The sequence below is a fragment of the Hydrogenophaga sp. genome (genome assembly GCF_026125785.1).
GTDB lineage: Bacteria > Pseudomonadota > Gammaproteobacteria > Burkholderiales > Burkholderiaceae_C > Hydrogenophaga.
Genome location: NZ_JAHCKL010000005.1, coordinates 167,797 through 223,072, shown reverse-complemented (window position 1 = coordinate 223,072; position 55,276 = coordinate 167,797). Strand labels below are relative to the sequence as shown.

Below are 55,276 nucleotides of genomic sequence, written 5' to 3'. Positions count from 1 at the left end.
GGCGCCGCTGTTCCAGGGAGCCTCGTACTCCTCGATCTCGAAGAACACGCGGCCGGGCTCGTTGCTGAAGCGCACGCCGTCGAAGATGAAGAACTCGGGCTCCGGTCCGAAGTAGGCGGTATCGCCCAGGCCGGAAGCCTTGAGATAGGCCTCTGCACGCTTGGCGATGGAGCGCGGATCGCGGTCATAGGCCTTGCCGTCGCCCGGCTCGATGACGTCGCACTGCAGGAACAGGGTGGTCTCTTCGAAGAACGGATCGATGTTGGCGGTATTCGGGTCGGGCATGAGCTGCATGTCCGAGGCTTCGATGCCCTTCCAGCCCGCCACCGAGGAACCGTCGAACGCATGGCCCGAGGTGAACTTGTCCTCGTCGAAGGCGGAAATCGGCACGGTCACGTGCTGTTCCTTGCCTCGGGTGTCGGTGAAGCGGAAGTCGACAAACTTGACTTCGTTGTCCTTCACCAGTTGCATGACGTCTGCGACGGTCTTGGCCATCAAATACTCCTGTAGCTGGATGAGTTGGGGAATTGAAAACGAAAACGACGCTGCAATGAAGCAGTATTTGTGCCACCGTCGGGTCCATCGGTATGCCCCTGGCAAAGGGCGCCCCGGATTATGGCGCAGTCCATGCGCCACAAAGGTTCGGCGTGGCAGGACCCAGCCCCGTTTTCCAGCAAGCGCGCACCAAGCCGCATTCTCAGACCACAAAATGCACTACAACAGTGCATTCACAGTGTGAAGCACCGGAGACAAGGCTCAGGAACGCACCATTTCGGGGCCAGTTTGTGCACCATGGGCTTGCAGCCCCGCCAGCAGTTCAGGGTAGGCGGCAGCCACCGCGTCCGGGCCACCCTTGACGCCCAGTTCGATGTGGCGGCCGTACTCGGGATGGTCGACACTGGGCAGGCTGAACACCTTCACCGGATGGGCCCGTTCGATCTGCTCCATCAGGGGCGTGAGGGTGGCCTCCATGGCACCGAAGACGATCACCGATCGCTCCATCCACGCCCCCCGACGTCCCAGGTGGGCGTATTGGCGATCCAGCACACCCTCGATCATGGGCCAGGCCATAACGGGAAAGCCTGGTAAAAAGTGCACCGTCCCGCCACCCGGTCCGTCACAGCTGAAGCCGGGAATCTTGTTGTAGGGGTTCTCGATGATGCGCGAGCCCACCGGAAACACCCCCATGTTGTAGCGGTGCACGTTGTCCGGCCGCGTCGGCTCGAACACCTCCCCCCGCTCCGCGGCCATGTCACGCATGCGGGATTCGATGAGATCGCGCGCCTGCGGGTGCAGGGCCAATTCCAGCCCCAGCGCGGCAGCAGCGCACTGGCGCGTATGGTCATCGGGCGTGGCGCCAATGCCGCCACAACTGAACACGACGTCGCTCCCCGCGAAGGCCTCGCGCAGCGTGCCGGTGATGCGCTCGCGCTCATCGCCCACAAAACGGGCCCAGGCCAGCGAGAGCCCCCGCTGCGACAACAGCTCGATCACCTTGGAAAGATGCTTGTCGCTGCGCTTGCCGGAGAGGATCTCGTCGCCAATGATGATCAGGCCGAATGCGGGTGTCATGGGTTCGGAAGGGGCGGATGGGAGGGGGCCGGGCCGGGCGCGGGAAGTTCAGGTGCCTGCGCGCCCAAGTCCGGCGCCAGCGGGGCCTCGTCCACGACTTCAACAGGCACTCGCGCGCGCAGGCGCTGCAGTGCCGTCAATGCGTAGTGCGCGAACCACAGCGAGGAGAACGCGAACACGAGCGTGTAGATCCAGATGGCCACGGGCACCAGGACCGGCGCCAGCGCGATGAACATGGCACCCGATGCCCACAACAGGCTGGGCGCAGCACCCAGATAGCCGCTGAGCACGCCCATGAGCAGCAGGCTGCCACGGTTCTCGCGCAGGATGAGCTTGCGCTCCTCGCTGCTCGCGTGGGTGGCCAAGGCGTCGAAGGCGAACACCCGGTAGGTCAGCCAGCCCCAGATCAGGGGTGGCAGGATGAGCACCAAGGGCGGCACCAGCCACAGCGGCATGGACAGCACCAGCACCACCACCGCCAGCAGGGTGGACCCCAAGGACCACAGCACGCTCACCACCAGCGAACCGCCGTGCTTGCGCTCCAGAGTGGGAAAGCGCCGCTGGCCGACCAGTTCCACCATGGCAGGCGTCATGAACATGGCGACCAGCAGCAAGCACAGCAGGACGATGATGGGCGTGGCCAGCACCAGCACCAGCAACGGAGCGAACACCACCCGCAGGGAACCCGCGCCCACCCGGTCCAGCCAGCCCAGAAAGGCTTGCACCAGATCGAAGGCCTCCAGCCAGGAAGTGACCGATGCCACCGCGCTGTCCCAGAAGAAGTAACCGAGTCCAAAAGACAAGGCCACCATGAGAATCAGGGGGAGGAAAGACAGCGCGATCACGCGCGGATGCACGCAGTACATCACCGCGCGCCAGAAGGAGTCGAAGAGCTGCGACATGGCGGCAAGAATACAGGCAACGCAAGGCCCCCGCTGTCGCCAGACAGCGAGCCCGTTACGATCGGTGGCATGAACCGCATAGAGATCGAGGGCGTGGGGCTGGAAGTCGCCCACATTCCGGGGCCCAACGACCGGGCGCCACTGATCTTCCTGCACGAAGGCCTGGGCAGCGTGGCCATGTGGCAGCAGCGCGGCAGACACTGGCCACGCGAACTCTGTGAAGCCAGCGGCCGGACCGGCTGGCTGTATTCGCGTCGGGGCTATGGCCAATCGGACCCAATTCCCGATGTGCGCGGCGACCCCGTGGATCTGGGCTTCTGGTCCAGCGGCCGGCACCTGCCTGACTACATGCACCGCGAGGCCTGGCGCGTGTTGCCCGCCGTGCTGGCCGCGCTGGGTGTGACGCGGCCACCGGTGCTGGTGGGCCACTCCGACGGCGCGACGATCTCACTGCTCCATGCCAGCCAGCACCCGGTGGCGGCCTGCATTGCCATGGCCCCGCACGTCATCGTGGAAGACGTCTCTCTGCGCGCCATCTCGCAGGCCCGGGATCTGTATCTGAGCGGGGGCGACAGCCCTGCGGGGCTGCGCGCCCGGCTCGCCCGCTACCACGCGGACGTCGACAACGCCTTCTGGCAGTGGAACGATATCTGGCTGGACCCGGCGTTCGCGGCCTACGACATCCGCGGCGAATGCGGCCGGATCCGGGCACCGCTGTGCCTCGTCCAGGGTCTGGGCGACGAATACGGCACGATGGCCCAGTTGCGCGCGATCGAAGCGGCCGCTCCCCAGGCGTGCATCACCGGACTCCCCGACTGCGGCCACAGCCCACATACGGACCAGCCGGACGCGGCGACGGCCGCGTTGCGCACATTCCTCGAGACAGTGGACTGACTGCGACACGGCGAGGGGCCAGGTCAGCCATCAAATGCCGACGGACACCCTGTCAAACTTCGCAAACTTCGTACAAACCCCAAGGAATTCACGCCCGGCTCGTGCGGACAAGCGACAGCATTCGCCGTTTTCGCGGCAAACACCTACACTTTGATACAAATTCCCTCCCCACTGCCCGTCACCATGATCGAATGGAACAACCCCTGGCTGCTTGCCCTGCTCGCCCCCGCCCTGCTGGCGCTGGGGGCGCTGGCGCACCGCTGGTGGACGGACAGGCAGGCCCGTGAGCGGCGACGCATCCCCAAACACTGGCCACTGAGCACGCGCGCCCTGGCCAACAGCGAGGAGGCCCGGGTCTGGCACTGGCTGGCGCGAGCGTTCTACGACCACCACGTCATGATCAAGCTGCCGGTCACGCGCTTCACCCTGCCGCGCAACAAGGAACAAGGCATGGAGTGGTACAAGTTGCTGGGCGGCGTGTACTGCACCTTCACGGTCTGTCGCTCAGACGGCCGCGTGCTCGGTTGCCTGGACGTGCCGGGCAGCGCGGGCTTGCCGCGCAGCACGCGCGCGCTCAAGCACTCTCTGCTCACCCAATGTGGACTGCCCTACTGGGTGGTGCGCTCCAACAGCCTGCCCACGGTGGCCGAGATTCGGGGTGAATTCCTGGGTGAGTCGACCCTCAGCCAGGCGATGCGCGAGCGCGAAATGGAAGAGCGCGCCATCATCGCCGCTCAGGCCAACCTGCGCACCGCCCTCACACGCCAGCGCAGCAGCCGCAACAGCGATTTCGGCCCGTTGTCCAACTGGCCCAACAGCACCACCGGCGGAGACCCGCGCAGCGATTTCCCGCGCAGCGACTTCAACTCGCAGTGGCCGGAGAACTCTTTCCTCATGCCGCTGGACAGCCGCAAGGGCGACCTTCTCTAGGGCGAACAGGCCCTAAGCGGCCTTCTCACGCTTGCGCGTGAGCGCAAGCACCTCGTCCGGCGTCAGCCAGCGCCACTGCCCTTCGGGCAGTTCCGGGGTCAGCACCAGCGTCCCGATCGCGCTGCGGTGCAATCCCTCCACACGGTTGCCGACCGCTGCCACCATGCGCTTGACCTGGTGGTACTTGCCCTCGGTGAGCGTCATGCGCAGATGGTGTTCGTTCACCGCCACGCAGTCCTGCGCCCGCACCGCGGCGGGATCGTCGTCAAGAACCACGCCGTCCAGAAGCCGGCGCACCTGACGTGCATCCAGCGGGTGTTTCACCTGTGCCTCGTAGACCTTGGGTACATGGTGGCGCGGAGAGGTCATGCGGTGGATGAACTGGCCATCGTCGGACAGCAGCAAGAGGCCCGTCGTGTCGTGATCCAGGCGGCCCACGGCCTGGACACCGGCTGCCGCGCCGCCTCCGCGCGCACGCAGCGGCGCTGGCAGCAGCGTATAAACGCTCGGATGCGCGCCCGGTTTGTGCGAACACTCGAAACCTGCAGGCTTGTTCAGCATCAGATAGGCACGCAACTGGTATTGCCAGGACTCGCCCTGCACGCGAAAACATAGGCCCTTTTCCTCGAAAAGAGCCGTCGGATCGGTACATGGCGAAGCCTCATCGCCCACACTGACCAGTCCCTGCTGAACCAGGCCGCTGCATATGCGGCGCGTCCCGAAGCCCTGAGAAAAAAGGATGTCCTGCAACTGCATCATGGTGGCCCGATTGTCGCTGCTGCACCCTACGCCTCAGGCGAGCTGAAAAACACCTCATGAAAGAACGACTTGGACGCTGGTTGCCCAGCCCCGAAACCCTGCAACGCAACCGCTGGCTGCGCTGGATGGGCCCGGTCATCCATCACCCCCGGCTCTGGCATCTCAACCGCAAAGGTGTTGCCCTGGGGCTGGCACTGGGGATCTTTTTTGGTCTGTTGATTCCGTTTGCGCAGATCCCCGCTTCGGCCGCGCTGGCGGTGGCGTTGCGCGCCAACCTGCCCGTCGCCGTGGCCAGCACACTGGTGACGAACCCAGTGACGTTCGGCCCGGTCTACTACGCTGCCTACCGGCTGGGAAAGGCGTTGCTGGGCGAAGCCCCTGCGCCTGACGATGTGGCCATGCAACAGTTGCAGGCCGTTCACCAAGAGCCTGAGGCGGCCCAGTCGAGAAGCCTGGGCGAACGCCTGTCCCTCTGGTGGCACCGGTTCGGCAACGTGGGCAAGCCACTGGCGCTCGGCCTGGCATTGATGGCCACCGTCGGCGGCCTTGCGGCCTTCTTCATCACCAACGGCCTGTGGGTACTGCGAACGCGCTGGGTGCGCCGAAAACGCCTGCGTGCACGGTCCGAGCCCCCGAGGAATACGCGCCCTCCCACACAGGACCCTTCTTAGAATCGCGTCATGCGTGTGCGCTCTGTCTTGTTGTTGCTGCTGATCCTGTTGTCATTCACGATGGCAGCGGCGATGGCATGCGCCTCTCACGCAACGCTGTCCCACGGCGCCAGCAGCCCGTCCTCCAATCCGGGTCATTGCGCACACGGCACCGTCGCAGCGGACACCGTGGATCTCGACTGCAGCGCGTGCCATGCCAACTGCATGGCGACATTGCCGGACGGACCCCCTGCGCTCCCCACCGGCCCGGCCACGCGGCTTCTTGCGCGCGCAGCGCCCAACCTGCCCTCACCATGGCAGGCACCGCCGGAGCGCCCGCAGTGGCGCCGCCAAGCCGGCGCGCTGTGGCAGGCACGCACCTGACCTGCCCCTCCGCGCCGGCCTGTTCGAACGGATTGCCCGCGCACCGCGGGCAACCACTGCACCGTTTCCGAAACAAGGCTGCATTCCATGCCAACAACACACATCCCGACGCGGGCCTGGGGGTGGCTCACGGCCGCCTGGGCCATCGCCCTCCTGTCCACGCTGGCCGCGCTGTTCATCGGTGAGGTCATGGGCATGACGCCCTGCCTGCTGTGCTGGTACCAGCGCATCTGCATGTTCCCCCTGGCGGTCATGCTCGGTATGGCGGCATACCGGGGTGAACGGCAAGGCGCCCTCTACGCACTGCCCCTGGCCGCCTCGGGCACAGCGCTGGCGGCCTACCACACCGCCCTCGTGGCCGGCTGGGTTCCGGCGTGGTGGGTACCGTGCGGCACGGGCCCCTCGTGCGCACGCCAGAAGCTCGACATCCTCGATGGCATCCAGATTCCCTGGCTGTCCCTGGTGGCCTTTCTCGCCATCACGCTCCTTTTGATCACCTACCTCCGAAAGACCCGCTCATGAACACCAAGAAAATCGCCGTGCTCGGCCTGCTGGCCGTCCTGCTGGCCTTCTTCTTTCTCGGCATGAACACCTACCAGAAGCGCGAACAGGCCGCACAGGAAGAGCAAGTCCAGATCGAACGAGAACGCCTGGTCCGCATGCACTCGCCGGTCATCGGTCCGCAGATGGCGCCCGTCACCATCGTGGAGTTCTTCGACCCAGCCTGCGAAACGTGTCGAGCCTTCTACCCCATCGTCAAGGACCTCCTGGCCCGGTACCCGACCCAGGTGAAACTGGTCATCCGCTACGCACCTTTCCACCCTGGCTCGGACCAGGTCGTCAAGCTGCTGGAGGCCGCCCGCAAACAGGGCCGCTACCAGGCGGTGCTCGAGGCCGTGCTGGAAGCCCAGCCCCGTTGGGCCGACCATGGCCAGCCCGATCCGGCACTGGCCCTACCCGCGGCGGTCCAGGCGGGGCTCGACGTGGACCGCGCCAGCGCGGACATGCAGCGCCCGGAGATGCAGGCCCTGCTTCAACAGGACATCGAAGACCTCACTGCACTCAAGGTCACCCGCACGCCGACCTTCTTCGTCAACGGCCGGCCTCTGCCCAGCTTTGGACCCGAGCAACTCGCTGCGCTGGTCGCGCAGGAAGTGGCCAGGACAGCACCGCAGAAGTAACGCGCATCAGGAAGGCCGGCCACGCAGGACGCGAAGCCCGTTGGCAACCACCAGCAGGCTCGCGCCCATATCGGCGAAAACCGCCATCCACATGCTCGCGCTGCCCAGCACGGCCAACACCAGGAAGACGCCTTTGATGCCCAGTGCAAGGCTGATGTTCTGCACCAGGATCGCCTGCGTGCGCCGCGAAAGCCGGATGGTCTGCGGAATGCGCCGCAAGTCGTCGTTCATGATGACGACATCGGCGGCCTCCATCGCGGTGTCGGTTCCGCTGCCCCCCATGGCAAACCCCATGTCGGCCCGGGCCAGCGCGGGCGCGTCGTTGATGCCGTCGCCGGTCATCGCCACAAAGCCATGCTGCGCCTGCAAGCCCTCGATGGCGTTCAGCTTGTCTTCGGGCAGGAGATTGCCACGCGCGTCGTCTATGCCCGCCTCACGCGCAATGGCCGCAGCCGTGGCGGGGTTGTCACCCGTCAGCATCACCGACGCCACGCCCAGTGCGTGCAGCTCCGCCAGGGCTTCGCGGGAACTCTCCTTGATGGTGTCGGCCACCGCGAAGATCGCCAGCACCTCCTGCGGCGAAGCCAGCATGGTCAGGGTACGGCCTTGCGCCTCGTGCACGGCCAGCCGCGCCTCGATCTCGGGGCTGCACAGACCACGCTCTTCGATCAGACGGTGATTGCCCAGGACGAGATCCGCGTCTTCCACACGGGCCTGCACACCACGGCCGGCCAGCACCGTAAACCCGTCCAACACGCCGGTCTGCGGCTCCCCCAGCCCCTGCGCTATCGCCCTGGAAACCGGATGATCCGAATAGCCAGCCAATTGCGCGGCCCAGGACCGCACCTGCGCTTCAGGCTGGCTCGAAGCCAGTACCTCCACCGCCACCAGCCGGGGCTTGCCCTCGGTGATCGTGCCCGTCTTGTCCAGGGCTACGGCCCGTATACGCCGCGCGTTCTCCAGATGGACGCCTCCTTTGATCAGGATGCCCCGCCGCGCCGCGGCGGCCAGCCCGCTGACGACCGTGACCGGCGTGGAAATCACCAGCGCGCAAGGGCAGGCAATGACCAGCAGCACCAGGGCCTTGTAGACCGCCTGCAGCCAAGTCCAGCCCAGCAAGGGCGGCGCCAGCAGGCAGACCGCCAGCGCCAGCACGAACACCGCGGGCGTGTACACCGCCGCGAAACGGTCCACGAACTGCTGTGTCGGCGCGCGCGACCCCTGCGCCTGCTCGACTGCATGGATGATGCGCGCCAGCAAAGTGTTGTTCGCGGGTGCGCTCACACGCAGTTCAAAGGCACTGGTGGCATTGATGGTGCCCGCGAACACAGGGTCCCCGACCGCCTTGTCCACCGGGATGCTTTCGCCCGTGACAGCCGCCTGGTCGATCGCCGTCGTCCCCGACACCACCACGCCATCCAGCGGCACCCGCTCACCAGGCTTGACCCGCACGATGGCGCCAACCGCCACCGTCTTGGCGTCCGACCGAAGCCAGCTGCCATCCGCCTGCCGCACGTCGGCCGTCTCGGGCGTCATGTCCAGCAAACCCTTGATCGCGTTGCGCGCACGGTCTATCGACCGCGCCTCGATCAACTCGGCAATGGCGTACAGCGCCATCACCATCGCTGCCTCCGGCCATTGGCCGATGAGAAACGCGCCGGTCACCGCCACCGTCATCAACGCGTTGATGTTCAACCGCAGGCGGCGCAACGCGGCCAGCCCCTTCACATAGGTGGAGAAGCCGGCGAGCGCGATCGCTGCGGCCGCCAGCGCCATGCCCGAGACAGAAGCCAGCCACCCCGGCGGTGCCAGGTAGGCGATCAACTCGGCGCCCGCGGCCAGCACCAAGGCCAGCACATAGCGCGTCAGCCCTCGCCAGCCACCCTGAGGGTTGGCGTGGTCATGGCCATCGTCCAGGGCATGCGCGGGCCCGCCTTCCAAAGGCGCAAGCGCCTCGGGCTTGAAGCCCGCCCGGCGGATCAGTGTCAACGCGTCAGGCATGGAGTCAGCTGGCGCATCGATGGTCAAGGTGCGCGCGCCCAACTGGAAGTGCAGGCCCTTCAGACCCGGGAGATCCGCCAGCGCGTGCCGAATCTCGCCCTCCTCCGCCGCGCAGTCCATCGTTGGAATGCGAAAGGTTTGCGCACCGGTGGAGGCTGAAGCGGCAACAGACGCCGCAGCCCCATCACTGCGTAGCCCGGTGCCGTGGGCGCAGCAGGCATCATGACCGTGGCCTGAGTGGTCGTGATCGTTGTCTTGGTCGCGACGATGTGCGTGCATGACAGATTCCATCTGGGTCGTTGGGTATGACGCCATTGGAAACCCTGTAGCGGCCACGGAGTCAAGCGACGTATGGAACAAAGCCGAGGCACAAGAAAAACCCCGGCCCACGGAGCCGGGGTTTGTCATCGGTGGTGGAGCTGGGGGGATTTGAACCCCCGTCCGCAAGCCTTCTTCGCGCAGTTCTACATGTGTAGCCGTCTGGTTTGGGTCTCGCCCTCCGGGTCGCGCAGCGGCACGCTACCCGGCAAGCCAGCATCCTTGAATCTCACCCCGCGCCAAGATGCCCGACACGAAGCCAGCCGATGTGAATGCCCTCGCAGCCGGGAGGTCTTGCGACCCCCTTGCCCAGCCCATCGGCCTGCTGTTGCGAGGCTCACCGGTGTTTAAGCGGCGAGTGCGAAACGTTCGTCGTTTGCAGTTACTGTGTTTCTGCTGATTAACGAGGTGACAGAACCTCGACATGCCCTGCTGCGTGTCCGAACCCACGTCGAAACCAGTGCAGCCCCAAGGCGACGTAGTTTAAGGCACATCCAGCCATTTCAAGATCTCGTCCGGAGAAGTCACCTCTGCATCAGCGGCCCAGGCCGTCACATCCGCATCCACCCCCAGGTAGCCATAGCGCGCGGCGACGGTGGTCATGCCCGCAGCGCGGCCCGCCAGGATATCGCGCTCATCGTCACCGACGTAGATGCACTGCGATGGCGCCAGGGACAAGCGTCGCGCGGCCTCCAGCAAAGGCGCCGGATGCGGCTTGGCGTGGGGCGTGGTGTCGCCGCTGACAATGGCCGAAGCCGTCGAAAACAGGCCCATGGCCTGCGTGATCGGCACGGTGAAGCGCTGAGCCTTGTTGGTGACCACACCCCAGACAAGACCCCGAGCCTGCAACGACGCCAACAACTCCGCCACACCATCGAAAGGACGCGTGCGCTCCAGCAAGCACCGGGCATAGGCCTGCAGAAACTCCTCGCGCAAAGGCTCGTAGTCCTCATGCCCGGGTGTGATGTCGAAGGCAGCGCGCAACATGCCGCGAGCCCCCGCGCCCGCATGGGGTCGATAGCGATCCAGTGGCAGCGATGGCAGGCCCCGCTGCACCCGCATGCCATCGGCGGCGGCCCCAAGATCCGGGGCGCTGTCGATCAGCGTGCCATCCAGATCGAACAGAACCGCCCGCACCCCCCGGAAGAGACGCGCCGCGCTCATGGACGGCGGGTGGCCAGCAGGTAATTGACGCTGGTGTCTGCACTGAGCCAATAGCGACGAGTCAGGGGGTTGTACTCCATACCGCGGGTCTGTTGCAGGTCCAGGCCGGTGGCGCGGCAGTATGCCGCCAACTCACTCGGACGGATGAATTTCGCGTACTCGTGGGTTCCCTTGGGCAATAGCTGCAGCACGTATTCGGCCCCCAGAATGGCAAACAGAAAGGCCTTGGCGTTGCGGTTGATGGTGGAGAAGAACACCCAACCGCCCGGTTTCACCAGGCCATGACAGGCGCGAACCACTGAGGCCGGGTCGGGCACGTGCTCCAGCATCTCCATGCAGGTGACAACGTCAAACTCACCCGGCCGTTCGGCTGCCAGCGCTTCGGCACTGATCTCCTCGTAACGAACCTGGGTGGTACCAGCCTCCAGCGCGTGCAGTTGCGCCACCTTCAACGCCTTCACCGACAGGTCGATGCCCAGCACGTTTGCCCCCTTTCGAGCCATGGCGTCGGACAGTATCCCTCCGCCGCAGCCAACGTCCAGCACCGTTTTTCCCGCCAGCGGCGAGAGGTTGTCTATCCAGTCCAGCCTCAGCGGATTGATCTGATGCAGCGGACGAAATTCGCTTTCAGGATCCCACCAGCGATGGGCAAGATCGGAGAATTTGGCCAGTTCGGCAGGATCGGCATTGACGTGTGGGCTCATGGGCAAATTATCGCCCGTCGCAAGGCAACAAAAAACCGCGCCGAGGCGCGGTTTTCTGGGATGACGCTGAAGTGCGATCAGTTCTTGCGGGTACCGACCACTTCCACTTCCACGCGACGGTTCTTGGCGCGGCCTTCACGGGTAGCGTTGTCGGCCACCGGTTGGGTCAGGCCCTTGCCTTCGGTGTAGATGCGGTTGCTTTCGATGCCCTTGCTCACCAGGTAGGCCTTCACGGCTTCGGCACGGCGCACCGACAGCTTCTGGTTGTAGGTGGCGGCACCGGTGGAGTCGGTGTGGCCGACGGCAATCACGACTTCCAGAGCGATACCGGACACCTTGCTGGCGAGGTCGTCCAGCTTGGCCTTGCCTTCGGGCTTGAGCACAGCCTTGTCGAAGTCGAAGAAGGCGTCGGCGGCGTAGGTCACCTTGGATGCAACGGGAGCCGGGGCGGGTGCAGGAGCAGGTGCCGGGGCGGGAGCCGGGGCAGCAGCCGGAGCCGGCGCCGGGGCAGGTGCGGGCGCAGGAGCAGCCTTGGGAACGATGGCGCCGTCGCAACCTTGGGCAGCGGTGGCAGGCGTCCAGTTGGCATCGCGCCAGCAGAGTTCGTTCGTGCCGTTCTTCCAGACCGACTCGCCGGTGCCATTGCGCCAGTTGTCGATGGTTTGTGCGCCGGCGGCCGTTGCCATGGCGGCGGTTGCGAACAGCATTGCCACTTTGTTGAGTTTTTTCATGGTTTTCCTCTATATAAGCCGCAGACGATCTGCGAAACGAGAAGGACGCTTGTAGTGACCACCACTAAAACGCTGGAAACGATTGTGCCACAAGCTCGGATACCCCCAACCCGCAGCCCTGGAGCGCCTTTGGCTGGCTTAACACCCCGTTGCGATATTCGTTGTCGATACACAACAAAAGACCTCACCAGAGGCTGGTGAGCGCACACCTTAAAATCGCCTGTTGCCTTCGGGATCCATCCCCGCCACCGAGCCATCGCACATGACACAGTTCGCCAAAGAGACCCTGCCCATCAGTCTTGAAGAGGAGATGCGGCGCAGCTACCTCGACTATGCGATGAGTGTGATCGTGGGCCGAGCCCTGCCTGACGCGCGCGACGGACTTAAGCCCGTGCACCGGCGCGTGCTCTATGCCATGCATGAGCTCAACAACGACTGGAACCGGCCCTACAAGAAGTCGGCCCGTATCGTGGGCGACGTGATCGGTAAATACCACCCTCACGGGGACATCGCGGTGTACGACACCATCGTGCGCATGGCGCAGGACTTTTCCCTGCGCCACATGCTGGTGGACGGCCAGGGCAACTTCGGCTCGGTGGATGGCGACAACGCCGCGGCCATGCGCTACACGGAAATCCGCCTGTCGAAGATCGCGCACGAGATGCTGGCGGACATCGACAAGGAAACCGTCAACTACGGCCCCAACTACGACGGGTCCGAAAAAGAACCCCTGGTGCTGCCCTCGCGCCTGCCCAACCTGCTGGTCAATGGCTCAGCGGGCATCGCGGTGGGCATGGCCACCAACATCCCGCCGCACAACCTGAACGAGGTGGTCGACGCCTGCCTGCACCTGCTCAAGCACCCGCAGGCTTCTATTGATGAGTTGATGGAGATCATCCCGGCGCCGGACTTCCCCACCGCGGGCATCATCTACGGCATCAACGGTGTCAAGGACGGCTACCGAACCGGCCGTGGCCGCGTCGTGATGCGCGCCCGGTGCCATTTCGAAGACATCGACAGGGGCCAGCGCCAGGCCATCATCGTCGACGAGCTGCCCTACCAGGTCAACAAGAAGACGCTGCAGGAGCGCATTGCAGAGCTGGTGCACGAGAAGAAGATAGAAGGGATCAGCCACATCCAGGACGAGTCGGACAAGTCCGGCATGCGCCTGGTGATCGAGCTCAAGCGCGGCGAAGTGCCCGAGGTTGTACTCAACAACCTCTACAAACAAACACAGCTGCAGGACACCTTCGGCATCAACATGGTGGCACTGGTGGACGGCCAGCCCCGCCTGTGCAACCTGAAGGACCTGATCCAGGTGTTCCTGGAGCACCGCCGAGAGGTGGTCACACGCCGCACGGTTTTCAACCTGCGCAAGGCGCGCGAACGCGGCCATGTGCTGGAAGGCCTGGCCGTGGCACTGGCCAACATCGACGAGTTCATCCGCATCATCCGTGAGTCGCCCACGCCGCCGGTGGCCAAGGCCGAGCTCATGGCGCGCCCCTGGGACAGCAAGCTGGTGCGCGAAATGCTGACCCGCACGCGCGCCGATGGCGTGGCGATCAACGCGGACGACTACCGCCCGGATGGACTGGAGAAGACGTTTGGCATGGGCAGCGATGGCCTGTACCGCCTGTCCGAGACGCAGGCCCAGGAAATCCTGCAGATGCGCCTGCAGCGCCTCACAGGCCTGGAGCAGGACAAGATCGTGGCCGAGTACAAGGATGTGATGGCCGAAATCGACGACCTGCTCGACATCCTGGCCAAGCCCGAACGCGTGTCCGTCATCATTGGCGACGAACTCAATCTGGTGAAGCAGGAGTTCGGCCAGACCAAGCTGGGTGCGCGGCGCAGCCAGATCGAACACAACGCGCAGGATCTGGCCACCGAGGATCTGATCACGCCCACCGACATGGTGGTGACGCTCAGCCACAGCGGCTACATCAAGAGCCAACCGCTGTCCGAGTACCGCGCGCAGAAGCGCGGCGGCCGTGGCAAGCAGGCCACGGCGACCAAGGAAGACGACTGGATCGACCAGTTGTTCATCGCCAACACGCACGACTACATCCTCTGCTTCTCCAACCGGGGCCGCCTGTACTGGCTCAAGGTCTGGGAGGTGCCTGCCGGTTCGCGCGGCTCGCGTGGCCGGCCGATCGTCAACATGTTCCCGCTGCAGGAAGGCGAGAAGATCAATGTGGTGCTGCCGCTGACGGGCGAAATGCGCACCTTCCCCTCAGACCGGTACGTGTTCATGGCCACTTCCATGGGCACCGTCAAGAAGACGGCGCTCGACGAGTTCAGCAACCCGCGCAAGGCCGGCATCATTGCGGTGGACCTGGATGAGGGTGACTTCCTGATCGGCGCTGCCCTCACCGATGGGCAACACGACGTCATGCTCTTCAGCGACGGCGGCAAGGCGGTGCGTTTCGACGAAAACGATGTGCGACCCATGGGCCGCAACGCGCGCGGCGTGCGAGGCATGCTGATCGAGGACACGCAAAGCGTGATCGCCATGCTGGTGGCGGAGGACGAACAGCAAAGCGTGCTCACGGCCACCGTCAACGGCTACGGCAAGCGCACGCCCATCACCGAGTACACCCGCCACGGCCGGGGCACCAAGGGCATGATCGCCATCCAGCAGAGCGAGCGCAACGGCAAGGTGGTCGCGGCCACGCTGGTGCACGCGGACGACGAGATCATGCTCATCACCGACAAGGGCGTGCTGGTGCGCACGCGGGTGTCGGAAATCCGGGAGATGGGGCGCGCCACGCAGGGTGTGACGCTGATCGCGCTGGACGAAGGCGCCGAACTCTCGGGCCTGCAGCGCATCGTGGAGAACGACGCGAACGTGCCAGAAGCCGATACCGGCGAAACCGGTGCGGTCGAAGAGCCGGGCAACGAGCCGTGATGCGGCGGCCCTACAACTTTTCCGCAGGTCCTGCGGCCATGCCGGCTGAAGTGCTGGAGCAGGCCGCGGCCGAGATGCTGGACTGGCACGGCAGCGGCATGAGCGTGATGGAGATGAGCCATCGCGGGCAGGAGTTCGGTCGCATCCTGGAAGCTGCGGAGGCCGACCTGCGCGAACTGCTGGCCGTCCCCGGGCATTTCCGCATTCTGTTCATGCAGGGCGGCGGTCTTGGCGAGAACGCCATCGTTCCGCTGAATCTGTCGCGCGGGCAGGTGGTGGATTTCGTCGTCACGGGCAGTTGGAGCCAGAAGTCGCTCAAGGAAGCCCGCCGCTACTGCCAACCGAACCTCGCCGCGAGCAACGAGGCCGATGGCCATACCACCCTGCCCGATCCGGCCGGTTGGCAGCTCACGCGTGGGGCGAGCTATGTGCATCTGTGCAGCAACGAGACCATCAACGGCATCGAAGTCCATGAATTGCCCGACCTGCGCGCGCTCGGATCCGATGCACCGTTGGTGATCGACTTCTCCTCGCACGTGGCATCGCGACCGGTAGATTGGTCCCGCGTGGGCCTGGCCTTCGGCGGTGCGCAGAAGAACCTGGGGCCCGCGGGCCTCACGCTGGTGGTCGTCCGGGAGGACCTGATCGGCCACGCGCTGGCAATCTGCCCGAGTGCCTTCGACTACAAGACTGTGGCGGACAACCGGTCGATGTACAACACGCCGCCGACCTACGCGATCTACATGGCAGGCCTGACCTTCCAGTGGCTCAAGCGGCAAACCGAGGGTGCACTCAGGGGCATCGCGGCCATGGAGGCGCGCAACGTCGCAAAGGCTGCGCTGCTCTACGACTTCATCGACCGTTCGCAGTTCTATGTAAACAAGGTGGCGGCCAGTTGCCGCTCCCGCATGAATGTGCCGTTCTTCCTGCGCGACGAGTCGCGCAACGAAGCCTTCCTCGCCGGCGCCAAGGCGGCCGGCCTGCTGCAGCTCAAGGGCCACAAGTCGGTGGGCGGCATGCGTGCAAGCATCTACAACGCCATGCCACTGGAAGGTGTGCAGGCGCTGGTCGAGTACATGCGGCAATTCGAACAAACACAGGCCTGAGCCCATGACCCAACCCACCCAGTCCGAAGCGCTGGCGGCCCTGCGCGTGCAGATAGACGCGCTGGACCAGCAGTTGCTCTCCCTGCTCAACCAACGCGCCCATGTGGCCGAACAGGTGGGCGACATCAAACGCCAGGAAGGGTCGCCCTTCTTCCGGCCGGACCGCGTCGCCCAGGTGATCGAAAAGATCCAGAACGCCAACCAGGGTCCGTTGCTCAACCAGCACGTGGCGTCCATCTGGCGCGAGATCATGTCGGCCTGCCTGGCACTGGAAGCGCCGCAGCGCGTGGCCGTGCTCGGGCCGCAGGGGACCTTCTGCGAGCAGGCGGCCATCGAGTTCTTCGGCAGCGCGGCCAACATGATCTATTGCGCCGACTTCGACGAGGTCTTCCACGCCACAGCGGCGGGCACCGCGCAATTTGGCGTGGTCGGCGTGGAGAACTCCACCGAAGGCGTGGTCGCGCGTTCGCTGGATCTGTTCCTGCGCTCACCGGTGCATGTGGTCGGTGAAGTCAGCCTGCTGATCCGCCACAACCTGCTGCGCCAGGTCAACGCACTCGACGGCATCGAGGTCGTGATGGCGCACCCGCAGGCACTGGCCCAGTGCCAGAACTGGCTGTCCCAACACCTGCCCCACGCGGAGCGCCGCGCAGTCTCCAGCAACGCCGAAGGGGCCCGCCTGGCTGCCACCAACCCGGCATGGGCGGGGTTGGCGAGCGAGCGCGCCGCCGCGCAGTTCGGTCTGCACATCGTCGCTCATGCCATCCAGGATGAGGCCTACAACCGCACGCGTTTTGCCGTCATCACCTTGCCGCAGACGCTTGCCATGCCGCCGGCCTCCGGGCGCGACTGCACGAGCCTCGTGGTCTCGGTGCCCAACCGGCCCGGCGCCGTGCACGACCTGCTGGTGCCCTTGAAGAACAACGGCGTATCCATGACCCGGTTCGAATCGCGCCCGGCCAAGTCGGGCCAGTGGGAGTACTACTTCTACATCGACCTGGCGGGCCACCCGTCGGAGCCCCACGTGGCGGCTGCCCTGCAGGAACTCCGTAGCCTGTGTGCCTTCTACAAGGTGCTGGGTGCCTACCCGGTGACGGAATGATGTTCGAGCAACTGGGACTGATTGGCTGCGGCCTGATGGGCGGCTCTTTCGCGCTGGCGCTCAAGCGCGCCGGCCTGGTCAAACGCGTGGTGGGCTACAGCAAGTCGCCCTCCACCACCGAGCGTGCGCGCCAACTGGGCGTCATCGACGTCGAAGCCCCGTCCGCGTTGCTGGCGGTCTCGGGCGCCGATCTGGTGCTGCTCGCTGTACCGGTGGCGGCCACCGAAGCCACCTTCAAGGCCATACGGCACCTGGTGCGTGGCAATGTGCTCATCATGGACGTAGGGTCGACCAAGCGCGAAGTGATCGATGCCGCCCGGCGCGTGCTGCGCGACCAGGTCGGCGTGTTCGTACCGGCGCATCCCATCGCTGGCAAGGAGGTCGCCGGCGTGGACCATGCCGACGCCGACCTGTACCAGGGGCGCCAGGTCATCCTGACGCCGATCGAACGCACACTGGCGCCGCAACTGGAGAAAGCGCAGCAGCTGTGGACAGCGCTGGGCAGCCAGGTCAAGATCATGACGCCGGAGAACCACGACGCGGCCTACGCGGCCGTGAGCCACCTGCCGCATCTGGTCGCTTTCGCCCTGATGAACGCGATCCAGGGCCAGGCCAGTGGCGCGGATTTTCTCTCCCTGGCAGGCCCTGGTTTCCGCGACTTCACCCGCATTGCGGCCAGCGACCCGGCGGTGTGGCGCGACATCCTCATGTCCAACCGCGAAGAGTTGCTGGCCCAGTCCCGCCATTTCCAGCGCGCCCTGCACGCCCTGGAAACCGCCATCAACGCCGACAACCCCGATGCCCTGGAAGCGCTGATCGAACAGGCCAGCGGAGCCCGGGCGCGCTGGCGCATGACGGCCGTCAAACCCCGCAGTTGAGCGGCGTTCTGCCGCCCGAGTCCAAGCGCGCATGTTTGCCATCGACCATCTCGACATCCCTCCCTTGAGCAGCGCCGGTGGATGCGTCCGCCTGCCTGGCTCCAAGAGCATTTCCAACCGTGTGCTGCTGCTGGCCGCACTGAGCCATGGCCACACCGACGTCCTGGATCTGCTGGATTCCGACGACACCCGCGTGATGCTGGAAGCGCTGGCTATGCTGGGCTGCCGCATCGAACACCCGGCCTCCGGTGTGCTGCGCGTGCACGGCCTCGGCGGCCAGTTGCCGGTGCGCCAGGCCAGCCTGTTCCTGGGCAATGCCGGCACCGCCATGCGGCCGCTCACCGCATCACTCGCGCTGCTGGCCGCATGCCATGGCGGCAGCTTCGAACTCAGCGGTATCCCGCGCATGCACGAGCGCCCCATTGGTGATCTGGTGGACGCGTTGCGCCAGTTGGGCTGTCCGGTGCAATACCTGGCACACGAGGGCTTTCCTCCGCTGCGGCTGGGCGACGGACAGGTGCATGCCCTGTCGCTGGTGCAACCCATCCGCGTGCGAGGCGACGTCTCCAGCCAGTTCCTGACCGCCCTGCTGCTGGCCCTGCCGCTGGTGGCACAGACGCAGGACATCGTCATCGATGTCGTGGGCGAACTGATCTCCCGGCCTTACATCGAGATCACGCTCAATCTGCTGGCGCGCTTCGGCGTGCAAGTGCAGCGCCAGGGCTGGCAACGGTTCACCATCCCGGCCGGCTGCCGCTACCAGTCGCCGGGAGAGATCGCCGTCGAAGGCGATGCGTCCTCGGCCAGCTACTTCATCGCGCTGGGCGCCATCGCGCCCGCCGCGCCTGGCGCCGACGAGGGCATCACCATCGAAGGCGTCGGGCTGTCCTCCATCCAGGGAGACATCCGTTTCGTCGAGGCGGCACGCCAGATGGGCGCTGTGGTCACGGGCGAAGCCAACCGACTGCACATACGCCGTGGCGCATGGCCGCTGAAGGCCATCGACCTGGACTGCAACCACATCCCGGACGCGGCCATGACGCTGGCGGTCATGGCGCTCTACGCGCAAGGCACCACCACGCTGCGCAACATCGCCAGTTGGCGTGTGAAGGAGACCGACCGCATTGCGGCCATGGCCAAGGAGTGCCGCAAGCTGGGCGCCACGGTGGAAGAAGGGGTCGACTTCATCCGCATCACGCCGCCGGCCGGGCCGGCGCAATGGCGCAGCGCCGCGATCCACACCTACGACGACCACCGCGTGGCCATGTGCTTCTCGCTGGCCGCCTTCAACCCGGGCGAACTGCCCATCCGCATCGAAGACCCCAAGTGCGTGGGCAAGACCTTTCCCGACTACTTCGAGACGCTCTTCGAGGTCTGCCGGGCTCAAGCCCGACACATCCCGGTGATCTGCGTGGACGGGCCCACCGCCTCCGGCAAGGGCACGCTGTCCGCCGAGGTGGCAGGCCGGCTGGGGTACCACCTGCTCGATTCGGGTGCGCTGTACCGTCTGGTGGGACTGGCCGCTGCGCGCCTGGGCCTGTCCACCTCCGACGAAGATCTTCAGGACCCCGCGCTCGCCGAGCGCCTGGGGCAGATCGCGGCCACCCTGCGCGTGCGCTTCGAGGGGCTGCGCACCTGGCTGGACGGCCAGGACGTCACCGAAGAGCTGCGCAGCGAGGCCTCGGGCATGGCCGCCTCGCGCGTCTCGGCCGTTCCCGCCGTGCGCCAGGCGCTGATCGGCCTGCAGCACGGCATGCGGCGCCTGCCTGGCCTGGTGGCCGACGGGCGCGACATGGGCACCGTGATCTTCCCCGATGCACCGCTCAAGGTCTTCCTCACCGCATCGGCCGAGCAAAGGGCCGAGCGGCGTCATAAGCAGTTGATTTCAAAGGGAATTGCTGCTAACATCCACGGTCTTTTGGCGGATCTGAAGGCGCGCGACCAGCGGGATGCTTCCCGGCTGCACGCCCCGCTCAGGCCAGCCGAAGATGCCTTGCTTCTGGACAACTCCGGGCTGGACATCGAGCAATCGGTGCAGCAGGTGGTTGACTGGTGGGAAGGCAGAACGGTGTTCTCGACCCACTGAGGGGCGAGTGCACAAACCACTGGCCCAGACGGCACCGCCGGGCGTTCCCAGCCCGCAGGCCCGATGGTTCTTTCAACCAACCCCGCGGCTTACCGAGCCGCAACGTCAACACCACTCAGCTGTCGTCAACGCCCTGCCGCAGATCCGCGGTGGATGCGCCGATGCCGGGTGGTCCTAGGAAACCCAATGTCTGAATCTTTTGCCGCCCTGTTCGAAGAGTCCCTCAAGCGCGCTGAAATGCGCTCGGGCGAAGTCATCACCGCCGAGGTCGTTCGCATCGAACACAACCACGTGGTGGTCAACGCCGGACTGAAGTCGGAGGCCTATGTGCCGCTGTCCGAATTCAAGAACGACCAGGGCGAACTCGAAGTGCAGGTGGGCGATTTCGTCGCCGTGGCCATCGACTCCGTCGAAAACGGCTTCGGCGACACCCTGCTGTCGCGCGACAAGGCCAAGCGCCTGGCCTCCTGGATGTCCCTGGAAAAGGCCCTGGAATCCGGCGAATTCGTCACCGGCACCACCTCCAGCAAGGTCAAGGGCGGCCTCAAGGTCATGGTCAACGGCATCAGCGCCTTCCTGCCGGGCTCGCTGGTCGACAGCCGTCCCACCAAGGACCTCACCCCCTACGAAAACAAGACCCTGGAATTCAAGGTCATCAAGCTTGACCGCAAGCGCAACAACGTGGTGCTGAGCCGCCGCGCCGTGGTGGAAGCCTCCATGGGCGAAGAGCGCGCCAAGCTGATGGACACCCTGAAGGAAGGCGCCATCGTGCACGGCGTGGTCAAGAACATCACCGAGTACGGTGCGTTCGTGGACCTCGGCGGCATCGACGGCCTGCTGCACATCACCGACATGGCCTGGCGCCGCGTGCGCCACCCCAGCGAGGTGGTGCAGGCCGGTCAGGAAATCACCGCCAAGATCCTCAAGTTCGACACCGAGAAGCACCGCGTTTCGCTGGGTCTCAAGCAGATGGGTGACGACCCCTGGCTGGGCGTGTCGCGCCGCTACCCGCAAGGCACCCGCATGTTCGGCAAGATCACCAACATCGCCGACTACGGCGCGTTCGTGGAACTCGAGCCTGGCATCGAGGGTCTGGTGCACGTCTCTGAAATGGACTGGACCAACAAGAACGTGGCCCCCAGCAAGCTGGTGTCCCTGGGCGACGAAGTCGAGGTCATGGTGCTCGACATCGACGAGGACAAGCGCCGCATCTCCCTGGGCATGAAGCAGTGCCGTGCCAACCCCTGGCACGAATTCGCCGAGGCCACCAAGCGCGGCGACCGCGTCAAGGGTCCGATCAAGTCCATCACCGACTTCGGCGTGTTCGTGGGCCTGGCTGCCGGCATCGACGGCCTGGTGCACCTCTCCGACCTGTCCTGGAACGAGCCCGGCGAAACCGCCGTGCGCAACTACAAGAAGGGCCAGGAAGTCGAAGCCATCGTGCTGGCCATCGACGTGGAGCGCGAGCGCATCTCCCTGGGCATCAAGCAACTCGACGGCGATCCGTTCACCACCTTCGTGTCGGTGAACGACAAGGGTTCCATCGTGACCGGCAAGGTCAAGACCGTGGACGCCAAGGGCGCCGAGATCGACCTGGGTGAAGACGTGCTGGGTTACCTGCGTGCCTCCGAGATCAGCCGTGACCGCGTGGAAGACGCGCGCAACGTGCTCAAGGAAGGCGACGAAGTCACTGCCGTGGTGGTGAACGTGGACCGCAAGACCCGCAACATCCAGCTCTCGATCAAGGCCAAGGACGCTGCCGACCAGCAGGAAGCCATGGCCAGCCTGAGCCAGAACGCGGGCAACGCCGGTACCACCAGCCTGGGCGCCCTGCTGCGCGCCAAGCTGGACAACAGCAACAACGGTCGCTGATCTCGTCGCTGAGCGTTCAGCGTCGGGCGTTGAGCGGGTGACCCACCCGGACAACTCCCCTCGCTGTACGCTCAACGCCGAACGCCCAAGGCACACCCCCTATGACCCGAAGCGACCTCGTTGAAGCCCTGGCCAGCCGCTTCAGCCAGCTCACGCACCGCGACGCCGAATTCGCCGTCAAGGCCATCCTCGACGCCATGGGCGATGCCCTGGTCAAAGGACACCGGATCGAGATCCGGGGCTTTGGCAGCTTTTCGGTCAATCGCCGCTCCCCTCGGATCGGGCGCAATCCGCGTTCGGGCGAGAGCGTGATGATCCCCGAGAAACGGGTGCCGCATTTCAAGCCGGGCAAGGCCCTGCGCGAACAGGTGGACGCGAAGACCGCCGAGATCCTGGGCCGCAACCCTGCCGGGCCCACATGAGGCCTGGCACCGCGCTGGCGACCTGATCGCTACAATCGCCCCACCACAAAGGGGACGATGTGAAATACCTGATGTGGCTGCTCAATGCAGCCATTTTTTTTGTGTTGTTCGCGTTCGCGCTCAACAACCAGGACAGTGTGACGCTGCACCTCTTCTTCGGAGCGAGTTGGCAGGCACCGCTGGTGCTGGTGATCCTCGTGGCGCTCGTGGTCGGGGTGTTCCTGGGTGTGGCGGTCATGTTGCCGCTGTGGCTGCGCGCCAAGCGCGCGCGACGCCAGGCGGCCGGCAACTCCACCCTGGCGAGCATGGCCTTTGACGCCGATTCCACGCTGCTGAACGATCCGAACCACGACCGACGGCATGGACTTTGACTTTACCTGGCTGCTCTGGGGCCTGCCCCTGGCCTTCGCCCTGGGTTGGGTCGCGTCCCGGCTCGACCTGCGCCAGTGGCGCATCGAGAGCAGGCAGGCACCCAAGGCCTACTTCCGCGGACTGAACCACCTGCTCAACGAGCAGCAGGACCAGGCCATCGACGCCTTCATCGAGGCCGTGCAGGGCGACCCGGACACGGCCGAATTGCACTTCGCGTTGGGCAATCTTTTCCGCCGCCGTGGCGACTATGACCGCGCGGTGCGCGTGCACGAGCACCTGCTGTCGCGCGCGGATCTCAGCCGCAAGGACCGCGACCGCGCGCAACACGCACTGGCCCTGGACTTCCTCAAGGCCGGTCTGCTGGACCGGGCGGAGGCGGCCTTGCAAAAACTGGATGGGTCCGCGTTCGAGAGCGAAGCCTTGCTGGCGCTGCTGGGGATCTACGAGAGGTCCCGCGACTGGCCTCGCGCCAAGGAGATCGCGCAACGGCTGGACAGCGTCGAGCAGGGCAGTTTCTCGGCCCGGCTCGCGCACTACCTGTGCGAAGAAGCGGACCTGGCGCAGCGCGCCGGGGACCACGGCACGGCGCTGGCCCGACTTGAAGAGGCAGTGCAGCGCGCGCCACAACTGGCGCGCGGCTGGATGTCACTCTCGGCGCTGAAGGCCGCGGGCGACGACGCACAGGGCGCATACGAGGCATTGCTCAAGCTCCATCAGCACGCACCGCAAGCCTTGCCACTGGCGGCGGGTCCGCTGGCGCAGTTGGCGCGGCAGACGGGCCGAGAAGCCGAGGCCACTGCACTGCTGCAGCAGGCCCAGGTGCATGCGCCCTGCATCGACATCACAGAGGCGCTGGCCAGCCTGAGCACGTCACCTGCGCAGGCCCGCGCGCACTATCTGGCCCATCTGGAGCGCGAGCCCTCGCTGGTCATTGCATCGCGCTGGCTGGCCGGAGAAACGCTCTCCAGTCCTGTGGCGCAGGAGCGCGTGACCCTTTCGCTGGAGCAAGCCAGTGCGCCATTGCGGCGCTACCGGTGCGCAGCCTGCGGCTTCGAGGCACGTCAGCACTTCTGGCAGTGCCCTGGCTGCCAGGCATGGGACAGCTACCCGGCGCGGCGGGTCGAAGAGATCTGACCCACCTCTGCGCCGTTGCGGGTCGGGAGGCCGCGGTGCTCGTCAGGGTTCTCCATACCCTCCTCCCCCGGGCGTGTGGATCTCAAAGATGTCACCCGCCCGCATCTCGGCCTGGCCGATGTGTCCCAGATCCTCGGTGCGGCCATCGGCGCGCACCACGCGGTTGATGCCCACTTGGCCAGGCTGACCGCCAACCATGCCGAAAGCGCCGTGCACGCGTCCGTTGGAGAGAATGCTGGCGGTCATGTCTTCCAGAAAGCGCACCCGCCGCACACCGCCGTCGCCGCCCCGCCAGCGGCCGGCACCGCCAGAGCCCTTGCGGATCTCGTAGCTTTCCAGGCGCACCGGGAAGCGGAACTCCAGCACCTCGGGATCGGTGAGGCGCGAATTGGTCATGTGGGTCTGAACCACGCTGGTGCCATCAAAGCCGTCTCCCGCACCGCTGCCACCCGAGATCGTCTCGTAATACTGGTGCGAGCGGTTGCCGAAGGTGAAGTTGTTCATGGTGCACTGGCTCGCGGCCATGATGCCGAGCGCACCGTACAAGGCGTTGGTGATGCAACTCGACGTCTCCACATTGCCAGCGACCACCGAAGCGGGAGGGTTCGGATTCAGCATGGAGCCGGGTGGGATGACCACCTTCAGCGGCTTGAGGCAACCCGCATTCAGCGGAATGTCGTCGTTCACCAGCGAGCGGAACACATAGAGCACGGCCGCCATGCAGACCGCCGTGGGGGCATTGAAGTTGTTGACCTGCTGCGCGGAGGTGCCCGTGAAGTCGATCTCCGCGCTGCGGTCCTGCGTGTTCACGCGCACCGCCACCCGGATCTGCGCGCCATTGTCCAACGGCAGCGTGTACTGGCCATCGCGCAGACTGGTGATCACGCGGCGCACCGACTCTTCCGCGTTGTCCTGAACGTGCCGCATGTAAGCCTGCACCACGTCCAGACCAAACTGCTCGACCATCTTGCGCAGTTCCTGAACACCCTTCTCGTTCGCGGCGATCTGCGCCTTGAGATCCGCCATGTTCTGCTGGGGGTTGCGCGACGGGTGTTCACCACTTTGCAGAAGGGCCAGCATCTCCGCCTCCCGCAGCACACCACGGTCGACCAGCTTGACGTTGTTGATCTGCACGCCCTCTTCCTCGATGCGTGTCGAGAACGGCGGCATCGAGCCCGGCGTGGTACCGCCAATGTCGGCGTGATGGCCCCGGCTGCCCACGTAGAAAAGAGGCTGGGCGTTGAGCGCTGGGCGTTGAGCGAGGGCACCTTCACGTGGCACGTCCAGGTACACGGGCGTGATCACCGTCACGTCGGGCAGGTGTGTGCCGCCGTGGTACGGGTCGTTGAGCACATACACATCACCCGGCTGCATGCGGCCGGCGTTGTCCCGGATCACGGTCTTGATGCTCTCGCCCATGGAGCCCAGGTGAACCGGCATGTGCGGCGCGTTGGCAATCAGGTTGCCTTCGGCGTCGAACAGCGCGCACGAGAAATCCAGGCGCTCCTTGATGTTCACCGAATAGGCGGTGTTCTGGAGCTGCAGCCCCATCTGTTCGGCGATGTTCATGAAGAGGTTGTTGAACACCTCGAGCAGCACCGGGTCCACCGTGGTGCCGGCTGCATGCCGGGCAACCCGCGGCACCCTGCGCTCCAGCACCAGGTGGTCCAGCGCGGTGAGTTCGGCCTCCCAGCCGGGCTCCACCACCGTTGTCGCGTTCTTCTCCGCGATGATGGCCGGTCCGGGGATGTGGTCGCCCGGCCGCAGGTCCTCGCGCACCACGAGTGCGGCGTCGAGCCATTGCCCCTCCGCATACATGCGCACTGTGTCTCGCCGGGGCACCTCGCGAGGCTCGTGCAGCGGGTGGCGGGGTTCCGCCGGCGCGTCCCCGGCCACCACGGCCTCGACCGACACCGCTTCGGCCATCAGCCTCTTGCCCGGCATGAGGAAAGCAAAACGCTGCCGGTAGGCCGACTCGAAAGCCGTCTCGATGGCATCCAGGGAGCCGAAGGGAACGATGAGCGCGGCATCGCTGCCCTCGTAACGCACATGCACCCGGCGGTGCACCTGCACGCCGGCCTGCCCTACCTGCTGCGCACGCAATTCGTCGGACGCGGCCTGCGCCAACGCATCCAGTTGAGCAGCAATGCCCTCGATGGCCTGCTCGTCCAGCAGGCTTTCCACCGCCTGCTCACGGATCACGTTCTGGTCAGCAAGCCCCATGCCGTAGGCGCTCAGCACACCGGCCAGGGGGTGCACAAACACGCGGGCCATGCCCAGCGCATCCGCCACCAGGCAGGCGTGCTGCCCTCCCGCGCCGCCAAAGCACTGCAGGGTGTAGCGCGTCACGTCGTACCCGCGTGCCACGGAGATCTTCTTGATCGCGTTGGCCATCTGCTGCACCGCGATGCGAATGAACCCCTCGGCAACCTCCTCCGCGCGCATGCCGGTCTCCTGGGCCAGCGCATCGAACCGCTCGCGCACTGCTTCGGCACTCAGCGCCTCGTCCGCACCCGGGCCAAACACCCTGGGGAAATAGGCCGGCTGGATCTTGCCAAGCATGACATTGGCGTCGGTCACCGCCAGGGGCCCGCCGCGCCGGTAGCTCGCGGGGCCCGGGTTGGCTCCCGCGCTTTCCGGACCGACGCGAAAGCGCGAACCGTCGAAGCCCAGGATGGAGCCGCCGCCCGCGGCCACCGTGTGGATGCTCATCATGGGTGCTCGCATGCGCACACCGGCCACCTGGGTCTCGAACTCGCGCTCGAAAGCACCCGCGTAGTGCGAGACATCGGTGGAGGTTCCGCCCATGTCGAAACCGATGACGCGGTCGTGGCCCGCCAGGGTGGCGGTGCGTGCCATTCCCACAATGCCACCGGCCGGCCCCGAGAGAATGGCGTCCTTGCCCTGGAAGCGTCGCGCATCGGTCAGGCCGCCGCTGGACTGCATGAAGAACAAGGGCACGCCGGGCATTTCGCCGGCCACCTGGTCCACATAGCGGCGCAGGATAGGCGACAGATAGGCGTCAACGACCGTCGTGTCGCCCCGGCTGACGAATTTCATCATGGGGCTGGTCTCGTGCGACGTGCTCACCTGCGTGAACCCCGCTTCACGCGCCAGCCGGGCGGCGGCCTGCTCGTGCGCCGTGAAGCGGTAGCCATGCAGGAACACGATGGCCACACTGCGCAGACCGACCGCGTGCGCGGCATGCAACTGCTTGCGCAGATGCGCTTCGTCCAGCGGTTGCAGAACGCCACCCTGCGCGTCGGCGCGCTCGTCGGCCTCGATCACCGCCTCGTACAGCAGCTCGGGCAGCACGATGTGGCGATCGAACAGGCGTGGCCGGTTCTGGTAGGCGATGCGCAACGCATCGCGAAAGCCACGCGTGGTCACCAGCAGCGTGGGCTCGCCCTTGCGTTCAAGCAATGCGTTGGTGGCCACCGTGGTGCCCATCTTCACGCACTCCACCAGTGCGGGTGTGACGGGGTCCCCCTGGCTTAGGCCCAGCAGATGACGGATGCCGGCCACCGCCGCGTCCCGGTACTGCTCGGGATTCTCGGACAGCAGCTTGTGCGTCAGCAGCGATCCATCGGGCCTGCGGGCCACGATGTCGGTGAAGGTGCCCCCACGGTCGATCCAGAACTGCCAGCGGCTGGTGTGCGTCGTAGTGTCCATGCGAAGTTCAAAGAGAGGCGGCCGACCGCGCGGCCTGGTCGTAGATGCCGGAGAGCACGCGCAACAGCCTGGCCAGTTGGCCGATGTCGTGGTTGAGCGCGTCGTCGGCCTTGAGCGCATCGATCAGGCAGCTCTCGCGGATCTCGCGGTAGCGGGCCACATAGCCTTTGCCGGCCTCGGTCGGCGCATACGTCACGTCCTTGCCGTTCTTGCTGGACTCCACCATGCCCAGGCCCTGCAGCTTCTTGAGCGCGTAGTTGATCAGGTGCGTGTCCTCGACGTTCATGATGAAGGCGATGTCGGCCAGACGCTTGTCGCGCGCACGGTGCGTGACGTGGTGCAGCACCAGCACGTCCAGCGCCGTGAGGTCCTTGAGACCGGCCGCGCTCATGCAGTGCACCACCCACCGGTGAAAGGCGTTGCCCGCCACGATGAGGCCAAACTCGAACTCGCTCATCTCCGCGCTGCGGGGAGAGACGAGGTGCGCGGAAGAGACGATGGGAGGCGCCGGCACGGCTGGCTTGGCACTTGCTTTGGAACGGGCCATGGGAAGAGGACTGCGTCGTTTCGGTGCACGGGAGTTTAGGCGTTATGCTGACGTTTTGCCAACAATTTGTTGACATCAAGGGAAAATACCGATCACACTTCATCCGCTCGCCGATAGAGTCCAACGTGCCGCCTGACACGCAGCACGACCTGCCCACCCAACCTGGAGTCCCCCACATGAAACGTCGCCTGTTCAGCCTCACCGTGGCCGCCACCGCGCTGGCCGCGAGCCTGCCCGCACTGGCTCAGACCACCTGGGATCTGCCCGCCGCCTATCCTGCGACCAACTTCCATTCGGTCAACCTGGCGGCCTTCGCCGCCGACGTGGAGAAGGCCTCGGGCGGCAAGCTCAAGATCACCGTGCATCCCGGCGCCTCGCTGTTCAAGGCGCCTGAGATCAAGCGCGCCGTGCAAGGCGGGCAGGCGCAGGCCGGCGAGGTGCTGCTGGCCAACTTCCAGAACGAGTGGCAGATCTTCGGCGTGGACGGCATCCCCTTCCTGGCCACCAGCTACGCCGATTCCAAGAAGCTGTATGCCGCACAGAAGCCCTTCCTGCAGAAGAAGCTGGCTGAGCAGGGCATGGTCCTGCTCTACGCGGTGGCGTGGCCACCGCAAGGCCTCTACAGCAAGAAGGCCGTGGCCAGCGCGGCCGACCTCAAGGGCAGCAAGTGGCGCGCCTACAGCCCGTCCACATCGCGGATCGCCGAACTGGTCGGCGCGCAACCCGTGACGGTGCAGGCCGCGGAACTGTCGCAGGCCCTGGCCACCGGCGTGGTGGAAAACAACATGACCTCCGGCGCCACCGGTGTCGACAGCAAGCTCTACGAGCACCTGAAGTACTACTACGACGTGCAAGCCTGGCTGCCGAAGAACGCCGTGCTCGCCAACAAGCGCGCCTTCGACGCACTGGACAAACCCACCCAGGACGCCCTGATGAAGGCCGCTGCGGAAGCGGAGACGCGTGGTTGGGCGGAATCGGAGAAGGTCAACACCGATACGCTCAACACCCTCAAGGCCAATGGCATGACCGTGGAGGCTCCGTCGGCCACGCTCAAGGCGGACCTGCAGAAAGTGGGCGCGACCATGCTGCAGGAGTGGGCCGCCAAGGCCGGGCCCGAAGGCCAGCAGTTGATCGACGCCTACAAGAAGTAAGCACACCGCCGCGCTTCGCGCCCGCCATGGGTGGCACCTGCGACCTGTCCTGAGCCTGGCGAAGGGCAGGTCCGGGTAGGCCACCGGGTCGCGTTGCCCGGCACGCCACTGAAGTTTCAGATGCGCAAAACGCTTGACGCTCTCTACCTCGGCGCCGGCTGGCTGGCCGCGCTGTTCATGATCGGTGTGCTGGTGATGGTGATGCTCACCATCATCAGCCGGCTGGCCAACTTCTACGTACCGGGTACCGATGCCTACGCCGGCTATGCCATGGCAGGTGCGGGCTTCCTTGCCCTCGCGCACACCCTAAAGCACAACGAACACATCCGCGTGACGCTGATCATCGGGCGGCTCACCGGCGGCGCGCGGCGGGGTCTGGAACTGTGGGCGCTGTCGATCGCTGCGCTGATGAGCGGGCTGCTGGCCTGGTTTTCCTGGCGCCTGGTGTGGCAGTCGCACCAGTTCCACGACATCTCCACGGCCGCCGATGCCACGCCCCTCTGGATTCCACAGATCCTGATGGCGGTCGGCTGCACAGTGCTGCTGGTGGCAATGGTCGACGAATGGGTGCTGGAACTGCGCGGAAAGCGCTCACACGCCGAGGGAGACACGCGCCATGAATGAATTCGTCGTCACCACCCTGCTCATCGTCTCGCTGTTCCTGCTGCTGGGCAGCGGTGTGTGGATCGGCCTCACGCTCGCGGGCGTGGCCTGGATCGGCATGGAGCTGTTCTCATCCCGGCCTGCGGGCGACGCCATGGCGCTCACCATCTGGGGATCGGCCAGCAGTTGGACGCTGACTGCGCTGCCGCTGTTTGTGTGGATGGGGGAGATCCTCTTTCGCACCCGCCTGTCGGAGAGCATGTTCCGGGGCCTGGCGCCGTGGGTGAACGCGCTGCCGGGGCGGCTGCTGCACACCAACATCCTGGGCAGCACCATCTTCGCCGCCGTCTCCGGCTCCTCCGCCGCCACCTGCGCCACCATCGGCAAGATGACCATTCCCGAGCTCACGCGCCGCGGCTACCCGCCCGAGCGCATCGTGGGTTCGCTGGGCGGGGCCAGCACGCTGGGCCTGCTCATTCCGCCATCCATCATCATGATCGTCTACGGCGTGGCGGCGGAGGTCTCCATCGCCAAGCTGTTCGTCGCTGGCGTGCTGCCCGGGCTGATGCTGGCCCTGCTGTTCAGCGGCGCCATCGTGGTCTGGGCCCTGCTCAATCCCGACAAGGTTCCCAGCGCCGACGCGAGCCTGAGCCTGGGCCAGAAGATCCGCGAGGCGCGCCACCTGATCCCAGTGGTGGTGCTGATCGGCGGCGTGATCGGCGCCATCTACAGCGGGATCGCCACCGCCACCGAAGCGGCGGCGATCGGCGTGGTCGGCGCGCTGGTGCTCTCGGCATCGCAGGGCTCGCTGACCCGGGCCAGCTTCCGCGATGCGCTGCTGGGCGCCACACGCCTGTACTGCATGATCGCGCTGATCCTGGCCGGCGCCGCCTTCCTGACCTTGGCCATGGGCTACATCGGGCTGCCGCGCCATCTGGCCGAATGGGTCGGCGGGCTGGGTCTCTCGCCGGGCATGCTGCTGATCGCCTTGGCCGTGTTCTACATCGTGCTCGGTTGCTTCCTCGATGGCATCTCCATGATCGTGCTCACCATGGGCGTGATCCTGCCCACGGTCAACGCCGCCGGCATCGACCTGATCTGGTTCGGCATCTTCATTGTCATCGTGGTGGAAATGGCGCAGATCACGCCCCCCGTGGGCTTCAACCTGTTCGTGCTGCAAGGCATGACCAAGCGGGAGATCACCTGGATCGCCCGCGTCTGCATGCCCTACTTCTTTCTCATGGTGCTGGCGCTGGTGCTGCTGTGGTGGTTCCCGGGTTTGGTCAACTGGCTGCCGTCGCGGATGTAGGTCCGCCATCCTCCAGGGCCTTTTTGATCCGCAACGCATCTTGGAAAAATAGGGTGAACAGGCCCTAAGATGCCAACCCTGCTCGGTGCGAGCAGGGTTTGTTTTTTTGGAAAGTAGCCCGTGTTCAAGAATGTGACGATCTACCGCATCGCCCCCGGCTGGGCGGCGACGTTGGAGACCATGGAAGCCGCGCTGGATGCGGCCCGTTTCGTGCCCTGCGGCGCCACGCAGGAAAAATCGGTGGGGTGGGTCGCGCCGCGCGGCGAAGCCCATGGTGCGCTGGTGGAGTCGGTGGCGGGCCAGCGCATTCTCAAGCTGCAGATGGAAACCAAGGGCGTCCCCGGCGCCGTGGTGCGCAGGAAGGCCCAGGAGGCCGCTGACCACATCGAGGCCACCACCGGCCGCAAGCCCGGCAAGAAGGAAACCAAGGCCCTGCGCGAGGACGCTCTGCTGGCCCTGCTGCCACAGGCTTTCGAACGCCAATCGGCCGTATGGGTATGGATCGACATGGCCCGGGGACTGCTCATCACCGACGCCGGCAGCCAGGGCAAGCTCGACGAGGTGGTGACGGCGCTGGTGCGGGCCTTCGACGGCCTGGCCATCACCCTGTTGCAGACCGAGGTCAGTCCCCAGGTGGCGATGACGCAATGGCTTTCGGCCACCTCGCACGAGGAATGGCCCGAAGGTTTCGCGGTGGAACGCGAATGCGAGCTCAAGTCCGGCGACGAAGAGAAGTCGGTGGTTCGCTTCACCCGCCACAACCTGGCCACGGAAGAGGTTCGCAAGCACATCAGCGAGGGCAAACTGCCCACCCGCCTGGCTCTGAGTTGGGAAGGGCGCGTGGGTTTCACCCTCACCGAAGGTCTGACGATCAAGAAAATCAGCTTTCTCGAAGGCGTCTTCAGCGAAGGCACCGACAGCGAAGAAGAGACCTTCGACAGCAATGTCGCCATCGGCACGGGCGAGATCGGCGGCATGCTGGACGCGCTGATCGCCGCACTGGGCGGCGAGATGCAGCCCGGCTCGGCGCCTCCCGTGCTGGCGGATGAAGGGCCACCCTTCTGATGATCTCCGTGCTCGCCATCTGCATCGGCGCCTGCCTGGGTGCGCTGCTGCGCTGGCGGCTGGGCCTGTGGCTGAGCACGCCGGGCAGCCTGCTGCCATGGGGCACGCTGGCGGCGAACTGGATCGGGGCCTACGCCATCGGCCTGACCGTGGCTTTTTTCCAGAGCCAGACGCAGATCGACCCGGTCTGGCGACTGGCCATCATCACCGGCTTTCTGGGCGCCCTCACCACGTTCTCGTCGTTCTCCGTGGAGGTGGTGGCCATGCTGCAGCACGGCCGCTGGCTGCTGGCCACCGGCACCAGCGCCCTGCACCTGCTGGGCTCGCTGCTTCTGACGGTGGCGGGCATGCAGACGCTGACGTGGTGGATGGCCAGGCACTGAGCCAGCCCCGGGAGGGCCGACCGCCTCAACCTTTGAGCGTCGCGCCAGCGCCGTCCCGCACAGACACCTGGATAGGTATGCCCTGGCGCACACTCATCGAGACGGTGCAGAAGTCCTCGAACTGTGCCAGCACGCGGTCCAGGTGTTCGATGTCGGCCGCCGCGCGCCCGAGTTCGATGCGTACGCCGATCCCTGTGACCCGCAAGCGCTTCTCTTCGTTGCGCCCCAGTTCCGCAGTGGCCGTGGCGCGAAGCTCGCCCGGGTCCTGCTTGAATTTCTGCAAGGCAAAGAGCAGGCTGGCACTCAGGCAGTTGGCCACGGAGGCCAGCAGCAGGTGCTGCGGTGCGGGGCCTTCGCCCTGACCCAGTGGCGAGGGTTCGTCCACCGGCAGCGGCGCGATACCGGCGCCGAAATCGACCAGGAACTGGTAGCCCGACTGGCGGGTGATGGAGACGGAAACGTTTTCACTCATGAGAGACAACCCTTGTGGGAACACTGTGCCGGGAACCTGCACCTGGCAACGATCGCACGGAATACAGGCTGGCTGCTTGACCCACATCAAGCCCGAAGAAACGCGCAGGTGAGCGCTGACAAAGGGCACGGTCCGCAGCCCCTGTCTCAATTTGAGAATGATTGAAGCCCTCCGCCGGTTTTGAGGGTTAACCCTCAAAACCGGGCCCGAGGCCCATGCTCCACTTGCTGTGCCCCACCACAACAAGGAGACAAGCATGCAGGTCCAACTCACGGTCAACGGCAAGCCCGTGACGATCGACGCGCCGCCGCACACCCTGCTGGTCCAGGCGATCCGCGAACACCTCCGACTCACCGGCACGCACGTTGGCTGCGACACCGCGCAATGCGGCGCCTGCACCGTCTTGCTCGATGGCCGCGCGGTGAAGTCGTGCAACATGCTGCTGGCCCAGGCCGCCGGCACCCAGGTCACCACCATCGAAGGCCTGGCCGCCGCCGACGGCACCATGCACCCGATGCAGGCTGCCTTCAAGGAGTGCCACGGCCTGCAATGCGGCTTCTGCACCCCAGGCATGGTCATGAGCTCCGTGGCCCTGTGCAAGCAGAAGCCTGGCGCGAGCGCGACCGAGATCCGCGAATCGCTCGAAGGCAACCTGTGCCGCTGCACCGGCTACCAGAACATCGTCAAGGCGGTGCAGCAGGGCATGAGCACGGCCTGAAGAGGAGGCGCCACCTGCGGCCCGGCAAAGCCGGTTCCGCGGTGCCACTTGGTTCACATCTTTCTAGCGCCGCCATGCTCGCGGCGCGCAATGGAGCAATTGACATGGGTGCATCCGACTTTTCCAAGCTGCCACACATCGGCGAATCCCTCAAGCGCAAGGAGGACTACCGCTTTCTCACCGGCGCGGGCCAGTACACCGACGACATCGTGCTGCCCAACATGCACCACGCGGTGTTCGTGCGCTCGCCGCATGCCCACGCGAAGATCCGCAAGATCGACAAGAGCGCAGCGCTCAAGGCACCGGGCGTCATCGGCGTTCTCGACGGCGAGGACGTGGCGGCCGACAAGATAGGCGGCCTGCCCTGCGGCTGGCTGATCACCGGCACCGACGGCCAGCCCATGAAGGAGCCGCCCCACCCCATCCTGGCCCACGGCAAGGTGCGCTACGTGGGCGACCATGTGGTCATGGTGGTCGCCGACACGGTAGAGAACGCCCGCAACGCGGCCGAGCTGGTGGACGTGGACTACGAGCCGCTGGACGCGGTGGTGGACGTGCGCGACGCCATGAAGTCGGGCGCGCCCACGCTGCACGATGCGGCGCCGGACAACCACTGCTACAAGTGGGCCATCGGTGACAAGTCCCAGGTGGACGCGGCCTTCGCCAAGGCCGCGCACGTGACCAAGCTCGACCTCATCAACAACCGGCTCGCGCCCAACCCCATGGAGCCGCGCGCGGCCATCGCGACCTACAACCGCGCTGGCGACGACTACACACTCTACGTGGCGAACCAGAATCCGCACGTCGAGCGGCTGCTCATGACCGCCTTCGTGATGGGGCTGCCCGAGCACAAGGTGCGCGTGATCGCGCCCGACGTGGGCGGTGGCTTTGGCGCCAAGATCTATCTCTACGCCGAGGACGTCTGCCTCACCTGGGCGTCGAAGAAACTCAACTGCGCCATCAAATGGACCTGCGACCGTTCGGAGGCCTTCCTGTGCGACGCCCATGGCCGAGACCACGTCAGCCATGCCGAACTCGCGCTGGACAAGGACGGCAAGTTCCTCGCGCTGAAGGTGCATACCGACGCCAACCTCGGCGCCTACCTCTCCACCTTCTCCACGGCGGTGCCCACCATCCTGTACGCGACCCTGCTCGCCGGCCAGTACACCACGCCGCAGGTCTATGTGGAGGTCGACGCCTGGTTCACCAACACCGCCCCCGTGGACGCCTACCGGGGCGCTGGCCGGCCTGAAGCCACCTACCTGCTGGAGCGCATCGTCAGCCGCGCCGCCTGGGAAACCGGGCTGCCTCAGGACGAGATCCGCCGCCGCAACTTCATCACGGCCTTTCCCTACCAGACGCCGGTGGCGCTGCAGTACGACACCGGCGACTTCGGCGCCTGCCTGAGCAAGGCCAACGAGATGGCCAACGTGGCCGGCCTGGCACAGCGCAAGGAAGCCTCCAAAGCCAAAGGCCTGCTGCGCGGTGTGGGCTACAGCAGCTACATCGAGGCCTGCGGCCTCGCGCCCAGCAACATCGCCGGGGCGCTCGGCGCGCGCGCCGGCCTGTTCGAGTGCGGCGAGGTGCGGGTTCACCCCACCGGCAGCGTGACCGTGTTCACCGGCTCGCACAGCCACGGCCAGGGCCACGAAACCACCTTCGCGCAGGTGGTGGCCTCGCGCCTGGGACTGGACCCGTCGCAGGTAGACATCGTGCACGGCGACACCGGCCGCGTGCCCTTCGGCATGGGCACGTACGGCTCGCGCTCCATCTCGGTGGGCGGCGCGGCCATCATGCGCGCTCTCGACAAGATCGAGGCCAAGGCCAAGAAGATCGCGGCCCACCTGATGGAGGCCAGCGACGCCGACGTGGACTTCGCCAACGGCGAGTTCACCGTCAAGGGCACCGACAAGAAGGTCACGTTCGGCCAGGTCGCGCTGACCGCCTACGTGCCACACAACTACCCGCTGGACAAGCTGGAGCCCGGCCTGAACGAGACCGCTTTCTACGACCCGACCAACTTCACCTTCCCGGCCGGCACCTACATCTGCGAGGTCGAGGTGGACCCCAACACCGGGGTGGTGCGCATCGACCGTTTCACCGCGGTGGACGACTTCGGCACCATCATCAATCCGATGATCGTCGAGGGCCAGGTGCACGGCGGCCTGGCACAAGGCATAGGCCAGGCGCTGCTGGAACACTGCGTGTATGACCGTGACACGGGCCAACTGGTGACCGGCTCCTTCATGGACTACGCCATGCCACGCGCCGACGACATCCCGGACTTCCAACTGGGCCACGTGGTCACGCCCTGCACCACCAACCCGCTGGGCACCAAGGGCTGCGGCGAGGCCGGCGCCATCGGCTCGCCGCCAGCGGTGATCAACGCCGTGCTCGACGCCCTCGCGCCATTGGGTGTGAAAGACCTGGACATGCCCGCCAGTCCGCACCGTGTCTGGCAAGCCATCCAGGGCGCCAGGAAGTAAGCAGAAGGAGAACCCGACATGTACGCATTCACGCTGGAACAGCCCACCTCCCTGGCCGACGTCAAGCGCATCGCGGGCGGCGGCGCGCAACCCCTGGCCGGCGGCCAGACCCTGATCGCCTCCATGAAGCAGCGGCTGCTGCGCCCCGAGAACCTGGTCGACCTGGGCCGGGTGGCCGAACTGCGCGGCATCAAGGTCGATGGCCAGCACCTGGTCATTGGCGCCATGACCTGCCACCAGGACGTGGCCGACAACGCCGATGTGCGCAAGCACATTCCCGGCCTCGCCGCACTGGCCGGCGGCATTGGCGACCGCCAGGTCCGCGCGCGCGGCACCATCGGCGGATCGGTGGCCAACAACGATCCCGCCGCCTGCTACCCCAGCGCGGTGCTCGGCCTCGGTGCCACGGTCGTCACCGACCGCCGACAGATCGCCGCCGACGACTTCTTCCAGGGTCTCTACACCACCGCCCTGGAGCCGGGCGAGATCATCACCGCCATCCGCTTTCCCATTCCCACCAAGGCCGCCTACGCCAAGTTCCGCCAGCCAGCCTCGCGTTTCGCGCTCGTGGGCGTGTTCGTGGCGCTCACCGGCAGCGGCGCGCGCGTGGCCATCACCGGTGCTGGCAATGGCGTGTTCCGCCACAAGGGACTGGAGACCGCCCTGGGCAAGAGCTTCACGCCCGAAGCGGTGCAAGGCGTGGCCATCGACGCCAGCGACATCAATGGCGACCTGCATGCCAGCGCCGCCTACCGCGCGCACCTGGTCACGGTGCAGACCCAGGCTGCGGTGCGCCAGGCCAATGGATGACAGGGGTGGCCACTGACCTGCTGTCCATAGACGGCCTTACCCACGCCCTGCAGGGTGTGGGCTACCACGCTCCCCGGCGGCTGGTCACGGCCGTGTTCCTGGCCATGCGGCTGCAGCGCCCGCTGCTGCTGGAAGGCGAACCCGGCGTGGGCAAGACCGAGCTGGCCAAGGCGCTGTCGCAGGTGCTCGGCCGCCCGCTGGTGCGCCTGCAGTGCTACGACGGCCTGGAGCAGCGCGAGGCGCTGTACGAGTGGAACCACACCGCCCAGTTGCTGCACATGCGCGCTGCGCAAGCCACGGCCACGCCCGACGAAATCGAGCGCGAGGTCTACCAGGCGCGCTACCTGATCCGCCGCCCGTTGTTGCAGGCGCTGCAGACGCCAGAGCCTGGCGCAGTGTTGCTCATCGACGAGGTCGACCGCGCCGACGAGCCTTTTGAAGCCTTCCTGCTGGAGTACCTGGGCGAATACCAGGTCAGCATCCCGGAGCTGGGCACCATCCGTGCGGTGGCCGCGCCGCTGACCATCCTCACCAGCAACCGCACACGCGACCTCAACGACGCCGTCAAGCGCCGTTGCCTGTACCAGTGGCTGGACTACCCCGATCGCGAGCGCGAACTGGCCATCGTGCGCAGCCAGGTGCCGCAGGCCAGCGCCGCGCTCAGCGAACAGGTCACGAACTTCGTCTCGCGCCTGCGCAGCCTGCCCTTCGCCAACGCCTTCCAACGCAGCCCCGGCATCGCCGAAAGCGTGGAATGGGCCAAGGCCCTGGTGGCGCTGGACACCCTCACACTGGACCCCGAAGTGATCCAGGACACGGCCGGCATCCTCTTCAAGCAGCGCGAAGACGTGGCCGCACTCCTGCCCATGCTGGAGCAACTGCTGGATGAAGCGTGACCCGTTCCAGTGCCGCCCGACGCCGTTCCGGCTGAGCAACCCACCATGCAGGGGTGGCACCTCTCCATTCGGGCCAAGCGCCCTTCCGTTCGAACTGAGCACCCCTCCATTCGGGCTGAGCCCCCCTCCGTGCGGACTGAGCACCCCTCCGTCCGGACTGAGCCCCCCTCCGTTCGGGCTGAGCCCCCCTCCGTTCGGGCTGAGCCCCCCTCCGTTCGGGCTGAGCCCCCCTCCGTTCGGGCTGAGCCTGTCGAAGCCCCGGCCAACCCCCTCCCCCCGGCCCGTCAACAGGCTCAGGGCGAGCAGCCCCGAGGTTGAGGAGATATCCCCATGATCCTCGGCGACGCACGCAGCGGCAAGCTGCCAGACCACATCACCGCCTTCGGACGTGCCCTGCGCCGCGCCGGCGTGCCGGTGGACAGCAGCCGCATCGCGCTGGCCATCAGCGCCGCGCAGGCCGTGGGCGTGGACCGGCGCGACGACCTGCGATCCGCCCTGGAGGCCGTGCTGGTGAGCCGCCAGCAGGATATGGCCGTGTTTGATGACATGTTCGAGGCCTTGTTTCGCAATCCCGAGCTCGCCCAGCAGTTGCTCGCCCAGATGCTGCCCAAGGCCGCCAAGGCCCATCCGGCGCGGCGCAAGGCGCGCGTGCAGGAAGCCCTGAGCGTGGCCGGCCTCAAGGCCGCGCAGCCCAACCAGGGCGAAGCGGAACTGAAGTTCGATGCCGCGATGACGGCCAGCGACCAGCAGCGGCTGCGCCATGCCGACTTCGCCGGCCTGTCGGCCAGCGAGTTCCGTCTGGTCGAACGGCTGGTGCGAGAAATCCCCCTGCCTCTGCCGCCGGTGCGCGCGCGCCGGGAACAGGCCGGCCTGCTCCGCGGTCATCGGCCCGACTGGCCACGCGCACTGCACCAGGCCCGGCGACACGGTGGCGAACTGCTGCTGCTGCCACGTCTGTCGCGCCGCACGCAACCCTTGCCGCTGCTGATCCTGGTCGACATCTCCGGCTCCATGGAACGCTACGCACGCCTGTTGCTGGCCTTCCTGCACCAGGCCACGCGCGGCACGCCGCGCACCGCGTTCGCCTTTGGCACCACCCTGACGGACCTGCGCGCCGCATTCCGCCTGAGCGACACCGACCAGATGCTGGAGACCGCCAATGCGGCCATTGCCGACTTTGCCGGTGGTACGCGGCTGGGCGAGGCGCTGGCCGAACTGCGCCGCCACCACGCCCGCTGTCTGGTGGGCCGGCGCACCGTGGTCTTGCTCATCAGCGACGGCCTGGACACCGGAGCGCCCGAGACGCTGGAAGAAGAACTGCGTTGGCTGGGCCGGCACAGCCGGCAACTGCTCTGGCTCAACCCCCTGTTGCGCTACGACGGCTACGCCCCTCTGGCCACCGGCGCGGCCGTCCTGCACCGGCACGCCCACGGCATGCTCGCGGTGCACAACCTCAGCCACCTGGAAGACCTCGCGCGCGCCATGGCCGCCCTGATGCGGCGCGCCTGAACACCACGTTTCACACACCATCCAACGAACCTGACAGGAGAAACCACCGTGGACATGCAAGGAAGCCGCACGCTCCCCGTGAGCCAGCAGCAGGCCTGGGACGCCCTGAACGACCCCGACGTCCTCAAGACCTGCATCCCGGGTTGCGAGAAATTCGAACTGACCGAAGCCAACACCTACGCCGTGACGACCGCCGTCAAGATCGGCCCCGTGTCGGCGCGCTTCAACGGCCGCGTTCTGCTGTCCGACATACAACCGCCCGAGTCGTACAAGATCGGTTTCGACGCCCAGGGCGGCGTGGCCGGATTCGGCAAGGGTGAATCGGCGGTGCGGCTCACGCCCGCCGACACCGGTTGCGAACTCAACTACACGGTGCACGCCACGGTGGGCGGCAAGGTCGCACAGCTCGGCCAGCGCCTGATCGACGGCGCGGCCAAGTCCCTGGCCGAAGATTTCTTCCGCCGTTTCGAGGAAGAGCTGCTGCGCCGCCATCCCCCGGCCACTGGCGCGGACACTGCCCCGCCCCCACCCCAGCAGACCAGCGGCGGCGGGGGCATGCCGGCCTGGGTCTGGGGCGCCATTGCGGCGGCCGTCGCGCTGGGCATCTACCTGGCCATGCGGAGCTGAATGCCATGGAAAACCTCGACGTCACCGTCCTGCGCAGCCTGCAAGGCTGGCGTACCCAGGGCCGGCGGGCGTTGCTGGCCACGGTGGTGCGCACCTGGGGCTCGTCACCGCGCCCAGTCGGGTCCGTCATGGCGCTGTGCGAGAACGGTGCGGTGGTCGGCTCGGTCTCGGGCGGTTGCATCGAGGACGACCTGATCTACCGCTACAGCCGCGCGCACCAGCCGGCACCCGGAACATCCGCCACGCCTGGCATCACGCACGACATCCCGCAGGGACCCCCCGAACGGGTGAAATACGGGGTGAGTGCCGATGAGGCGCACCGCTTCGGCCTGCCCTGCGGCGGCACGCTGGAACTGGTGCTGGAGTTCAACCCCGACGCCGCCTCGCTGGCCGAGCTGGTGCAAAGCCTGTCAGAGGGCCACCTGGTGGAGCGGCGCACCGAGCTGGCCACGGGCCGTGTGGAACTGCGCGCCGCGGCCACGCCGGCCGCCCTGGCCGAAGACGGCCAGTGGTTGAGCAACACCTTCGGCCCCGAGTACCGCATGCTGCTGATCGGCGCGGGCCAGCTCACCGAATACCTGTCCACCATGGCGCTGTTCTGCGGCTTCGCGGTCACGGTCTGCGACCCGCGCGAGGAGTACCGCAGCGCCTGGGCCGTGCCCAACGTCACCTTGCTGACCGAGATGCCCGACGATGTGGTGCGAGCCTTCCACGTGGACCGACGCACCTGCGTGATCGCGCTCACGCACGATCCCAAGCTCGACGATCTCGCGCTGCTGGAGGCCCTGGAGACCGAAGCCTTCTACGTCGGCGCCATCGGCTCGCGGCGCAACAACGAAGCCCGCCACGCGCGCATGATCGAGCACTTTGACCAGACACCCCAAAGCCTGGCGCGTCTGCGCGGGCCGATCGGTATCTACATCGGCAGCAAGACCCCGGCCGAGATCGCCGTCAGCGTCATGGCCGAGGTGCTGGCGGTCAAGAACGCCGTGCCCTTGCCGCGCGACATGGCTGTGGCCCATGCCAAGAACACCCTCTCCGAGACCATGCCACCTTCGGCACCCACCTGTTTCAGCCCTTCGTGAAAACCGGTTTCATCATCCTTGCCGCAGGCGCCGGCCGTCGCATGGGCGGGGTAGCCAAGTGCCTGCTTGAACTCGATGGCCAAAGCCTGCTGGAACGGCTGCTGCGCCAGTTGCAGCCGCTGCGCGGCCCGGCACGGCACGACCTGGTGCTCGTGCTCGGCCACCACGCCAAGGACATACAGGCCCACGTGACCAGCCTGCCCGAGGACATCGCGCCGCTGAGCGTCATCAACCCGCGCCCGGAGGACGACACCGCCTCCTCGCTGCGCACCGGACTGCGCGCGCTGGCCAGCGACGTGGAGCGCATCGTGGTGCTGCTGGCCGACCAACCGCTCGTCAACCAGGACGACGTGCGCGCCGCCCTGCAGGCCTACGACTCCCGCGACCCGGGTGTGCGCGTGCAGGTCCCCATGGTCCATGGGCAGCCCGGCCACCCCGTGGTGTTCGACGCCCAGGTGCGCGACGACCTGCTGGGCCCCATGCAGCACACCCTGCGGCAATGGCGTGCCGCGCATCCCGCGGCGGTGCGGCTGTGGGTGGTGGACAACCCGCACTACACAAGGGATCTGGACACGCCGCAGGACCTGCACGTGCTGGCACGGGAAACGCGCTGGACCTGGCGTTGGCCTGGTTAGGGCCTGGCACCAGCGCCGAAACGCTGCTCTAATGTCGAGAGCCTCGGCCGGGTACGGCCAAGGCGCCAGCCCACGAAGCCCACCACAGCAGCCGATCGTGACGACACCCCAGTCCCCACCCACGGTTCCGCAGCAGCACCGCCTCGCACTGATCGAGCGGGCCCGGCGAACGCTGCTCAAAGACCACGCGCCTGCGACGCAGCCTCTGTTGGCGCCCTGGGTGGAGCGCTCCTGGCGCCGCTGCCTGGATCTCGGCTTCGAACCCCAACGCCACATCGCCTTCGACGCGGTCAGCGACCAGGCCATGACACGCGCCATCGAGGCCAGCCAGCCCCTGCTGCGCGCGGCCGCGCCGGTGATCCAGTCGCTTTCGCGTGCCATGGCGCACACGCGCTACTTCGCCATCCTGACCGACGCGCAAGGCGTGGTGATCGACGTCAACGGCCCGGTGGACCGGCACGACCCGCTGGCGGCCAACATCGCGCGCGTGGGCGTGGACCTCTCAGAGCGCGCCGTGGGCACCACCGCCATCGGCACCACCCTGGCCGAACTGCAACCGGTCTGGCTGCACCGCGGTGAGCATTTCTACGACGACACCAGTGTCTACAGCTGCGCCGGCGCGCCCATCTGGGGGCCGGACGGGCGTTGTGTTGGCATGCTCGATCTCACGGGCGTCAACGTCGTGGAACAGCCTGCGCTCAAGCACCTCGTCACCCAGTCGGCGCGCAGCATCGAAAACGCACTCGCGCTCGGCCGGCCCCACCGCCTGCTGCTGTGCCTGAACTGGCCCGGCCGCGTACACGGCGACGACAGCGACGGACTGGTCTGCCTGGATGGTGAAGGACAGGTCACCGCGCTCAACAGGCCCGCCGCGGACATGCTGGGCATCGCCCCGGGCATGGCGCCCGACCATTGCGACGATCTCTTTGCCGTGCCCATGCAGACCTTCTTCGACGCCGCGCGCGCCCAGCGCGGCGCACTGGAAGTGCCTTTGTGGTCCGGCCTGCGCCTGAGTGTGCTCGCGCGCATGAACCGCACCAGCGAGCACAGCATGGCGGCCATTCACGGCCCCAGCCATGGCGTACCGCTCAAGGACGTGGAAACCGCCCTCATCCGCAAGGCGGTGGAAGATGCGCGTGGCAACGTCATGGAAGCCGCGCGCGCACTGGGCATCAGCCGCGCCACGGTCTACCGCAAGCTGGGTGCGCGCCAGCCGCGCTGAGCGACCGGCGAAACAGGCTCGCCGTCAGCCCACCGCGTCCTTGACGCACTTCTTGGTGAAGCTCGTGCGCGCGGCGCCATGCAGCTTCTTCTCGGTCGCGCTCGCATCGCAGGTTGCGGCGGCGTCCTTCTCGCACTTCTTCAGGAACGACGTCTTGGCAGCGCCGGCGAGCTTCTTCTCGGCCGAAGCGGCGTTGCAGGTGGGGCCATCGGCCAGCGCCGCGACGGGCAGCAGCACCGCCATGGCCAGGGAACACAGAACTGTCTTGCGCATGCGTTTCTCCAGAGGTGGACAAGCGCATTGGAGGTGATACCCCCACCCGTGTCAAGACCCGCCCCGGCCCGGCGGCCGGGCGCCCATCAGTCGAGCAGCTCCTTCGGGATGTTGCCGCCGTTGGCCGCGATGTGGGCCAGCACGTTCTTGTGCAGCCACATGTTCATCTGCGCCGAATCACCCATCAGTTCGTCAGGGCAATAGAGCTCCTTCGCCAGCTCCTTGCGTGCAGCCAGGCTGCTGTCGAGGTCGAGCAGCTTGAGCAGGTCCACGATGGAAGTGCGCCAGTTGAGTTTCTGCGGATTGGCCGCGGCTTTCTTTTCCATCAGGGCCATGACGTCGACCATGGTGATGGAGGCCACGGGTGCCGGCGCGGCGGCGGGGGGCGCAGCAGGCGGGGCGGCCACGGTTGCGGCTGGCGCGGGGGCGGCAGCGGGCGGCTGCGGCACGACCTTGGGGGAGCCCATGCCAAGCTTTTCGAGGATGTTGCTGAAGATTCCCATGGAAGACTCCTTGATGGTGTTGTGTTGTGGAACGATGAGGTGACATGGCGGGCATGTGCCGGCCCAGTATGCCCACAGATCGGCGATCAGGGCAAGCCCGGGCGAACCGTTTCATGCACACTCGAAGCCCATGCGCAAGATCGAGCTCTCCTACACCCACACCGCGGGTGCCCACCCCGACAGTGCACAAGGACCATTGCTGCGCAACCCCATGCAGGACCTGTTGCAGGCGTTGCATGCCAGTGGCTCCATCTCGGGTGCGGCGCGTGCGCTGGGCCTGTCCTACCGCCATGTCTGGGGCCAGCTCAAGGCTTGGGAAGGACCATTGGGCCAGCCGCTGGTTTTCTGGGAGCGTGGGCAGGCCGCGCGGCTTACGCCTTTCGGAGAGCGGCTGCTGCTGGCCGAACGCATGGCCCAGGCGCGGCTGGCCCCGCAGCTCGAACAGTTGCAGACCACGCTGGCGCGCGCGTACGAACAAGCCATTGACGAAGACGCGACACTTGGCAACCACCTCACACTGTGCGCCAGCCACGACCTCGCGTTGGGGGTGTTTCAGCAGCACTGCAGCCAACCCGTGCGCGGACGCAGTCCCGCACCGCCGTTGCACCTGGACATCCGCTACTGCGGCAGCACGGACGCGATCCGCAGCCTGAGCGAGGGGCGCTGCGATGTGGCGGGCTTTCACACCCAGTCCTTCGCCACCGCAGGCAGCCTGAGCGCACGCAGCCACCGGCCTCTGCTCAAGCCGGGGCTGCACAAGCTCATCGGTTTCGCGCAGCGTGTCCAGGGACTGCTGGTGGCGCCAGGCAACCCACTGGGCCTGCGCACCGTCGCCGACCTGGCACAGAAGCGGGCACGCTTCGTCAACCGCGGCATCGGCACCGGGACCCGTCTGCTGTTCGACGAACTGCTGGCCCAGGCCGGTGTGCAGCCCCAGGCCATCGACGGCCACTCGCGCGTGGAGCCCACGCACGCCGCCGTGGCCCTGAGCGTGGCCTGCGGCACGGCCGATGCGGGCCTGGGCACCGAATACGCGGCCAGCGCGCACGGACTGGACTTCGTGCCCCTGACCGAGGAACGCTACGTGCTCGCCTGCCTCAAGAGCACCCTGGAGCGCACACCCGCGCAGTACCTGGTGCGGCGCCTGCGCAGCCGCGCGTGGCAGGAACAGCTCAACGCCCTGCCCGGCTACGCGGCCGACCACTGCGGCGACATCACGGCCATGAAGCGCCTGCTGCCGTGGTGGGGGTGAGGGGGTCTGACCCCGCCTTGGGGCGGCCCGGCGGTGGGGTCTGTTGCCCCCACGCTCCACCGCTGCGCGGGTCGCTGCCCCCCGAGGGGGCTGACCCCGCCTTGGGGCGGCCCGGCGGCGGGGTCTGTGGCCCCCACGCTCCGCCGCTGCGCGGGTCGCTGCCCCCCGAGGGGGCTGACCCCGCCTTGGGGCGGCCCGGCGGCGGGGTCTGTGGCCCCCACGCTGCACTGGCCTGCGGTCACCAGTCGCGCAGCACCTCGTCCGGTCCGGGCTTCTGGAATTTTGGTGTGCCGATCTTGCGCGCGGTGCCCATCACCACCCAGCCCACCAGGCTTTCGCCGGGGCCGCAGAACGCGGCCACGATGGGTGCGGCGCGCACCTTGGCACCCGACAGCATCTTGCCGGCGTAGCCCAGCGCGTGGGCCGCGTTGAGGAAATTGGTGAGCGCGCCGCCCACGGTCATCCATTGTTCGTGCACGCTGGCCACGGGGTGGCCGGTGTCGATGCGCGCGATCACCGCCACCAGCAGCGGCGGTTCGAGCGCGCGGCGGCGGTCGAGCACGGCTTCGTCGGCGGTCTTTCCGGCCTGCACGGCGGCCTGCTCGAACAGGTCGGCCAGGCGTTCTCGCGCCGCGCCGCGGACGATTGCGAAGCGAAACGGCACCAGGCCCGCGTGGTCGGGAGCGCGCAAAGCGGCCTGTGCCATGCCTTGCAGGTCCTGCGGCGAGGGTGCGGGCTCGGCCAGGTGTTTGGCACCGACCGAGAAACGGCTGTTCAGGTTGGCCAGGATGGAGGAGCGCGCGTCGGCAGTGGACATCGTCAGAAAACCAGTGTGCGCCAGCGCAGATCTGACGCGCGGGCCATGAACTGCACCGCGCCACCATGGCCGCTGCACTCGGGGATCAGTCCGCGCGGATCGATGCCCTGCGCGTGCAGCGCATCGGTGCAGGCCAGCAGGCGCGCGCCATGCGACACCGCTTCCCGCATGGCATCGAGCACGGTCTTGTCGAACCGTTCGCTGGCCCGCAGGCCCTGGGCCACGCCCGGCACCAGCAGGTGCACGCTGCGGGCCGTGAAATAGATTTCCACCGGCACGTCCATGGCGGCAGCAGCAGCGGCATGGAAGAAAGGTGTGGCCAGCCGGTGCGGGGCCTCGGGTTCGGCCGCCCACAGCAGGATGGCAATGCCGCTGGCCTCGTGCGTGTCAGGCATGGTGTTCGATCTGGATGCGGTGCAGGCGCGCGTGTTCCGCCATGGCCGCGAACACGGCTTCGCCTTGGAGCAAGGCCGCGCGCTCGGCCTCCAGCGCCGAGGGTCGCAGGCGAGCGATCCAGCCCTCGCCATACGGGTCCTCGTGCACGCGCTCGGGCCGCTGCGCCAGCACCGGGTTGGCCTCGATCACCGTGCCCGACAGCGGCGCCTTCACCGACACGATGGACTTGGCCAGCTCCACCACCCCGATCGAGCGGCCCTGCTCCACCACCGTGCCCAGTGGCCGGGCGCGGCACATGTAGATTTCACCCGAGAGCTTGATGCCCAGGGCCGTGATGCCCACGGTCACGACGTCGGGCGCCTCCACCCGCGCCCACACCTGGTGCTCGACGTGGTAGAGCAAACCGGCAGGAAAGTCGGCCAAGAAGCGGTCCATGTTCAACAAGGGTTCGGCCAAGAGCGCACGGGTCGCATCCAGGAACACCGCGCAGAGGAGAGCGTCATCCAGTGGCGGAGGAGAATGGGAGTCGAACCCACCCGGCGACGCATGGCGCCACCCACCGGGTTTGAAGCCCGGCCGACCCACCAGGATCGTTTCCCCTCCGCAAAAACCGACTGGCCGATCATAGCGGTGCCTCCGCCCGCGCGTCGTCCAGGAAAAGCTGACTGTCGGCACGCAGCCAATGCGCATCGCCCACACGGCGCAACAGGCCGATGCGGTCGAAGTGCTCCAGTATCTGTATTGCGCGCTTGCGGCCCAGGCCGGTCGCGTCGCGGAACGCGGCGGCCGCCACCGCTCCGCCCTGCCCGGCAGCCACGGTGCGCGCGATGACGGCCAGCCGAGCCATGGTGGCCGGCGGGTAGTAGAGGTCCTTGACCACCTGGTAGAGCTCGCCGCGCTGCGACAGCCGAACGAGCGTGACACGCATCAGCGCTTCAGGCTCGCCACTGTCGCGCGCCAGGTCGCGCACCCACGCCCCCTCGAAGCCAGCCGCCAGCAACGGTGCGGCCACCTTCTGCGCCAGGCGTTCCTCGGTGGCCGACAGGCGCACGCCATGTTCGGGCAGGTGCACGAACGCACCACGCACCTGCACCCGCGCGGCCGCCTGCAGGCGCGCCAGCAAGGCGCGCCACAGCGGCTCGGACAGGCGCGGCAGAGCCAGGCGGCGCAGCCGCGCACTGTCCGGCCCCAGTTCCTCGGTGTGGCGCGCGTGGTAGTCGGCCAGCACCTGGACGACACGCGCCTCGGCCTGCTCGGTCTGCGCCGCGCCCAGCGCCACGTCCGCGTGCGCATCGCTGTGGCGCAGCGCGCCAGCGGGCAGTTCGTCCACCACCGCCTGGCCTTGCGCGGCCGCGAAGCGGCGCAGGTCCAGGCCTTGAGGCGCCACGGCGAGCAGCGCCGCCAGACGCGAGCGCGCGTCTGGCTGGCTCAGGGCATCGAGTTCGGCCAGGCGCTGCGGCGTGCGTCGGTAGCGCACCGGCGCGCACGGGTCCAGCACACGGCCACCGGCCAGCGTGCGCGAGGCCGATGCGTCGCGCAGCACCACACGGTCGCCATGCCACACGCCCAGCGGCTTGCGCAACACAAGTTGCACGCGCCCGCTCTGGCCGGGCTCCAGCGCCGGTGGGTCCAGCACCGCCACCGTGCCCAACACCGATGCCGAGCCCAGGTGCACGTGCACGCTCGCGCCGGAGCGCAGCGGCCGCGCCTCGCCTTGCCAGAGCGTCAACTGCACGTCCACGCGCTCGCTCGCCATGGCCATGGCCGGCAGGCACAGCCACTGGCCGCGCTCGATCTCTTGCCGCTCCACGCCCGCCAGTGCCACCGCGCAGCGCTGGCCGGCCTGCGCCGTGGCGACGGCGCGGTTCTGCGCGTGCAGGCTGCGCACACGCGCCCGCCGTTCGCCTGGCACGAGCTGGAGTTCGTCGCCCACCCGCACCTGGCCTGCGTGCACGGTCCCGGTGACCACGGTGCCCACGCCGTCGAGCGTGAACGCGCGGTCCACCGCGAGGCGGAAAGACTCGTTCAGGCGCGCATGCGCGCCGGTCTCTCGCGCGGCCTGGAACAGCACGTCCTTGAGGGCTTCGATACCTTCGCCGGTCTGGGCCGACACGGGCAGCACCGGCACCCCCGCCAGCGAGGTGCCTTCGAGCAGCGCGGCCACGTCATCGGCCACGGACCGCAGGCGCGCCGCATCCGCCCGGTCGCACTTGGTCAGGGCCACCACGCCCCGCCGCAGGCCCAGCAGGGACAGCACGGCCAGATGCTCGCGCGTCTGCGGCATCACACCGTCGTCGGCGGCGACGAGCAGCAGGGCGAAATCGATGCCGGTGGCACCGGCCAGCATGGTGTGGACCAGGCGCTCGTGGCCTGGCACATCGATGAAGCCGATGCGCTGGCCGTCCGGCGCATCGGTGAAGGCATAGCCCAGTTCGATGGACACGCCGCGCTGCTTTTCCTCCGGCAGGCGATCGGTGTCCACGCCGGTGAGCGCGCGCACCAGCGTGGTCTTTCCGTGGTCGATGTGGCCGGCCGTTCCGACGATCATGGGTTGAGTACCTTTCGCGCGACGGTGGACAGCAGGTCCACCAAGGCCACCAGCAGGATGGTGGCCAACAGAATGCCGCCAGTCTCGCGCATATGGAACAACCCCATGTGGTAGGACAGCATCTGGCCCAGGCCGCCGCCGCCCACGACGCCGAGCACCGCCGCCGCACGGATGTTGTTTTCCCAGCGGTAGAGCGTGTAGGACAGCAACTGCGGCAGTGCCAGCGGAAAGGTGGCATAGAGAAAGGCCCGGCCGCCGGGCACGCCCTGCACGCGCAACGCGAACGCCGGTCCATCGGGCGCGTTCTCGATCACTTCGGCAAAGAGACGCCCCAGGACACCGGTGGTGTGCAGCGCCAGCGCCAATGTGCCCGCGAGCGGTCCGAGCCCTGCCGAGATGAGCAGCAGCGCGGCCCACACCAGTTCAGGAATGGAGCGCAACACATTGAGCAACCAGCGCGTGGGCGCACGCCACAGCCCTGCGGTCTGGCCTGGCAGGCGGCTGGCCGGCAAGGCCAGCAGCAGACCGAACACGGCCGCCAGCAAAGTGCCTACGGCCGACATGGCCAGCGTCTCCAGTGTCGCGATGCCCAGCCGCGCCAGGAACGCGGGCTCCATGGCAGGCTGAGCCATCTCGCCCAGGAAGCGACCCATCTTCTGCGCGGCATCCACCGAGAACAGGCGCCCCCAGTCCACCCCGACCTCGACGAAGCTGGCGACCGCCAGCACCACCATGCCCAGGAGCAACAGCCGCACACCCCAGGCACGGGGCGGCTGGGGCGGCAGGGTCGGTTGTCTCGCGTTCATGGAGCGCCCCTTCAACCCAGGGCCTTGCGCAGTTGCGCGCTGACCGCATCGGCCAGCGCCACCAGCAGCACGAAAGCCACGAGGATGGTGGCCACCTCGCCGCCGTTGAACATCTTCATCGACGCGTCGAGCTGCTGACCCAGGCCGCCAGCGCCGACGAAGCCCAGCACCGCCGATGATCGGATCGCGCACTCCCAGCGGTACACGGTGTAGCTGGTGAGTTCGCGCGAATTGCCGGGCAGCAACGCATAGAGAAACGCCTGCAGGCGGCCGCTGCCGTTGCGCAGCAGCGAGCGTGTGGGATGCAGGTCGCCGCTCTCCAGGATCTCCCCGTACACCTTGCCCAGCATGCCTGCGTAGGTGAGTGCGATCGCCAGCACACCCGCGCTGGGTCCCAGGCCGACCACGCGCACGAACACCAGAGCCCACACCAGCTCCGGCACGCTGCGCAGCACCACCAGCAACAGGCGCACGGCCTGCCGCACCGCCCAGGCCAGAGGGTGCATGCGGCCCGAAAGCGAAGACACCGAGAGCGCCGCGCTCGACAGCAGCGTCAGTGGAACCGCCAGCAGCAGCGCCAGCACCATGGCCGCCGAAGCGATGGCAACGGTGCGCCAGGTTTCGCGCAGCACCATCGAGAGGAACTCGGCCGACATGGCCGGCGGCAGAAAGTCGCCGAGGAAACGCAGGGTGACACGCAGGTTGTCGGGCGCGAACAGCAGCCAGACCTTGAACTCCACCGCCACCAGCGCGGGCCCCAGCAGCGCGGCGGCGGCCAGGGTCCAGAACACACGGCCGCGCCAGGCCGGGTCGCGGTGGATGTTGATCGCGTGCGTGCCCATGCGGCGGACTCAACAGTGCATGGCGGGTGCGGCCGCCGTACCGGCCACAGGGGCCTCGGCCTGCGGCGCCAGCCCCTGCAGCTCGTGTTCGAAGCTGGCGTAGAGCTCGGCCAGCAGAGCCGGCGTCACCTGCTCCGCAGGCAGGTCGAACGCGAGCCTGCCATCGCGCAGACCCAGCACGCGCGGAAAGTTCGCCAGCGCCAGGTCCACCTGGTGCAGGGTGGCCAACAGGGTCACGCCCCGCTCCCGCGCCACTTGCGTGAGCGCGCGCAGCGCCAGGGTGGCGCGCGCCGGATCCAGGGCCGAGAGCGGTTCGTCGATCAGCCACAGCGCGGCCGGCGCGAGCAGCGCACGGGCCAGGCCCACGCGCTGGCGCTCGCCGCCGGAAAGCCTGTCCACCCGCTCCCACAGTTTGTCGCCCAGATCGAAGCGCTCCAGCGCCGCATGCGCCTGCGGCGCACCGCGCGGATGCACCAGCGAGGCCAGGCTGGCCCACAGCCCCATCTGCGGCAGCCGCGCCGCCAGCACCGAAGTCACCACGCGCTGGCGCGGAGGCAGCGGTGGCGTCTGCGGCGCCAGAAACAGCCGTGCGCGCAGGCGGCGCAGGTCCGCCGCGCCCAGTGTCCAGGGGTCTTGCCCATCCAGGCGCAGGCTGCCAGCCGAAGGTGGCAGGGCACAGCCCAGCGCATGCAACAGCGTGGTCTTGCCAGCCCCCGAGGGGCCGATCACCACCACCTGTTCGCCGGGCGCCACCCGCACGCTCAAGTCCGCCAGCGCGGGCGCGGCACCGTCGCGTGCGGCCGGATGCCTCACGCCCAGGCGATCGAGCTCGACCGCCAGACCACTCATTTGATCAGGCCCGCGCTGCGGCCCGCGGCCTCCAGCCCCTTGTAGTTTTCGGGTTTGGTGGGCACGTAGCGCGTGGCGCGCGCCAGCCCCAGGACCTCCTTGCCCTCGGGGTTGTCTGTGCTCAGCGCCAGCAGGGCCTTTGTCACCTTCTCGCGCTGCGCCGCTGGCATGTCCGCATGCACCGACCAGTTGTAGTTGAAGTACGGCGGCGTGGTGTAGAACACGTCCACCTTGCTCGTGTCGACTTTGTTCTCGCTCACGAACTTGCGCCAGACCGTGATGTCCAGCGCGGCGGCGTCCACACGGCCGCTGACCACCGAGGCGATGGTGGCGTCGTGCGCGCCGGAGAAGGCCACGCGCTTGAAGTCGCGCTCGGGCTCGATGCCCGCCTCCAGCAGGAAGCTGCGCGGCATGAGGTGGCCGGAGGTGCTGGAGGCCGAACCGAAGCTCACCTGCTTGCCCTTGAGGTCGGCCAGGGTTTTGATGCCCGAGTCCTTCTGCGTGATGAACACGGAGCGGAACTGTGTGTCTTCCTCGCGCTGCACCAGCGGCACCACCTTGTCGCCGGAGCGCAGCTTGGCCTGCACGAAGGTAAAGCCGCCGAACCAGACCAGGTCCACCTGCTTGTTCACCAGCGCCTCCACGGCTGCGGGGTAATCGCTGACGGGCACGAACTCCACCTTGGTGCCCAGGCTGCGCTCCAGGTACTTCACCATCGGGCCGAACTTGCGGATCTGCTCCGAGGCCGCCTCTTCCGGGATGGTGGTGACCTTGAAGCTGGCCTGCGCATGCGCGCCCGCACACAAAGACAAGGCCGCCACGGCGGTCAGCAGGCGCGCCCGACGGGCGACGCGGTGGAGGATGGAGTTCATGTGGTGGAGCCTTTCAGGTGAGGTTGCGGGGTGGGGAGGCGGTGAATCAGGAGAACATGTCGTCGAACTTCAGACCGGCCCAGCGGAAGTTCTCGCGCACCAGGTCCGCGCTGCGCTGGTTGATGTCGATCTGCGTCTGCTCGATCACGCCCTGGGCGTTGACCTTGTAGTCGAACTGCACGCTGATGGCCTCGCGCGGATCGCCGTTGACCATCATGTAGCAGAGGTTGTCGGGCAGCGTGGCCTTGGGGCTGCGGCCAGCCACGCGTTCGGCGATGTAGGCCGCGACGATGTGCCCATGCTGGTTGGCCACGTGGGCGCTCTTGGGGTAGAAGGCGAACTGCGGCGAGACGAAGCCCACGGCGTCGCCGATCACGTAGACGTTCGGGTCGTTCTTGAGGTTCAGCATCAGCGGGTCGACGTCGGCCCAGCCGGTGTACTTGCCCTGGGAGTTCAGGCCGATGGCGTCGGCCTTCCAGGCCAGGTCGCCGGCCTGGTGGGGCGCCATCAGCACGGCATGGTCGAACTTCATGTCGCCCGCATCGGTCTTGATTTCCTTCTTGAACGGGTCTATGGACTGCACGTGCGCATTGGGCACGTAGGTGATGTAGTCCTTGTAGAGCTCGGTGAAGGCGGCCCTGAAACCCGGGCCGATGGGGCGCACACCGTCCTTGTGGTCCAGGATGGTGACCCGGCCCTTGATCTTGTTGGCCTTGAAGTACCAAGCCACCATGCAGGCCCGTTCATAGGGCGAAGGCGGGCAGCGCTGCGGTGGCGGCGGCAGCGTCATCACCCAGTCACCGCCCTTGAAGCCGTGCAAGGCCTTCTTCAGGGCAAAGTGTTCGGCGTTGCTCACGTAGGCGGCCGGAAAGCGCGTGCGGGTGGCGTCCGCGATGGCGCGGTCGTTGCCGAACCAGGCTTCGTAGTTGTAGCGGATGCCGGGCGCGATCACCAGGTAGTCGTAGTCCAGCGCGCCCTGGCTGGTCACCACGCGCCGGGCGCCGCGGTCGATCTCCAGCACCTCGCACTGCACGAAGCGGTAGCCGTGCTGGGCCGACACGCGCAGGTAGTCGTGCGTGATGAAGCTGGTGTCCACCATGTCGACCAGCCACTTGTTGCTGATCGGGCAGGAGAAGAACACCGGGTTGCGCTCCAGCAGCACCACCTCGGCCGAGGGTGCAAGCTGGCGCAGGTACTTGGCCGTGGTGAGGCCGCCCCAGCCGCCGCCACACACCACCACGCGGGGTGCCTTGCCCTTGGGCATCAGCATCTGCGCGGGGCTGCCAATGAAGAACGGCTGCGCGGGGCGGGATGCGGCTGGCCCTGTGGAAGCGCAGCCGGCGAGCAGTGCACCGGCGGCACCGGCACCGGCTGCGAGGAAATGGCGGCGATCAAGGCTCATGGCGGGTCTCCTTCTTTGTGGTTGCGGGAAAAATCGGCGCGTCGTCACGGGGTCACATGAAGTTGCGCGTGTGCAGATCCGCCAGGCGCTGCGCCTCCTCGCGGGCAAAACCCAGGCGCGCCAGGCGTGCGCGCCGGCCGGTGGCCATTTCGGCCTTGAGGTCCTGCACGGCGGCGTGGCCGCGCGCGATGGCCTGCGGCGACAGCGCGCCCGCCGCCAGCAGCACCAGCGCATCGAAGACCTCCTCGTTGAGTCCGGCGGTGCCTGCCAGGGCGTCGTAGCGCAGTTCCACGGCGTTGCGAAGGCGCGTCTGAAAGCCGGGCTCCACCGAGAGCCGGTACTCCAGGTGGGCCATGCCGAACGCGACATGGCGGGCCTCGTCGCGCGCGGTCAGGCGGGCGATCTGGCGCGTGACCGGATCGGGCGCATGCTCATGCAGGAAGTTGAGCAGGTTGACGAAACTGCCTTCGCCCAACACACCGAGCAGAAACGTCGCCACCGAAAAATCGGGCGCGTCGAACAAGGTCTGCAGCGAGGCCTGCCCGCCCGCAGTGGACAGTGCGGGCGCACGCCCGCGCAGCAGCGCGCGGCGGGTGAACACCTCCACATGGCGGGCTTCGTCGGCACACTGCTGCGCCAGGCACTGCAGCACCTCGCGGTAGTGGGGATGGATCTGGCCCAGGTGGCGCGCGGGCACCAGCAGCGCCGCGTTCTCGTTCTCGATCAGGTAGGTCATCACCTGCACCACCGCGTCCTCGACCTCGTCGTCCAGCGTGAACGGCTCCTCCCAGTCGATCGCGGTCTGCGGGTCCCATTGCGCGGCCATGGCCTGGCGGTGCAGCTCTCCCGCCGTCTCGGCCCACAGCTCATGGCGGCGGCGCAGCGCAAAGGCCCATGCCGGGCTGCCCGCCTCCACCCGCGCGCCGCGCGCGGCCAGCCCCCAGCAGGCCTGGGCCTCCTGCGCAGGCGGGTGTGTGGCATCCACGCGCGCGGGGCCACTGTCCAGGGCGCCGCGCCAGCGCCCTTCGGCCTGCGCGCCGCGGGTCACCACCGCCTGCCCGGCCTCCATGCGCAGGCCATGGCCGGTCTGGCGGCACCAGGCGGCCAGGTGGTCGTACCAGCCTGGCGCGTGGCCGTACACCACCAGTTCGCCACCCGCCGGCACCCGCGCCAGCGCACGGCGGATCAGCAGCAGCGCGCCCTGGTCCAGGCCCAGCGCCTCAATACCGATAGTCGGCCGGGAGGATGTCGCCATCATGGCTGTAGAACCCCTCGTCGTCGACCGCGCGCTCCAGCAACGCATAGCCACTGGTGCGGCCGCAGCGCCACTCGCGCAGGCCCTCCAGTTCCAGCAAGGGTCGTACCTGCGGATCGTCCCAGCGCATGGCCATCAGCAGGGCCACGAAGCGATCGACCAGCGCCTGGGGCGCGTCCGGGCTGGTGGTGAAGTTGCAGT

Annotated in this window: 54 protein-coding genes, 1 tRNA gene and 1 other RNA gene (2 of these 56 running past the window's edge); 30 read left to right on the top strand and 26 right to left on the bottom strand. The window is 67.1% G+C overall.

All coding sequences use genetic code 11. The features are described from left to right. From glnA to KIT53_RS07990, 3 genes are all read right to left on the bottom strand, one after another. Positions 1-495, bottom strand: partial view of a type I glutamate--ammonia ligase gene (gene glnA, locus KIT53_RS08000; protein WP_297750252.1) — the beginning only. The gene continues 921 nt to the left of window position 1, outside the view; 495 of the gene's 1,416 nt are visible here — the first part of the coding sequence; it begins with the start codon at positions 493-495; its stop codon lies off the left edge, out of view. A 261-nt stretch (positions 496-756) separates the two neighbouring features. After that, positions 757-1,572, bottom strand: a complete 816-nt coding sequence (locus tag KIT53_RS07995; protein ID WP_297750249.1) for a molybdopterin-binding protein — start codon at positions 1,570-1,572, stop codon at positions 757-759. After that, positions 1,569-2,474 (bottom strand): EI24 domain-containing protein, encoded by a 906-nt coding sequence (locus KIT53_RS07990; protein ID WP_297750246.1) that lies wholly within the window; start codon positions 2,472-2,474, stop codon positions 1,569-1,571. The genes KIT53_RS07995 and KIT53_RS07990 overlap by 4 nt, the downstream gene beginning before the upstream one ends. A gap of 69 nt (positions 2,475-2,543) precedes the next feature. Here KIT53_RS07990 and KIT53_RS07985 point away from each other — a divergent pair, with 69 nt between their 5' ends. Continuing rightward, positions 2,544-3,368 carry an alpha/beta hydrolase gene (locus KIT53_RS07985; RefSeq protein WP_297750243.1) on the top strand — a complete coding sequence of 275 codons (825 nt, stop codon included), beginning with the start codon at positions 2,544-2,546 and terminating at the stop codon, positions 3,366-3,368. Between the two features lie 183 nt (positions 3,369-3,551). Further along, the gene (locus KIT53_RS07980) at positions 3,552-4,298 is read left to right on the top strand and encodes a hypothetical protein (protein WP_297750240.1); all 747 of its coding nucleotides are present in this window, start codon (positions 3,552-3,554) and stop codon (positions 4,296-4,298) included. Between the two features lie 12 nt (positions 4,299-4,310). Here the strand turns inward: KIT53_RS07980 and KIT53_RS07975 are convergent, their stop codons facing one another. Beyond that, entirely contained in the window at positions 4,311-5,054 is a 744-nt protein-coding gene (locus KIT53_RS07975; protein WP_297750280.1) for a 16S rRNA pseudouridine(516) synthase, read from the bottom strand. Positions 5,055-5,113: 59 nt separating this feature from the next. Between KIT53_RS07975 and KIT53_RS07970 the strand changes: the two genes are divergently transcribed. The 4 genes from KIT53_RS07970 (at position 5,114) to KIT53_RS07955 (ending at position 7,272) form a co-directional block, all read left to right on the top strand. Continuing rightward, on the top strand, positions 5,114-5,728 hold the full coding sequence (locus KIT53_RS07970; RefSeq protein ID WP_297750237.1) for a DUF2062 domain-containing protein: 615 nt from the start codon (positions 5,114-5,116) through the stop codon (positions 5,726-5,728). A 9-nt stretch (positions 5,729-5,737) separates the two neighbouring features. Then, a complete protein-coding gene (locus KIT53_RS07965) occupies positions 5,738-6,091 on the top strand; it encodes a hypothetical protein (RefSeq protein ID WP_297750234.1) in 354 nt (117 codons plus the stop codon). Positions 6,092-6,178: 87 nt separating this feature from the next. Next, positions 6,179-6,613: a disulfide bond formation protein B gene (locus KIT53_RS07960; RefSeq protein ID WP_297750231.1), complete on the top strand. Its 435-nt coding sequence runs from the start codon at positions 6,179-6,181 to the stop codon at positions 6,611-6,613. Continuing rightward, positions 6,610-7,272: a thioredoxin domain-containing protein gene (locus KIT53_RS07955; RefSeq protein WP_297750226.1), complete on the top strand. Its 663-nt coding sequence runs from the start codon at positions 6,610-6,612 to the stop codon at positions 7,270-7,272. Before KIT53_RS07960 ends, KIT53_RS07955 begins: the two co-directional genes overlap by 4 nt. Positions 7,273-7,278: 6 nt before the next feature. Here the strand turns inward: KIT53_RS07955 and KIT53_RS07950 are convergent, their stop codons facing one another. The 5 genes from KIT53_RS07950 to ompA form a co-directional block, all read right to left on the bottom strand. Continuing rightward, on the bottom strand, positions 7,279-9,552 hold the full coding sequence (locus KIT53_RS07950) for a heavy metal translocating P-type ATPase (protein WP_297750223.1): 2,274 nt from the start codon (positions 9,550-9,552) through the stop codon (positions 7,279-7,281). A 132-nt stretch (positions 9,553-9,684) separates the two neighbouring features. Further along, positions 9,685-10,061: a transfer-messenger RNA gene (gene ssrA, locus KIT53_RS07945) on the bottom strand. 13 nt (positions 10,062-10,074) lie between these two features. Then, the gene (gene gph, locus KIT53_RS07940; RefSeq protein WP_297750220.1) at positions 10,075-10,755 is read right to left on the bottom strand and encodes a phosphoglycolate phosphatase; all 681 of its coding nucleotides are present in this window, start codon (positions 10,753-10,755) and stop codon (positions 10,075-10,077) included. Further along, a complete protein-coding gene (gene ubiG / locus KIT53_RS07935; RefSeq protein WP_297750217.1) occupies positions 10,752-11,459 on the bottom strand; it encodes a bifunctional 2-polyprenyl-6-hydroxyphenol methylase/3-demethylubiquinol 3-O-methyltransferase UbiG in 708 nt (235 codons plus the stop codon). Before ubiG ends, gph begins: the two co-directional genes overlap by 4 nt. Positions 11,460-11,536: 77 nt before the next feature. Further along, complete coding sequence (gene ompA, locus KIT53_RS07930) at positions 11,537-12,190, bottom strand: outer membrane protein OmpA (protein ID WP_297750214.1); 654 nt, start codon at positions 12,188-12,190, stop codon at positions 11,537-11,539. Positions 12,191-12,452: 262 nt separating this feature from the next. Between ompA and gyrA the strand changes: the two genes are divergently transcribed. From gyrA to lapB, 9 genes are all read left to right on the top strand, one after another. After that, on the top strand, positions 12,453-15,098 hold the full coding sequence (gene gyrA, locus KIT53_RS07925) for a DNA gyrase subunit A (protein ID WP_297750211.1): 2,646 nt from the start codon (positions 12,453-12,455) through the stop codon (positions 15,096-15,098). Further along, entirely contained in the window at positions 15,098-16,204 is a 1,107-nt protein-coding gene (gene serC / locus KIT53_RS07920; RefSeq protein WP_297750209.1) for a 3-phosphoserine/phosphohydroxythreonine transaminase, read from the top strand. Before gyrA ends, serC begins: the two co-directional genes overlap by 1 nt. A 4-nt stretch (positions 16,205-16,208) precedes the next feature. Further along, entirely contained in the window at positions 16,209-17,306 is a 1,098-nt protein-coding gene (pheA, locus tag KIT53_RS07915; RefSeq protein WP_297750206.1) for a prephenate dehydratase, read from the top strand. Beyond that, a complete protein-coding gene (locus KIT53_RS07910) occupies positions 17,306-18,184 on the top strand; it encodes a prephenate dehydrogenase (RefSeq protein WP_297750277.1) in 879 nt (292 codons plus the stop codon). Before pheA ends, KIT53_RS07910 begins: the two co-directional genes overlap by 1 nt. A gap of 31 nt (positions 18,185-18,215) precedes the next feature. Beyond that, positions 18,216-20,270 carry a bifunctional 3-phosphoshikimate 1-carboxyvinyltransferase/cytidylate kinase gene (locus KIT53_RS07905; protein ID WP_297750203.1) on the top strand — a complete coding sequence of 685 codons (2,055 nt, stop codon included), beginning with the start codon at positions 18,216-18,218 and terminating at the stop codon, positions 20,268-20,270. A gap of 186 nt (positions 20,271-20,456) precedes the next feature. Beyond that, positions 20,457-22,142: a 30S ribosomal protein S1 gene (gene rpsA / locus KIT53_RS07900; RefSeq protein WP_297750200.1), complete on the top strand. Its 1,686-nt coding sequence runs from the start codon at positions 20,457-20,459 to the stop codon at positions 22,140-22,142. A 101-nt stretch (positions 22,143-22,243) separates the two neighbouring features. Next, the gene (locus KIT53_RS07895; protein ID WP_297750197.1) at positions 22,244-22,564 is read left to right on the top strand and encodes an integration host factor subunit beta; all 321 of its coding nucleotides are present in this window, start codon (positions 22,244-22,246) and stop codon (positions 22,562-22,564) included. Between the two features lie 59 nt (positions 22,565-22,623). After that, entirely contained in the window at positions 22,624-22,935 is a 312-nt protein-coding gene (locus KIT53_RS07890) for a lipopolysaccharide assembly protein LapA domain-containing protein (protein WP_297750194.1), read from the top strand. Then, a complete protein-coding gene (lapB, locus tag KIT53_RS07885) occupies positions 22,925-24,070 on the top strand; it encodes a lipopolysaccharide assembly protein LapB (protein ID WP_297750191.1) in 1,146 nt (381 codons plus the stop codon). Before KIT53_RS07890 ends, lapB begins: the two co-directional genes overlap by 11 nt. Before the next feature lie 42 nt (positions 24,071-24,112). Here the strand turns inward: lapB and KIT53_RS07880 are convergent, their stop codons facing one another. Beyond that, a complete protein-coding gene (locus KIT53_RS07880) occupies positions 24,113-27,742 on the bottom strand; it encodes a hydantoinase B/oxoprolinase family protein (RefSeq protein ID WP_297750187.1) in 3,630 nt (1,209 codons plus the stop codon). A gap of 7 nt (positions 27,743-27,749) precedes the next feature. Continuing rightward, positions 27,750-28,289, bottom strand: a complete 540-nt coding sequence (locus KIT53_RS07875) for a winged helix DNA-binding protein (protein ID WP_297750184.1) — start codon at positions 28,287-28,289, stop codon at positions 27,750-27,752. 176 nt (positions 28,290-28,465) lie between these two features. Between KIT53_RS07875 and KIT53_RS07870 the strand changes: the two genes are divergently transcribed. The 5 genes from KIT53_RS07870 (at position 28,466) to crcB (ending at position 32,800) form a co-directional block, all read left to right on the top strand. Beyond that, entirely contained in the window at positions 28,466-29,440 is a 975-nt protein-coding gene (locus tag KIT53_RS07870; RefSeq protein WP_297750181.1) for a TRAP transporter substrate-binding protein, read from the top strand. Positions 29,441-29,560: 120 nt separating this feature from the next. Then, complete coding sequence (locus KIT53_RS07865; RefSeq protein ID WP_297750179.1) at positions 29,561-30,064, top strand: TRAP transporter small permease; 504 nt, start codon at positions 29,561-29,563, stop codon at positions 30,062-30,064. Next, the gene (locus KIT53_RS07860; protein WP_297750176.1) at positions 30,057-31,352 is read left to right on the top strand and encodes a TRAP transporter large permease subunit; all 1,296 of its coding nucleotides are present in this window, start codon (positions 30,057-30,059) and stop codon (positions 31,350-31,352) included. Before KIT53_RS07865 ends, KIT53_RS07860 begins: the two co-directional genes overlap by 8 nt. 120 nt (positions 31,353-31,472) lie before the next feature. Beyond that, positions 31,473-32,417 carry a recombination-associated protein RdgC gene (locus KIT53_RS07855; RefSeq protein WP_297750173.1) on the top strand — a complete coding sequence of 315 codons (945 nt, stop codon included), beginning with the start codon at positions 31,473-31,475 and terminating at the stop codon, positions 32,415-32,417. Next, positions 32,417-32,800, top strand: coding sequence for a fluoride efflux transporter CrcB (crcB, locus tag KIT53_RS07850; RefSeq protein ID WP_297750170.1), 384 nt, complete (start codon positions 32,417-32,419; stop codon positions 32,798-32,800). The genes KIT53_RS07855 and crcB overlap by 1 nt, the downstream gene beginning before the upstream one ends. 25 nt (positions 32,801-32,825) lie before the next feature. Here the strand turns inward: crcB and KIT53_RS07845 are convergent, their stop codons facing one another. Then, positions 32,826-33,272, bottom strand: a complete 447-nt coding sequence (locus KIT53_RS07845; protein ID WP_297750167.1) for an OsmC family protein — start codon at positions 33,270-33,272, stop codon at positions 32,826-32,828. Between the two features lie 256 nt (positions 33,273-33,528). Between KIT53_RS07845 and KIT53_RS07840 the strand changes: the two genes are divergently transcribed. The 9 genes from KIT53_RS07840 to KIT53_RS07800 all read left to right on the top strand — a co-directional run bounded on the left by KIT53_RS07840 (position 33,529) and on the right by KIT53_RS07800 (position 43,260). Beyond that, positions 33,529-33,990: a (2Fe-2S)-binding protein gene (locus KIT53_RS07840; RefSeq protein WP_297750164.1), complete on the top strand. Its 462-nt coding sequence runs from the start codon at positions 33,529-33,531 to the stop codon at positions 33,988-33,990. Between the two features lie 104 nt (positions 33,991-34,094). Next, positions 34,095-36,476 carry a xanthine dehydrogenase family protein molybdopterin-binding subunit gene (locus KIT53_RS07835; protein ID WP_297750162.1) on the top strand — a complete coding sequence of 794 codons (2,382 nt, stop codon included), beginning with the start codon at positions 34,095-34,097 and terminating at the stop codon, positions 36,474-36,476. A gap of 18 nt (positions 36,477-36,494) precedes the next feature. Continuing rightward, entirely contained in the window at positions 36,495-37,286 is a 792-nt protein-coding gene (locus KIT53_RS07830) for a xanthine dehydrogenase family protein subunit M (protein ID WP_297750159.1), read from the top strand. After that, on the top strand, positions 37,283-38,182 hold the full coding sequence (locus tag KIT53_RS07825; RefSeq protein ID WP_297750157.1) for a MoxR family ATPase: 900 nt from the start codon (positions 37,283-37,285) through the stop codon (positions 38,180-38,182). Before KIT53_RS07830 ends, KIT53_RS07825 begins: the two co-directional genes overlap by 4 nt. Positions 38,183-38,512: 330 nt before the next feature. Next, positions 38,513-39,691, top strand: coding sequence for a VWA domain-containing protein (locus KIT53_RS07820; RefSeq protein ID WP_297750154.1), 1,179 nt, complete (start codon positions 38,513-38,515; stop codon positions 39,689-39,691). Between the two features lie 48 nt (positions 39,692-39,739). Further along, on the top strand, positions 39,740-40,318 hold the full coding sequence (locus KIT53_RS07815; RefSeq protein ID WP_297750151.1) for a carbon monoxide dehydrogenase subunit G: 579 nt from the start codon (positions 39,740-39,742) through the stop codon (positions 40,316-40,318). A gap of 5 nt (positions 40,319-40,323) precedes the next feature. Continuing rightward, positions 40,324-41,403 (top strand): XdhC family protein, encoded by a 1,080-nt coding sequence (locus tag KIT53_RS07810; RefSeq protein WP_297750149.1) that lies wholly within the window; start codon positions 40,324-40,326, stop codon positions 41,401-41,403. Beyond that, a complete protein-coding gene (locus KIT53_RS07805; protein WP_297750146.1) occupies positions 41,400-42,038 on the top strand; it encodes a nucleotidyltransferase family protein in 639 nt (212 codons plus the stop codon). Before KIT53_RS07810 ends, KIT53_RS07805 begins: the two co-directional genes overlap by 4 nt. A 97-nt stretch (positions 42,039-42,135) precedes the next feature. Then, the gene (locus KIT53_RS07800) at positions 42,136-43,260 is read left to right on the top strand and encodes a helix-turn-helix domain-containing protein (protein WP_297750143.1); all 1,125 of its coding nucleotides are present in this window, start codon (positions 42,136-42,138) and stop codon (positions 43,258-43,260) included. 24 nt (positions 43,261-43,284) lie between these two features. Here KIT53_RS07800 and KIT53_RS07795 read toward each other — a convergent pair whose 3' ends face one another. Together KIT53_RS07795 and KIT53_RS07790 are read right to left on the bottom strand one after the other, a co-directional pair. Then, positions 43,285-43,533 carry a PsiF family protein gene (locus KIT53_RS07795; protein WP_297750140.1) on the bottom strand — a complete coding sequence of 83 codons (249 nt, stop codon included), beginning with the start codon at positions 43,531-43,533 and terminating at the stop codon, positions 43,285-43,287. Between the two features lie 86 nt (positions 43,534-43,619). Then, a complete protein-coding gene (locus KIT53_RS07790) occupies positions 43,620-44,036 on the bottom strand; it encodes a DUF3597 domain-containing protein (RefSeq protein WP_297750136.1) in 417 nt (138 codons plus the stop codon). A 130-nt stretch (positions 44,037-44,166) separates the two neighbouring features. Here KIT53_RS07790 and KIT53_RS07785 point away from each other — a divergent pair, with 130 nt between their 5' ends. Then, positions 44,167-45,288, top strand: a complete 1,122-nt coding sequence (locus KIT53_RS07785) for a substrate-binding domain-containing protein (RefSeq protein WP_297750133.1) — start codon at positions 44,167-44,169, stop codon at positions 45,286-45,288. Positions 45,289-45,526: 238 nt separating this feature from the next. Here KIT53_RS07785 and KIT53_RS07780 read toward each other — a convergent pair whose 3' ends face one another. The 12 genes from KIT53_RS07780 to KIT53_RS07725 form a co-directional block, all read right to left on the bottom strand. After that, entirely contained in the window at positions 45,527-46,105 is a 579-nt protein-coding gene (locus tag KIT53_RS07780; protein ID WP_297750130.1) for a nitroreductase family protein, read from the bottom strand. Positions 46,106-46,107: 2 nt separating this feature from the next. Beyond that, positions 46,108-46,500, bottom strand: a complete 393-nt coding sequence (locus tag KIT53_RS07775) for a DsrE family protein (RefSeq protein ID WP_297750127.1) — start codon at positions 46,498-46,500, stop codon at positions 46,108-46,110. Further along, entirely contained in the window at positions 46,493-46,936 is a 444-nt protein-coding gene (locus KIT53_RS07770; protein ID WP_297750124.1) for a glycine cleavage system protein H, read from the bottom strand. The genes KIT53_RS07775 and KIT53_RS07770 overlap by 8 nt, the downstream gene beginning before the upstream one ends. Positions 46,937-47,008: 72 nt before the next feature. Beyond that, positions 47,009-47,104 (bottom strand) — tRNA-Sec (locus KIT53_RS07765). A 19-nt stretch (positions 47,105-47,123) separates the two neighbouring features. Further along, on the bottom strand, positions 47,124-49,049 hold the full coding sequence (selB, locus tag KIT53_RS07760; protein ID WP_297750121.1) for a selenocysteine-specific translation elongation factor: 1,926 nt from the start codon (positions 49,047-49,049) through the stop codon (positions 47,124-47,126). Further along, on the bottom strand, positions 49,046-49,855 hold the full coding sequence (gene phnE / locus KIT53_RS07755) for a phosphonate ABC transporter, permease protein PhnE (RefSeq protein WP_297750119.1): 810 nt from the start codon (positions 49,853-49,855) through the stop codon (positions 49,046-49,048). The genes selB and phnE overlap by 4 nt, the downstream gene beginning before the upstream one ends. 11 nt (positions 49,856-49,866) lie before the next feature. Then, on the bottom strand, positions 49,867-50,697 hold the full coding sequence (locus tag KIT53_RS07750; protein ID WP_297750116.1) for an ABC transporter permease: 831 nt from the start codon (positions 50,695-50,697) through the stop codon (positions 49,867-49,869). A 9-nt stretch (positions 50,698-50,706) separates the two neighbouring features. After that, on the bottom strand, positions 50,707-51,546 hold the full coding sequence (locus KIT53_RS07745; protein WP_297750113.1) for an ATP-binding cassette domain-containing protein: 840 nt from the start codon (positions 51,544-51,546) through the stop codon (positions 50,707-50,709). After that, positions 51,543-52,418 carry a putative selenate ABC transporter substrate-binding protein gene (locus KIT53_RS07740; RefSeq protein WP_297750109.1) on the bottom strand — a complete coding sequence of 292 codons (876 nt, stop codon included), beginning with the start codon at positions 52,416-52,418 and terminating at the stop codon, positions 51,543-51,545. Before KIT53_RS07740 ends, KIT53_RS07745 begins: the two co-directional genes overlap by 4 nt. A gap of 46 nt (positions 52,419-52,464) precedes the next feature. Next, on the bottom strand, positions 52,465-53,820 hold the full coding sequence (locus tag KIT53_RS07735; RefSeq protein WP_297750107.1) for an FAD/NAD(P)-binding oxidoreductase: 1,356 nt from the start codon (positions 53,818-53,820) through the stop codon (positions 52,465-52,467). Between the two features lie 52 nt (positions 53,821-53,872). Then, the gene (locus KIT53_RS07730; protein ID WP_297750105.1) at positions 53,873-55,078 is read right to left on the bottom strand and encodes a ferritin-like domain-containing protein; all 1,206 of its coding nucleotides are present in this window, start codon (positions 55,076-55,078) and stop codon (positions 53,873-53,875) included. Further along, positions 55,041-55,276 carry the end of a PhnD/SsuA/transferrin family substrate-binding protein gene (locus tag KIT53_RS07725; RefSeq protein ID WP_297750101.1) on the bottom strand. 625 nt of this gene lie beyond the right edge of the window, so only the last 236 of its 861 coding nucleotides appear in the window; its start codon lies beyond the right edge, outside the window; the stop codon is at positions 55,041-55,043. The genes KIT53_RS07730 and KIT53_RS07725 overlap by 38 nt, the downstream gene beginning before the upstream one ends.

What these genes read in the sequence shown, in the direction of transcription:
- ompA (WP_297750214.1), bottom strand. Translation starts at nt 12,190, where the DNA reads ATGAAAAAACTCAACAAAGTGGCAATGCTGTTCGCAACCGCCGCCATG.
- KIT53_RS07990 (WP_297750246.1), bottom strand. Translation starts at nt 2,474, where the DNA reads ATGTCGCAGCTCTTCGACTCCTTCTGGCGCGCGGTGATGTACTGCGTG.
- KIT53_RS07980 (WP_297750240.1), top strand. Translation starts at nt 3,552, where the DNA reads ATGATCGAATGGAACAACCCCTGGCTGCTTGCCCTGCTCGCCCCCGCC.
- KIT53_RS07875 (WP_297750184.1), bottom strand. Translation starts at nt 28,289, where the DNA reads ATGGCCCGTTCCAAAGCAAGTGCCAAGCCAGCCGTGCCGGCGCCTCCC.
- KIT53_RS07845 (WP_297750167.1), bottom strand. Translation starts at nt 33,272, where the DNA reads ATGAGTGAAAACGTTTCCGTCTCCATCACCCGCCAGTCGGGCTACCAG.
- gph (WP_297750220.1), bottom strand. Translation starts at nt 10,755, where the DNA reads ATGAGCGCGGCGCGTCTCTTCCGGGGGGTGCGGGCGGTTCTGTTCGAT.
- KIT53_RS07745 (WP_297750113.1), bottom strand. Translation starts at nt 51,546, where the DNA reads ATGAGTGGTCTGGCGGTCGAGCTCGATCGCCTGGGCGTGAGGCATCCG.
- KIT53_RS07795 (WP_297750140.1), bottom strand. Translation starts at nt 43,533, where the DNA reads ATGCGCAAGACAGTTCTGTGTTCCCTGGCCATGGCGGTGCTGCTGCCC.
- KIT53_RS07975 (WP_297750280.1), bottom strand. Translation starts at nt 5,054, where the DNA reads ATGCAGTTGCAGGACATCCTTTTTTCTCAGGGCTTCGGGACGCGCCGC.
- KIT53_RS07910 (WP_297750277.1), top strand. Translation starts at nt 17,306, where the DNA reads ATGTTCGAGCAACTGGGACTGATTGGCTGCGGCCTGATGGGCGGCTCT.
- pheA (WP_297750206.1), top strand. Translation starts at nt 16,209, where the DNA reads ATGACCCAACCCACCCAGTCCGAAGCGCTGGCGGCCCTGCGCGTGCAG.
- KIT53_RS07750 (WP_297750116.1), bottom strand. Translation starts at nt 50,697, where the DNA reads ATGGGCACGCACGCGATCAACATCCACCGCGACCCGGCCTGGCGCGGC.
- KIT53_RS07870 (WP_297750181.1), top strand. Translation starts at nt 28,466, where the DNA reads ATGAAACGTCGCCTGTTCAGCCTCACCGTGGCCGCCACCGCGCTGGCC.
- KIT53_RS07830 (WP_297750159.1), top strand. Translation starts at nt 36,495, where the DNA reads ATGTACGCATTCACGCTGGAACAGCCCACCTCCCTGGCCGACGTCAAG.
- KIT53_RS07810 (WP_297750149.1), top strand. Translation starts at nt 40,324, where the DNA reads ATGGAAAACCTCGACGTCACCGTCCTGCGCAGCCTGCAAGGCTGGCGT.
- KIT53_RS07770 (WP_297750124.1), bottom strand. Translation starts at nt 46,936, where the DNA reads ATGGACCGCTTCTTGGCCGACTTTCCTGCCGGTTTGCTCTACCACGTC.
- KIT53_RS07835 (WP_297750162.1), top strand. Translation starts at nt 34,095, where the DNA reads ATGGGTGCATCCGACTTTTCCAAGCTGCCACACATCGGCGAATCCCTC.
- serC (WP_297750209.1), top strand. Translation starts at nt 15,098, where the DNA reads ATGCGGCGGCCCTACAACTTTTCCGCAGGTCCTGCGGCCATGCCGGCT.
- KIT53_RS07780 (WP_297750130.1), bottom strand. Translation starts at nt 46,105, where the DNA reads ATGTCCACTGCCGACGCGCGCTCCTCCATCCTGGCCAACCTGAACAGC.
- KIT53_RS07880 (WP_297750187.1), bottom strand. Translation starts at nt 27,742, where the DNA reads ATGGACACTACGACGCACACCAGCCGCTGGCAGTTCTGGATCGACCGT.
- KIT53_RS07785 (WP_297750133.1), top strand. Translation starts at nt 44,167, where the DNA reads ATGCGCAAGATCGAGCTCTCCTACACCCACACCGCGGGTGCCCACCCC.
- KIT53_RS07960 (WP_297750231.1), top strand. Translation starts at nt 6,179, where the DNA reads ATGCCAACAACACACATCCCGACGCGGGCCTGGGGGTGGCTCACGGCC.
- rpsA (WP_297750200.1), top strand. Translation starts at nt 20,457, where the DNA reads ATGTCTGAATCTTTTGCCGCCCTGTTCGAAGAGTCCCTCAAGCGCGCT.
- KIT53_RS07995 (WP_297750249.1), bottom strand. Translation starts at nt 1,572, where the DNA reads ATGACACCCGCATTCGGCCTGATCATCATTGGCGACGAGATCCTCTCC.
- KIT53_RS07865 (WP_297750179.1), top strand. Translation starts at nt 29,561, where the DNA reads ATGCGCAAAACGCTTGACGCTCTCTACCTCGGCGCCGGCTGGCTGGCC.
- lapB (WP_297750191.1), top strand. Translation starts at nt 22,925, where the DNA reads ATGGACTTTGACTTTACCTGGCTGCTCTGGGGCCTGCCCCTGGCCTTC.
- selB (WP_297750121.1), bottom strand. Translation starts at nt 49,049, where the DNA reads ATGATCGTCGGAACGGCCGGCCACATCGACCACGGAAAGACCACGCTG.
- KIT53_RS07775 (WP_297750127.1), bottom strand. Translation starts at nt 46,500, where the DNA reads ATGCCTGACACGCACGAGGCCAGCGGCATTGCCATCCTGCTGTGGGCG.
- KIT53_RS07905 (WP_297750203.1), top strand. Translation starts at nt 18,216, where the DNA reads ATGTTTGCCATCGACCATCTCGACATCCCTCCCTTGAGCAGCGCCGGT.
- KIT53_RS07735 (WP_297750107.1), bottom strand. Translation starts at nt 53,820, where the DNA reads ATGAGCCTTGATCGCCGCCATTTCCTCGCAGCCGGTGCCGGTGCCGCC.
- KIT53_RS07730 (WP_297750105.1), bottom strand. Translation starts at nt 55,078, where the DNA reads ATGATGGCGACATCCTCCCGGCCGACTATCGGTATTGAGGCGCTGGGC.
- KIT53_RS07825 (WP_297750157.1), top strand. Translation starts at nt 37,283, where the DNA reads ATGACAGGGGTGGCCACTGACCTGCTGTCCATAGACGGCCTTACCCAC.
- KIT53_RS07840 (WP_297750164.1), top strand. Translation starts at nt 33,529, where the DNA reads ATGCAGGTCCAACTCACGGTCAACGGCAAGCCCGTGACGATCGACGCG.
- crcB (WP_297750170.1), top strand. Translation starts at nt 32,417, where the DNA reads ATGATCTCCGTGCTCGCCATCTGCATCGGCGCCTGCCTGGGTGCGCTG.
- phnE (WP_297750119.1), bottom strand. Translation starts at nt 49,855, where the DNA reads ATGAACGCGAGACAACCGACCCTGCCGCCCCAGCCGCCCCGTGCCTGG.
- KIT53_RS07955 (WP_297750226.1), top strand. Translation starts at nt 6,610, where the DNA reads ATGAACACCAAGAAAATCGCCGTGCTCGGCCTGCTGGCCGTCCTGCTG.
- KIT53_RS07895 (WP_297750197.1), top strand. Translation starts at nt 22,244, where the DNA reads ATGACCCGAAGCGACCTCGTTGAAGCCCTGGCCAGCCGCTTCAGCCAG.
- KIT53_RS07965 (WP_297750234.1), top strand. Translation starts at nt 5,738, where the DNA reads ATGCGTGTGCGCTCTGTCTTGTTGTTGCTGCTGATCCTGTTGTCATTC.
- KIT53_RS07970 (WP_297750237.1), top strand. Translation starts at nt 5,114, where the DNA reads ATGAAAGAACGACTTGGACGCTGGTTGCCCAGCCCCGAAACCCTGCAA.
- KIT53_RS07790 (WP_297750136.1), bottom strand. Translation starts at nt 44,036, where the DNA reads ATGGGAATCTTCAGCAACATCCTCGAAAAGCTTGGCATGGGCTCCCCC.
- ubiG (WP_297750217.1), bottom strand. Translation starts at nt 11,459, where the DNA reads ATGAGCCCACACGTCAATGCCGATCCTGCCGAACTGGCCAAATTCTCC.
- gyrA (WP_297750211.1), top strand. Translation starts at nt 12,453, where the DNA reads ATGACACAGTTCGCCAAAGAGACCCTGCCCATCAGTCTTGAAGAGGAG.
- KIT53_RS07740 (WP_297750109.1), bottom strand. Translation starts at nt 52,418, where the DNA reads ATGAACTCCATCCTCCACCGCGTCGCCCGTCGGGCGCGCCTGCTGACC.
- KIT53_RS07985 (WP_297750243.1), top strand. Translation starts at nt 2,544, where the DNA reads ATGAACCGCATAGAGATCGAGGGCGTGGGGCTGGAAGTCGCCCACATT.
- KIT53_RS07820 (WP_297750154.1), top strand. Translation starts at nt 38,513, where the DNA reads ATGATCCTCGGCGACGCACGCAGCGGCAAGCTGCCAGACCACATCACC.
- KIT53_RS07950 (WP_297750223.1), bottom strand. Translation starts at nt 9,552, where the DNA reads ATGCACGCACATCGTCGCGACCAAGACAACGATCACGACCACTCAGGC.
- KIT53_RS07860 (WP_297750176.1), top strand. Translation starts at nt 30,057, where the DNA reads ATGAATGAATTCGTCGTCACCACCCTGCTCATCGTCTCGCTGTTCCTG.